56 protein-coding genes, 1 pseudogene and 1 riboswitch (2 of these 58 cut by a window edge) are annotated in these 57,671 nt (G+C 55.5%); of the genes and pseudogenes, 56 read left to right on the top strand and 1 reads right to left on the bottom strand.

Going from position 1 to position 57,671, the window contains the following annotated elements:
- From rsmA to GZH47_RS16005, 10 genes and pseudogenes are all read left to right on the top strand, one after another.
- On the top strand, positions 1-551 hold the 3' portion of the coding sequence (gene rsmA / locus GZH47_RS16050; RefSeq protein ID WP_162641099.1) for a 16S rRNA (adenine(1518)-N(6)/adenine(1519)-N(6))-dimethyltransferase RsmA. Its footprint begins 346 nt before the window's first position; 551 of the gene's 897 nt are visible here — the last part of the coding sequence; the start codon falls outside the window, past its left edge; the stop codon is at positions 549-551.
- Positions 552-706: 155 nt separating this feature from the next.
- A complete protein-coding gene (gene yabG / locus GZH47_RS16045; protein WP_162641096.1) occupies positions 707-1,582 on the top strand; it encodes a sporulation peptidase YabG in 876 nt (291 codons plus the stop codon).
- A 151-nt stretch (positions 1,583-1,733) separates the two neighbouring features.
- Complete coding sequence (gene veg, locus GZH47_RS16040) at positions 1,734-2,006, top strand: biofilm formation stimulator Veg (RefSeq protein ID WP_162641094.1); 273 nt, start codon at positions 1,734-1,736, stop codon at positions 2,004-2,006.
- Between the two features lie 181 nt (positions 2,007-2,187).
- A pseudogene (locus tag GZH47_RS16035) lies at positions 2,188-2,361 on the top strand (small, acid-soluble spore protein, alpha/beta type); the annotation flags it as partial.
- A 333-nt stretch (positions 2,362-2,694) separates the two neighbouring features.
- A complete protein-coding gene (gene ispE / locus GZH47_RS16030; RefSeq protein ID WP_162641091.1) occupies positions 2,695-3,549 on the top strand; it encodes a 4-(cytidine 5'-diphospho)-2-C-methyl-D-erythritol kinase in 855 nt (284 codons plus the stop codon).
- Between the two features lie 84 nt (positions 3,550-3,633).
- Complete coding sequence (gene purR / locus GZH47_RS16025; protein ID WP_162641085.1) at positions 3,634-4,470, top strand: pur operon repressor; 837 nt, start codon at positions 3,634-3,636, stop codon at positions 4,468-4,470.
- 14 nt (positions 4,471-4,484) lie between these two features.
- Complete coding sequence (locus GZH47_RS16020) at positions 4,485-4,871, top strand: RidA family protein (RefSeq protein ID WP_162641080.1); 387 nt, start codon at positions 4,485-4,487, stop codon at positions 4,869-4,871.
- Positions 4,872-5,009: 138 nt separating this feature from the next.
- The gene (spoVG, locus tag GZH47_RS16015; protein WP_018759486.1) at positions 5,010-5,294 is read left to right on the top strand and encodes a septation regulator SpoVG; all 285 of its coding nucleotides are present in this window, start codon (positions 5,010-5,012) and stop codon (positions 5,292-5,294) included.
- Between the two features lie 122 nt (positions 5,295-5,416).
- Positions 5,417-6,817, top strand: a complete 1,401-nt coding sequence (gene glmU, locus GZH47_RS16010; protein ID WP_162641074.1) for a bifunctional UDP-N-acetylglucosamine diphosphorylase/glucosamine-1-phosphate N-acetyltransferase GlmU — start codon at positions 5,417-5,419, stop codon at positions 6,815-6,817.
- A 265-nt stretch (positions 6,818-7,082) separates the two neighbouring features.
- The gene (locus GZH47_RS16005; RefSeq protein ID WP_162641060.1) at positions 7,083-7,733 is read left to right on the top strand and encodes a 50S ribosomal protein L25; all 651 of its coding nucleotides are present in this window, start codon (positions 7,083-7,085) and stop codon (positions 7,731-7,733) included.
- Between the two features lie 86 nt (positions 7,734-7,819).
- On the opposite strand, the gene GZH47_RS16000 is transcribed toward GZH47_RS16005, so the two are convergent.
- The gene (locus GZH47_RS16000) at positions 7,820-8,020 is read right to left on the bottom strand and encodes a hypothetical protein (protein ID WP_162641053.1); all 201 of its coding nucleotides are present in this window, start codon (positions 8,018-8,020) and stop codon (positions 7,820-7,822) included.
- A gap of 185 nt (positions 8,021-8,205) precedes the next feature.
- On the opposite strand from GZH47_RS16000, the gene pth reads away from it, so the two are divergent.
- From pth to greA, 46 genes are all read left to right on the top strand, one after another.
- Positions 8,206-8,766 (top strand): aminoacyl-tRNA hydrolase, encoded by a 561-nt coding sequence (gene pth / locus GZH47_RS15995; RefSeq protein ID WP_162641043.1) that lies wholly within the window; start codon positions 8,206-8,208, stop codon positions 8,764-8,766.
- A gap of 212 nt (positions 8,767-8,978) precedes the next feature.
- Positions 8,979-9,209: an anti-sigma-F factor Fin gene (locus GZH47_RS15990; RefSeq protein WP_162641038.1), complete on the top strand. Its 231-nt coding sequence runs from the start codon at positions 8,979-8,981 to the stop codon at positions 9,207-9,209.
- Positions 9,210-9,320: 111 nt separating this feature from the next.
- Positions 9,321-12,848 carry a transcription-repair coupling factor gene (mfd, locus tag GZH47_RS15985; protein WP_162641037.1) on the top strand — a complete coding sequence of 1,176 codons (3,528 nt, stop codon included), beginning with the start codon at positions 9,321-9,323 and terminating at the stop codon, positions 12,846-12,848.
- Positions 12,835-13,956 carry a peptidylprolyl isomerase gene (locus GZH47_RS15980; RefSeq protein WP_162641031.1) on the top strand — a complete coding sequence of 374 codons (1,122 nt, stop codon included), beginning with the start codon at positions 12,835-12,837 and terminating at the stop codon, positions 13,954-13,956. The genes mfd and GZH47_RS15980 overlap by 14 nt, the downstream gene beginning before the upstream one ends.
- A 104-nt stretch (positions 13,957-14,060) precedes the next feature.
- Positions 14,061-15,107 carry a lactonase family protein gene (locus tag GZH47_RS15975; protein WP_162641023.1) on the top strand — a complete coding sequence of 349 codons (1,047 nt, stop codon included), beginning with the start codon at positions 14,061-14,063 and terminating at the stop codon, positions 15,105-15,107.
- A gap of 168 nt (positions 15,108-15,275) precedes the next feature.
- On the top strand, positions 15,276-16,910 hold the full coding sequence (locus GZH47_RS15970; protein ID WP_162641014.1) for a hypothetical protein: 1,635 nt from the start codon (positions 15,276-15,278) through the stop codon (positions 16,908-16,910).
- Positions 16,911-17,266: 356 nt separating this feature from the next.
- Positions 17,267-18,547: an urea ABC transporter substrate-binding protein gene (gene urtA, locus GZH47_RS15965; RefSeq protein WP_162641013.1), complete on the top strand. Its 1,281-nt coding sequence runs from the start codon at positions 17,267-17,269 to the stop codon at positions 18,545-18,547.
- Positions 18,548-18,778: 231 nt separating this feature from the next.
- A complete protein-coding gene (urtB, locus tag GZH47_RS15960; RefSeq protein WP_162641008.1) occupies positions 18,779-19,684 on the top strand; it encodes an urea ABC transporter permease subunit UrtB in 906 nt (301 codons plus the stop codon).
- Positions 19,685-19,763: 79 nt separating this feature from the next.
- Positions 19,764-20,852: an urea ABC transporter permease subunit UrtC gene (urtC, locus tag GZH47_RS15955; protein WP_162641004.1), complete on the top strand. Its 1,089-nt coding sequence runs from the start codon at positions 19,764-19,766 to the stop codon at positions 20,850-20,852.
- Positions 20,815-21,603, top strand: coding sequence for an urea ABC transporter ATP-binding protein UrtD (gene urtD, locus GZH47_RS15950; RefSeq protein WP_225446094.1), 789 nt, complete (start codon positions 20,815-20,817; stop codon positions 21,601-21,603). Before urtC ends, urtD begins: the two co-directional genes overlap by 38 nt.
- The gene (urtE, locus tag GZH47_RS15945; RefSeq protein WP_162640975.1) at positions 21,581-22,276 is read left to right on the top strand and encodes an urea ABC transporter ATP-binding subunit UrtE; all 696 of its coding nucleotides are present in this window, start codon (positions 21,581-21,583) and stop codon (positions 22,274-22,276) included. The genes urtD and urtE overlap by 23 nt, the downstream gene beginning before the upstream one ends.
- Positions 22,277-22,411: 135 nt before the next feature.
- Positions 22,412-22,541: riboswitch (guanidine-I (ykkC/yxkD leader) on the top strand.
- 107 nt (positions 22,542-22,648) lie between these two features.
- Positions 22,649-23,659 (top strand): ABC transporter substrate-binding protein, encoded by a 1,011-nt coding sequence (locus tag GZH47_RS15940; protein ID WP_162640951.1) that lies wholly within the window; start codon positions 22,649-22,651, stop codon positions 23,657-23,659.
- Between the two features lie 5 nt (positions 23,660-23,664).
- Entirely contained in the window at positions 23,665-24,465 is an 801-nt protein-coding gene (locus GZH47_RS15935; RefSeq protein WP_162640950.1) for an ABC transporter permease, read from the top strand.
- Between the two features lie 63 nt (positions 24,466-24,528).
- Positions 24,529-25,365 carry an ABC transporter ATP-binding protein gene (locus GZH47_RS15930; RefSeq protein WP_162640949.1) on the top strand — a complete coding sequence of 279 codons (837 nt, stop codon included), beginning with the start codon at positions 24,529-24,531 and terminating at the stop codon, positions 25,363-25,365.
- Between the two features lie 375 nt (positions 25,366-25,740).
- The gene (gene spoVT / locus GZH47_RS15925; RefSeq protein WP_162640948.1) at positions 25,741-26,283 is read left to right on the top strand and encodes a stage V sporulation protein T; all 543 of its coding nucleotides are present in this window, start codon (positions 25,741-25,743) and stop codon (positions 26,281-26,283) included.
- Between the two features lie 317 nt (positions 26,284-26,600).
- The gene (locus GZH47_RS15920; protein ID WP_225446546.1) at positions 26,601-28,820 is read left to right on the top strand and encodes an oligosaccharide flippase family protein; all 2,220 of its coding nucleotides are present in this window, start codon (positions 26,601-26,603) and stop codon (positions 28,818-28,820) included.
- 85 nt (positions 28,821-28,905) lie between these two features.
- Positions 28,906-30,384 carry a bifunctional methyltransferase/pyrophosphohydrolase YabN gene (locus tag GZH47_RS15915; protein WP_162640946.1) on the top strand — a complete coding sequence of 493 codons (1,479 nt, stop codon included), beginning with the start codon at positions 28,906-28,908 and terminating at the stop codon, positions 30,382-30,384.
- 179 nt (positions 30,385-30,563) lie between these two features.
- Positions 30,564-30,836: an HU family DNA-binding protein gene (locus tag GZH47_RS15910; RefSeq protein ID WP_162640945.1), complete on the top strand. Its 273-nt coding sequence runs from the start codon at positions 30,564-30,566 to the stop codon at positions 30,834-30,836.
- The gene (locus tag GZH47_RS15905) at positions 30,837-31,118 is read left to right on the top strand and encodes an RNA-binding S4 domain-containing protein (RefSeq protein WP_162640944.1); all 282 of its coding nucleotides are present in this window, start codon (positions 30,837-30,839) and stop codon (positions 31,116-31,118) included.
- Between the two features lie 144 nt (positions 31,119-31,262).
- Positions 31,263-31,550: a sporulation protein YabP gene (yabP, locus tag GZH47_RS15900; RefSeq protein ID WP_162640943.1), complete on the top strand. Its 288-nt coding sequence runs from the start codon at positions 31,263-31,265 to the stop codon at positions 31,548-31,550.
- Complete coding sequence (gene yabQ / locus GZH47_RS15895) at positions 31,547-32,194, top strand: spore cortex biosynthesis protein YabQ (protein ID WP_162640942.1); 648 nt, start codon at positions 31,547-31,549, stop codon at positions 32,192-32,194. The genes yabP and yabQ overlap by 4 nt, the downstream gene beginning before the upstream one ends.
- 25 nt (positions 32,195-32,219) lie before the next feature.
- Entirely contained in the window at positions 32,220-32,537 is a 318-nt protein-coding gene (locus tag GZH47_RS15890; RefSeq protein WP_162640941.1) for an FtsB family cell division protein, read from the top strand.
- 175 nt (positions 32,538-32,712) lie between these two features.
- On the top strand, positions 32,713-33,285 hold the full coding sequence (locus GZH47_RS15885; protein WP_162640940.1) for a S1 domain-containing RNA-binding protein: 573 nt from the start codon (positions 32,713-32,715) through the stop codon (positions 33,283-33,285).
- Positions 33,286-33,748: 463 nt separating this feature from the next.
- Entirely contained in the window at positions 33,749-36,247 is a 2,499-nt protein-coding gene (gene spoIIE, locus GZH47_RS15880; protein ID WP_162640939.1) for a stage II sporulation protein E, read from the top strand.
- A 1-nt stretch (position 36,248) separates the two neighbouring features.
- Complete coding sequence (locus GZH47_RS15875) at positions 36,249-36,803, top strand: hypothetical protein (RefSeq protein WP_162640938.1); 555 nt, start codon at positions 36,249-36,251, stop codon at positions 36,801-36,803.
- 280 nt (positions 36,804-37,083) lie between these two features.
- On the top strand, positions 37,084-37,809 hold the full coding sequence (locus tag GZH47_RS15870) for a vWA domain-containing protein (protein WP_162640937.1): 726 nt from the start codon (positions 37,084-37,086) through the stop codon (positions 37,807-37,809).
- Positions 37,793-38,731, top strand: a complete 939-nt coding sequence (locus GZH47_RS15865; RefSeq protein WP_162640936.1) for a serine/threonine protein kinase — start codon at positions 37,793-37,795, stop codon at positions 38,729-38,731. Before GZH47_RS15870 ends, GZH47_RS15865 begins: the two co-directional genes overlap by 17 nt.
- 92 nt (positions 38,732-38,823) lie before the next feature.
- A complete protein-coding gene (gene tilS, locus GZH47_RS15860) occupies positions 38,824-40,251 on the top strand; it encodes a tRNA lysidine(34) synthetase TilS (protein WP_162640935.1) in 1,428 nt (475 codons plus the stop codon).
- A 68-nt stretch (positions 40,252-40,319) separates the two neighbouring features.
- Complete coding sequence (hpt, locus tag GZH47_RS15855) at positions 40,320-40,859, top strand: hypoxanthine phosphoribosyltransferase (RefSeq protein WP_162640934.1); 540 nt, start codon at positions 40,320-40,322, stop codon at positions 40,857-40,859.
- Between the two features lie 106 nt (positions 40,860-40,965).
- Positions 40,966-42,987 (top strand): ATP-dependent zinc metalloprotease FtsH, encoded by a 2,022-nt coding sequence (ftsH, locus tag GZH47_RS15850; protein WP_162640933.1) that lies wholly within the window; start codon positions 40,966-40,968, stop codon positions 42,985-42,987.
- 460 nt (positions 42,988-43,447) lie between these two features.
- Complete coding sequence (gene nadA / locus GZH47_RS15845) at positions 43,448-44,386, top strand: quinolinate synthase NadA (RefSeq protein WP_162640932.1); 939 nt, start codon at positions 43,448-43,450, stop codon at positions 44,384-44,386.
- A gap of 40 nt (positions 44,387-44,426) precedes the next feature.
- A complete protein-coding gene (nadB, locus tag GZH47_RS15840; protein WP_162640931.1) occupies positions 44,427-46,046 on the top strand; it encodes an L-aspartate oxidase in 1,620 nt (539 codons plus the stop codon).
- On the top strand, positions 46,039-46,935 hold the full coding sequence (nadC, locus tag GZH47_RS15835; RefSeq protein WP_162640930.1) for a carboxylating nicotinate-nucleotide diphosphorylase: 897 nt from the start codon (positions 46,039-46,041) through the stop codon (positions 46,933-46,935). The genes nadB and nadC overlap by 8 nt, the downstream gene beginning before the upstream one ends.
- Positions 46,932-47,699 (top strand): type III pantothenate kinase, encoded by a 768-nt coding sequence (locus tag GZH47_RS15830; RefSeq protein WP_162640929.1) that lies wholly within the window; start codon positions 46,932-46,934, stop codon positions 47,697-47,699. Before nadC ends, GZH47_RS15830 begins: the two co-directional genes overlap by 4 nt.
- A gap of 66 nt (positions 47,700-47,765) precedes the next feature.
- Positions 47,766-48,674 (top strand): Hsp33 family molecular chaperone HslO, encoded by a 909-nt coding sequence (gene hslO, locus GZH47_RS15825; protein ID WP_162640928.1) that lies wholly within the window; start codon positions 47,766-47,768, stop codon positions 48,672-48,674.
- 60 nt (positions 48,675-48,734) lie between these two features.
- A complete protein-coding gene (locus tag GZH47_RS15820) occupies positions 48,735-49,700 on the top strand; it encodes a peptidylprolyl isomerase (RefSeq protein WP_162640927.1) in 966 nt (321 codons plus the stop codon).
- Between the two features lie 115 nt (positions 49,701-49,815).
- Positions 49,816-50,754 carry a cysteine synthase A gene (cysK, locus tag GZH47_RS15815; RefSeq protein ID WP_162640926.1) on the top strand — a complete coding sequence of 313 codons (939 nt, stop codon included), beginning with the start codon at positions 49,816-49,818 and terminating at the stop codon, positions 50,752-50,754.
- 191 nt (positions 50,755-50,945) lie between these two features.
- Positions 50,946-52,502, top strand: coding sequence for an anthranilate synthase component I family protein (locus GZH47_RS15810; RefSeq protein ID WP_162640925.1), 1,557 nt, complete (start codon positions 50,946-50,948; stop codon positions 52,500-52,502).
- Between the two features lie 59 nt (positions 52,503-52,561).
- A complete protein-coding gene (gene pabA, locus GZH47_RS15805) occupies positions 52,562-53,143 on the top strand; it encodes an aminodeoxychorismate/anthranilate synthase component II (protein WP_162640924.1) in 582 nt (193 codons plus the stop codon).
- Positions 53,140-54,012 carry an aminotransferase class IV gene (locus GZH47_RS15800; protein ID WP_162640923.1) on the top strand — a complete coding sequence of 291 codons (873 nt, stop codon included), beginning with the start codon at positions 53,140-53,142 and terminating at the stop codon, positions 54,010-54,012. The genes pabA and GZH47_RS15800 overlap by 4 nt, the downstream gene beginning before the upstream one ends.
- A 32-nt stretch (positions 54,013-54,044) precedes the next feature.
- Positions 54,045-54,902, top strand: a complete 858-nt coding sequence (folP, locus tag GZH47_RS15795; RefSeq protein ID WP_162645280.1) for a dihydropteroate synthase — start codon at positions 54,045-54,047, stop codon at positions 54,900-54,902.
- A gap of 22 nt (positions 54,903-54,924) precedes the next feature.
- On the top strand, positions 54,925-55,317 hold the full coding sequence (gene folB, locus GZH47_RS15790; RefSeq protein ID WP_162645279.1) for a dihydroneopterin aldolase: 393 nt from the start codon (positions 54,925-54,927) through the stop codon (positions 55,315-55,317).
- On the top strand, positions 55,289-55,861 hold the full coding sequence (gene folK / locus GZH47_RS15785; RefSeq protein ID WP_225446093.1) for a 2-amino-4-hydroxy-6-hydroxymethyldihydropteridine diphosphokinase: 573 nt from the start codon (positions 55,289-55,291) through the stop codon (positions 55,859-55,861). The genes folB and folK overlap by 29 nt, the downstream gene beginning before the upstream one ends.
- Complete coding sequence (locus GZH47_RS15780; protein ID WP_162640922.1) at positions 55,813-56,019, top strand: helix-turn-helix domain-containing protein; 207 nt, start codon at positions 55,813-55,815, stop codon at positions 56,017-56,019. The genes folK and GZH47_RS15780 overlap by 49 nt, the downstream gene beginning before the upstream one ends.
- A gap of 67 nt (positions 56,020-56,086) precedes the next feature.
- On the top strand, positions 56,087-57,118 hold the full coding sequence (dusB, locus tag GZH47_RS15775) for a tRNA dihydrouridine synthase DusB (protein ID WP_162640921.1): 1,032 nt from the start codon (positions 56,087-56,089) through the stop codon (positions 57,116-57,118).
- Between the two features lie 251 nt (positions 57,119-57,369).
- On the top strand, positions 57,370-57,671 hold the 5' portion of the coding sequence (gene greA, locus GZH47_RS15770) for a transcription elongation factor GreA (RefSeq protein WP_162640920.1). The gene runs 175 nt beyond the window's last position; 302 of the gene's 477 nt are visible here — the first part of the coding sequence; the start codon lies at positions 57,370-57,372; the stop codon falls past the right edge of the window.

The raw sequence follows: 57,671 nt of genomic DNA, 5'->3' as shown, positions 1-57,671 counted from the left end.
AGCTGATGGAGAAGCAGTTCGCAGGACTAACCGGCGTTAGCGTCGTGGCGAATTTGCCTTATTACGTGACGACGCCGATTCTAATGAAGCTGCTGGAGGAAAAGCTGCCGCTCGAGAACATCGTCGTCATGATTCAGAAGGAAGTTGCGCAGCGCATGGCCGCGAAGCCGGGCGGCAAGGAGTACGGCAGCCTCAGCGTCGCCGTGCAGTATTACTGCGAGCCGGAGCTGGTCTGTATCGTGCCGCATACGGTGTTTATTCCGCAGCCGAATGTCGATTCGGCGGTTATTAAGCTGGCGCTGCGGGACAAGCCGGCCGTCGAGGTGGAGGACGAAGCGTTCTTCTTCCGCACCGTACAGGCTTGCTTCGCGCAGCGGCGGAAGACGATCGCCAACAATTTGACCGCGTATGTCGGCAAAGCTAATCGCGAGCTGCTGGGGCCCTTGCTGGAGGGCTGCGGCATTGACCCGTCCCGCCGCGGCGAGACGCTGTCGCTGGCGGAATTCGCCGCGCTCGCTCATGCGCTGCGGCAAGCAGGCCTGCCCGCATAGGCCTAGAGGCTTGAGATCAGCAGGGAAGGCGAAGGAAGAGGCTAATGCGTTGTTTAAAGGGCGAGCAGTCGTTTCTTCTTCCTCCGCAAAACATGATAAAGAAGCGCACCATCAGGGGCGTCTCCCCATAGGATAGACGAAGAGGTGATTTGCCCATGATGCAAGGGGACCTGGTCGTCCGCAAATCCTACGGCGGGGACGTCCTTTTTCGTGTTGCGACAATCGATCAGCAAACAGCTATTCTGAAGGGTACGGACTATCGTCTGCTTGCAGATGCACCCATAGTCGATTTATCGGTCGTTAAGGACGGCGATTTGCCGGTTGCCATCCGGCAAGCTCGGCTCAAGGCCGGAGAATCGACGCAGCGGATGCAGGAGGAGCGCGAGCAGCAAATCATTCAGCGGGAGCTGCTGCGGGCGCAAAACCAGAACCAGCCTTTCTTCGAGGTGCCTGGCAGAGTGCTGCATTTGGATGGCGACAGTAATTATATGAAGAAGAGCATGCAGCTGTACACGCAAATGCGCGTTCCTGCCCATGGCTTATTCGTGCATGAGTCACAAATGGCCGATGCCGTATATCGGCTGCTTCCGCAGATCCAACCGGACGTGATCGTGATTACCGGTCATGACGGCGTGCTGAAGAACCGCGAGCAGAACGATCTGAGCAATTTGGCATCCTACAAAAATTCGCAAAATTTCGTGGATGCGGTTCGAATTGCGCGGGATTACGAGCGGAACCGGGACGGTCTTATTATTGTAGCGGGCGCTTGCCAGTCGCATTACGAGGCGCTGCTGCAGTCCGGATCGAATTTCGCGAGTTCTCCTGGCCGCGTGCTCATTCACGCGCTAGACCCCGTATACGTGGCGATTAAAGCAAGCTACACGCCGATTCGCGAAACGATCAACTTGACGGACGTGATTCATGGGACGATCAGCGGCATCGACGGAGTCGGCGGTATCGAGACACTAGGCAAATATCGGGTAGGCCTTCCGAAACCCCGTACATTGACGGGCGTGAAGGCGACGGTATAAGTTGTTGCAGCCGGGATAAAATAGACATGGGATCGAAAAAATAAAGATTTTTTTTATTGACAATTTATTAAAACCGCTGTTATAATTAAATTTTTTTGACAAATCACCTGACCTTGGTTATAATGGACAAGGAAAGAGGTGGTAGTGCACAATGGCTAAAAATGCGCTATTGGAGATTAAACGCAGTTTGGAAACCCATGTCGGCTCCAAAATACGTCTTCGTGCAAACGGTGGTCGTCGAAAGACTATTGAACGGACCGGTGTATTAGAAGAAATCTACCCTTCTGTATTTATTGTCAGACTTGATCAGGAGCAGCATGCATTCAAGCGTGTGTCCTACAGCTACGCCGATATTTTGACGGCATCCGTTGAAGTGATGGTTGACAGCGACGATGGTCAGGTACGCATTACCTATATACAGTAACAAACAAACAAAATGTTTGATTTCTTGTAAGATGCGGGCAACAGCAAGCGCGAAGGCGTTTGGGTTGCTTGCATTTTTTTTGCGCGGGTAACGGTAGTCGTCTAACGGCCTGACTCGAATGAGATCGGGGAAAACAACCATACTAACAGTACCATGACGATTCCTAGGAGGAGACGACAACATGTCCCGAAGACGACGCGGTACGATGAGCGAGCAGTTAAAGAACGAGTTGGCCAAGGATCTTGGGTTCTATGACACGGTTCAGAAAGAGGGCTGGGGCGGCATTAAAGCGAAGGATGCCGGCAATATGGTGAAACGCGCGATCCAGATCGCAGAGCAGGCCGCAGCGAAGCAGCATCAGGCGCAGCAGGCAGCGCAAGCACAGCCGCCGGCGCAGAGCTACCGGGCACCGATGCCGGGCAATAACAATAACGCAGGGCGCTCCTATGCCGCTGCCGCACAGCCTAATTCAGGATCGGCCGCATCGACCATTCCGCCATATATGCAGCAAGCCATTGCCAACGCGCAGCACCATTCACCTCACATGGTTCAATAATGACGTATAATGACGGGATCAATCAGCTAAGATGGAGAGGATGCAGCAGCAAACTCGCCGACATCTTAGCTTTTCTTATGACCTTTTGTTATAATATGTGAAGTTTAATGATAATGGACGGGTGAATCGAACATGAAGATCTATGAGAAGGCGCCGGCCAAGATCAATTTGCTCTTGGATGTGATGCGCAAGCGCGAGGACGGTTTTCACGAAGTCGAAATGATCATGACCATGGTCGATTTGGCCGACCGTCTTGAAATGGAGGAGCTGCAAAGCGATTCCATCTTTATATCAAGCCAGGCAGGATACATACCGTTGGACGAGAAGAACCTGGCTTTCCAAGCAGCCAGGCTTATTAAGGATCGTTATAACGTTCGTAAGGGCGTATATATTCATTTGGACAAAAATATCCCGGTAGCGGCGGGCTTAGCGGGCGGCAGCAGCGATGCAGCCGCTACGCTGCGCGGATTAAACCGGTTGTGGCAGCTCGGCATCTCTGAGGACGAGCTCTGCACGCTTGGCGCGGAACTCGGCTCCGATGTGCCGTTCTGCGTGACAGGGGGTACGGCCATAGCGCGCGGACGCGGGGAGAAGCTGGAACGCATTCCGAATCCGCCGCAATGCTGGGTCATTCTTGCGAAGCCGCCGATCAATGTCTCGACGGCCGATGTTTACGGAAAATTGCGGGCTTCCGAGCTGAAAAAGCATCCTTCGACGAAAGACATGGTGGAAGCGATTGCAAACGGATCGTTCATGGACGTGTGCTCGCATCTCGGCAATGTGCTGGAGACCGTTACGCTGCAGCTGTATCCGGAAGTCTTGCAAATGAAGGAGATCATGCAGCGGCTGGGCGCGGACGGCGTGCTCATGTCAGGCAGCGGGCCGACCGTTTTCGGACTTGTGAGTAAGGAAGCGAAGGTGTCCAGGATTTATAATGGACTGCGCGGATTTTGCAAAGAAGTTTACGTGGTAAGAATGCTGACATAAAGCCGACGTAAACCTTGATTAAATCCGTATGAAAATGGTATATTGACTTTATATTATTCGGATTTAGCATGGGGGGAGTACGGTTTGAAGAAATTAAAACGCAGTGCAAGGTTAGTTGAGATGACGCAGTACTTACTTACGCGCCCCCATACGTTAATTTCTCTAACAGCATTTGCAGATCGCTATCAATCTGCCAAGTCGTCCATCAGTGAAGATTTGGCGATTATTAAAGAAGTGTTCGAAGAGGAAGGGCTTGGCGAGCTTCATACGCTTGCAGGCGCGGCCGGCGGCGTGAAATATACGCCGAAGATGGCTGACGCAGAGGCGCTCACAATAATGAACGGCATTTGCCGCCAGCTGGAGCAGCCAGAGCGCGTGCTTGCCGGCGGTTATTTATATATGACGGATATGCTGGGGCAGCCGGGACTGCTCGCGGACGTTGGCCGCATGTTCGCGACGGCTTTCGCGCACGCGGAGATCGATGTAATCATGACCGTGGAGACCAAAGGCATTCCGCTGGCCTATGCAACGGCTGCGTGCATGAATTTGCCGGTCGTCATCGTTCGCAGGGATAATAAGGTAACGGAAGGCTCCGCCGTCAGCATCAACTACGTCTCGGGCTCCAATAAGCGCATCCAAACGATGTCGCTGGCCCGCCGCGCGCTCAAAGAAGGAGCGCGCGTGCTGATCGTGGATGATTTCATGAAAGCGGGCGGTACGATTCAGGGCATGATGGATTTGCTCTATGAATTCAATGCGAAGGTCGCCGGCGTTGGCGTATTCGTGGAATCCGGCGAGCTCGATACCGAGGAGCGGCTGCTAGAGGACTACGTCTCACTTGCTAGTCTGACGGCCGTGGATTTGAAGACGAAGCAGACTACGGTCATTCCAGGCAACTATTTCAATCGACTAGAGAAATAACGGAGGCTATGTACATGACGAAACAACAACCGCAAATGATCTCGACAACGAACGCGCCTGCGGCGATCGGGCCCTATTCGCAAGCGATTAAGCTGGGCAACCTGCTCTTTACGTCCGGTCAAATTCCATTGAATGCCGACGGCACGCTGATTGAGGGCGGCATCGAGGAACAAACGCATCAAGTGTTCCGTAATCTTGAGGCAGTTCTGGCAGAAGCGGGAGCAACGCTCTCCGATACGGTCAAAGCGACCGTTTTCATTAAAGACATGAACCAGTTCGCAGCATTGAATGCCATTTACGCTTCTTATTTCGGCGACCATAAGCCTGCACGCTCAACCGTAGAAGTGGCGCGGCTTCCGAAGGACGTGCTTGTCGAAATTGAGCTTATCGTATCGATATAAGTCGAATAAAATAGAATAATCTTTCATTTGAAAAAATATTTAAAAACTAACCATGTATTTTCCAGAATCATGAAGGAATTCGCATCGTAATGTGGAAGTATACACCAAGTCTTCGATAGGCAAAGGTGGTGAACACAGATGCAAATTACCGATGTTAGACTCCGCCGAGTAAATTCCGAAGGTCGCATGAAGGCCATCGCCTCCATTACCATTGACAATGAGTTTGTCGTTCACGATATTCGTGTGATAGACGGAAACAATGGTATGTTCGTGGCAATGCCAAGCAAGCGTACGCCGGATGGAGAGTTCCGGGATATCGCACATCCGATCTCTTCGACGACACGGGAGAAGATTCAAGCTGCCGTACTCGCTGAGTACGAGCGTGCGGCCACGGAAGAAGAAGTTATTGAAGAAGGCGCTTAATGGGAATATTGGGGTAGTAAGGAAGAGAGCCATTTGGCTCTCTTTTCTTTTGCCCTGTGATACGCTATATTCAGTAGAGCATTAATATGAGCCGTAGATTGGCTCAGGGTGGAGGGACATTCGTGAAAGTAATGGCTATCGTCCTTGCGGCAGGTCAAGGAAAACGCATGAAATCCAAACTATATAAAGTATTGCATCCCGTGTGCGGTAAACCGATGGTGGCGCATGTGCTTCAAACGGTGAAGGATGCCGCTTGCGAGCGCACGGTCGTCGTTGTCGGGCATGGCGCAGAGACGGTTCGTTCCTATCTTGGAGCCGGCGTAGAGATCGTACTCCAGGAACAACAGCTGGGCACCGGGCATGCGGTTCAGCAAGCGGAGCCGCTGCTAGGCGAAGAAGAAGGCACGACGGTCATCCTGTACGGCGATACGCCGCTTGTGACTTCGGAGACGATTCAGTCACTGCTGAGCATTCATACGGGAACGCGTTCGGCAGCAACCGTACTGACGGCAGTCGTGCCGAATCCGCAGGGCCTTGGCCGCATCATTCGCGATGATGCCGGCAACGTGCTGCGCATCGTCGAGCAGAAGGATTGCACGCCGGAGCAGGCGGAGATTACGGAAATCAATACGGGCATGTACTGTTTCGATAATAAGAAGCTGTTCCAGGCGCTCGCTAAAGTAACGAACCATAACGCGCAGGGCGAATTCTATTTGACGGACGTCATGGAAATCCTGAAGAACGCCGGAGAAACCGTAGGCGCCTATTGCACGCCTGACTTTGCCGAAGGCATTGGCGTCAACGACCGCGTCGGTCTTGGCGAAGCAGAAGCGCTGATGCGCGCACGCATCGTGCGCAAGCATCAAATCGGCGGCGTTACGATTATCGATCCGGCAGCGACATATATTGAAGCGGACGTTGTGATCGGGTCGGATACCGTTATCTATCCGGGTACGGTGCTGCGGGGCGCGACGGTGATCGGGGAAGATTGCGTTATCGGCCCGAATGCGGATATTGCCGATACGACAATCGGCAACGGCGTCACAGTGAAGCATGCCGTTTCTGCGGAAGCCGAGATTGGCGACGAGTGTTCCGTCGGACCGTACGCGTATCTCCGTCCAGGCTCTAAGCTCGGCATCGGCGTTAAGATCGGCGATTTCGTCGAGATCAAAAACGCGGAGCTGGGCAACGGGACGAAAGTATCGCATTTGAGCTATGTCGGCGACGCGAAGGTCGGCAAAGACGTCAACATCGGTTGTGGCGCTATTACGGTCAATTACGACGGCTATAACAAGTCGCTCACGGAAATCGGCGACAACGCGTTTGTCGGCAGCAACGTAAACCTGATCGCACCGGTCAAGATCGGCGACGGCGCTTATGTCGTGGCGGGCTCCACGATTACGCATGACGTGCCGGAGAACGATGTGGCCATTGCGCGCGAGCGCCAGGTCAATAAGCCGGGGTATGCCGAGAAGCTGCGCGGACGGGCTAAAGTGAAGAAAGATGCGAAATCCCAAAACTAATCGGCTGCTATAGCCGAATCATTTAAGTTCTAGTTCGAGGGCCCCGGGGCGTTCCAATAACCCGGGGTTCTTTTTGCATCTGCATCTGCTTGTGTGGACATGGGCTGAGAGGGAAGCAGCCGGGGCTTGCCGACCTGGTCTGAATATGGTCGCAGCTCGTTCCATGCAGCCGAATGGCAGGCCGTCATGATCGCGTATTCGTTTAATTCCGGGGCGGATTGGGTATGAATATATGGAAATCGAATTGTACAAGGAGGTTTCCACAATGGCAATCCCGTTTCAAGCTGAAGAACGGAAGACTGGCACACAGGGCGAATTGCGGAACATGAGGATGAAGGGCAGAGTGCCCGGCGTTGTATATGGAACACAGCTTAGCAAGCCGCTGAATGTGGCGGTGAACGAGAAGGAGCTGTCCTCGCTGCTTCGCTCCCATCCGCATGCCTTGCTGGAGCTCGATATCCCCGGCGCGGGCAAACAGCCCGTCATGCTGACGGAGGTACAACGCGAGCCGCTGTCACGAACCGTGCTCCATGTCGATTTCCATCAAGTGAATATGAATCAAGAAGTTAAAACGATGGTCCGTTTGGATATGGTTGGCGACTCTACGGGCGTACGCGAGGGCGGTATCCTGCAAGCGATGCTGCATGAGCTGGAAATTCATTGCTTGCCGGGCGGAATTCCGGAGTCGATCGAAGTCGATGTCTCGAGCTTGGGCATCGGGGAGAACTTGCTGGTCGGGGATTTGAAGCTGCCTTCGGGCGTGACGACCCGGCTGGATGCCGATCAGGTCATCGTGACGATCCTCATGCCGCAGAAAGACCTGACCGCCGAAGAAGCGGCAGAGGCAGACGGAGAGGCCGAAGCAGCCGCAGAGCGGTCGCATGAAGCGAAGATGGAAGTCCATACATCGACGTAAGCGAGATGAAAAGAACGAACGATATCGTTCCTGCTTTACTTTAGAGCAACAAAACGGGGCTGCCGGCGCAGCCCCTTTACTTTTTTTCAGTAGCCGGGCCTGGAGACGAAGGTAAATCGCTTGCGGCTGTAGAAAATATTATTCATCTTGATGTACGATGAACTGACCTCATCGACGAAGCCGATGTCATGATGCTCTTTGCCCCAATAGACCTGCACGGGCACTTGGCAATCAAAGTGATCTTGAAAATGGCAATCGTCGAAGATCAGTTGTCCGTTTTCATACATCGAATAAACGCCCCTTTGCATACGAAGTTCGGCAGTCCGCCGCCACTATACATATGACCATTTGGAACGAACATTCGTTGCATGGGCGGGAACTATTTTTTAAAAGGGTCCAAGATGCCAGAAGATTCTCGGATCCCGGATGGCAACAGCCGTATTCATTTTGAACAGGAGTTGACGATAGCAGCATGAAATGGATCGTAGGTCTCGGCAACCCCGGTACCGCTTATCAAGGGACAAGGCATAATGTCGGGTTCATGGTCGTGGACGTCCTCGCCAAACGGTGGGGCATCTCGGTTACGCAAAGCAAATGCAAGGCGCTGATTGGCGAAGGAAACGTTGCAGGAACGAAGGTAGCGCTAATCAAGCCGATGACGTATATGAACTTGTCGGGCGAGACGGTACGCGGGTTTATGGATTATTTCAAAGCCGATCTGGAGGATGCCATCGTCGTCTATGACGATCTCGATACGGAAACCGGCCGCATTCGGCTCCGCTATCAAGGCAGCGCAGGAGGGCACAACGGGATTAAGTCCATTATTCAACATACCGGCACGCAGACTTTTAACCGGATTCGGCTGGGCATTTCGCGGCCGCAGAACGGAATGATCATCTCGGACTACGTACTTTCTAATTTTCCCAAGAGCGAGGGCGAGCTATTGAAGCTGATGGTGGAAGAGAGCTGCGACGCGATAGAGTTTGCGCTCACCAATCCGTTCGAGCGTACCATGGCCAAATATAACCGTTAAATTTCGGCGGGCGCGGGCATACTGAGGGTAGGATGCATACCCGAGCAGCGAACTTTACGACTGAACCGTGAGAGAGGCTCACGGATCAGAGAAGTTCGCGACCAGGGTAGGATGCATACCTGGGCGGCGAACTTTACGACTGAACGGTGAGAGGCTCACGGATCAGAGAAAGTTCGCGGCCAGGGTATAACGACCACTCAGGAGGCATAAATATGGCTGTGAATTATGTTTGCCGGCATTGTAAAACGTCCATGGGCTCTATCGACAACACGCAGATTTCGGAGGCGCAGCTCGGTTTCCATTTCTTGACCCCCGAAGAACGCAGCGATATAATAGCGTATAACTCGAACGGAGACGTTACGGTCAACGTGGTTTGCGATTATTGTCGCGAAGCGATAGAGAGCAATCCCGAGCTGCTGCTTGTGGTGAACCCGCTGCAGTAGCCAGCGATAGAAGAGCCTTGGCGAACGGCTGAGGCTTCTTTTTTGATCTATAGTAAAAAAGCCTGTGGGAACTGTACGGTTTGGTTTGGAAAGAAACGAGGTGCCGCTAACTTGAAAGCATTATTGGAAGCTTATGCCGCGGATACGGATTTTGTCTCCATCGTATCCGGAATCAAGAAAGGGATGCGCGAGCAGCTCATATCGGGGCTGGCCGGCTCATCGCGGCAGGTTATGATCGCTGCGCTGAAGCAGGAATTCGATCGCCCGATACTCGTCGTTACCCACAACATGTTTGCGGCGCAGAAGATTGCCGAGGATCTCGTGGAGTGCTTGTCCGCCGACGAGGTGCTGCTCTTCCCCGCCAACGAGCTTGTCGCCGCCGAAGCGGCGATATCGAGCCCGGAAACGCTAGCCCAGCGGATGGATGTGCTTATCCGGCTGTCGCAAGGGTTTCGCGGGATTGTTGTCGTGCCGTTCTCCGGCGTTCGCCGCTTTCTGCCGCTGAACACCGTGATGGCGAACGCGCGCATCTCGCTCAAGGTGGGCGAAACGCTCGCGTTGGAAGCGTTTTTACGCCAAATGGTAGAGCTTGGCTACGAGCGCGTGGATAAGGTAGAAGGCAAAGGCGAGATGAGCGTACGTGGCGGAATCGTCGACTTCTTCCCGCTCACGTCCCCGCATCCGTACCGCGTGGAATGGTTCGATGACGAAATCGACTCGATCCGGACGTTCGATTCCTCCGACCAGCGCTCCATCGAGAAGCTGAACGAGTACAGCGTGCCGCCTTGCCAGGAGCTGACGGCGGATAAACGCCGGTTCCAGAACGCGGCGCAGCATGCATCGGATCTGCTGGAGCAGCAGCTGCTGAAGATGACCGACCGCACGGCCAAGGATCGGTTGCGTTCGGAGATCGGCTCCGAGATCGAGAAGCTGCGGGAGCATCATTATTTTCCGGAAATCTATAAATATATTTCACTGCTCTACCCTGAGCGGCAGACCTTATTCGATTATGTACCGAGCGATACGCTGTTGATCTACGACGAGCCGACGCGTCTGATCGAGACCGGGCGCCAGCTGGAGCGGGATGAAGCGGAATGGTCGACGCATCTGATGACGAACGGCAAAGCGCTGCCGGCGCTTGCTTTGGCGCGCCCATCGGACGACGTTCTATTCCACCGTCCCTTCCCGACGCTGTTCTTGTCCCTGTTCCTCCGTCAGATTCCGCATACGCAGCCGCAAAACATCCTCAATGTCGTGAGCCGCGCGATGCAAAATTTCCACGGTCAAATGAACGTGCTCAAAGCCGAGATGGAGCGCTGGCGCAAAGCAGGCGCTACCGTCATGATGCTTGCCGGCAGTGCGGAGCGGATGGACCGCATGCGGCGGGTGCTGCAGGATTACGGCATCGAGCCGCCGATTCTGATCGAGGGCAACCTGCAAAGCGGGTTTGAGCTGCCGTCCGTGCATCTCATCGTCATTACCGAGGGCGAGATGTTCTCGCAGAAACAGCGCAAGGCGCGCCGTCTCGACAAGAAGATGGACAATGCAGAGCGAATCAAGAGCTATACGGAACTTAAGGTCGGCGACTATGTCGTGCATCAGAACCACGGCATCGGCAAGTACATGGGCATCGGCACGCTGGAGATTGCCGGTATCCATAAGGACTACATGCATATTATGTACGCGGGCGGCGACAAGCTGTCCGTGCCGATCGAGCAGATCGACCTCATTCAGAAATATGTGGGCAACGAAGAGAAAGAGCCTAAGGTATACAAGCTTGGCGGCAGCGAATGGACGCGCGTCAAGAGTAAGGCGCAATCGTCCGTCAAGGATATCGCCGACGAATTGATCAAGCTGTACGCCGAGCGGCAGGCGACGACCGGGTTCGGATTCGGTCCGGATACGTCGTATCAGCAGGAATTCGAAGCGATGTTCCCTTACGACGAAACGGTCGATCAGCTGCGCGCGATATCGGAGATCAAAAAAGATATGCAGACGCCTCGTCCGATGGACCGCCTGCTGTGCGGCGACGTCGGTTACGGCAAGACGGAAGTCGCGGTGCGCGCCGCGTTCAAATCGGCGATCGAAGGCAAGCAGGTCGCGATTCTGGTGCCGACGACGATTCTGGCCCAGCAGCATTACGAGACGTTCCGCGAACGGTTCTCGGGCTTCCCGTTCAACGTTCAGGTGCTGAGCCGGTTCCGCTCCAAGAAGGAGCAGTCGGCAACGATGAAAGGGCTGAAGGCCGGGACGGTGGACGTCGTGATCGGGACGCACCGCCTGCTGTCGCAGGACGTGATATTCAAGGACTTGGGACTGCTTATCGTCGATGAGGAGCAGCGTTTCGGCGTGTCGCATAAGGAGAAGCTGAAGCGGTTGAAAACCAACGTTGACGTTTTGACGCTGACGGCAACGCCGATTCCGCGGACGCTCCACATGTCCATGCTCGGCGTACGCGACTTGTCCGTCATCGAGACGCCGCCGGAGAACCGGTTCCCGGTTCAAACCTACGTGGTGGAGTACAGCCCGTCGCTTGTCCGCGAATCGATCGAGCGCGAGCTGGCGCGCGGCGGACAGGTGTATTACTTATACAACCGGGTGCAAGGCATCTATCAAATGGCCGAGCAGATCAACGCCTTGGTGCCGGATGCGAAGGTGGCGGTCGGTCACGGGCAAATGTCCGAGCAGGAGCTGGAGAAGACGATCCTCGACTTCCTCGACGGGGAGTCCGACGTGCTCGTCAGCACCAGCATCATCGAGACGGGCGTCGATATTCCGAACGTTAACACGCTGATCGTGCACGATGCGGATAAAATGGGCTTGTCGCAGTTGTATCAGCTGCGGGGCCGCGTCGGACGGTCCAATCGGATCGCATATGCGTATTTCACGTATCAGCGGGATAAAGTGCTGACGGAAGTCGCCGAGAAGCGGCTGCAGTCGATTAAGGAATTTACGGAGCTCGGCTCGGGGTTCAAGATCGCGATGCGCGACTTGTCCATTCGGGGCGCGGGCAACCTGCTCGGGGCGGAACAGCACGGCTTCATCGCGTCCGTCGGCTTTGACTTGTATTCGCAAATGCTGGCCGACGAAATCGCCAAGCGGAAAGCGGAAATGGGCGGCGAAGTCGAAGAGCAGGTGAAGGAAGTGAGCACGGTTATCGACATGAGCATCGATGCCTACTTGCCCTCTTCCTATATTTACGATAGCATACAGAAGATAGAGATTTATAAGAAAGTCGCCGCGGTCCGTACCTTCGAAGAAGGGGATGACCTGCGCGACGAGCTTGTCGACCGGTTCGGCGATTTGCCGCAGTCGGTAGATAATCTGCTTTCCGTAGCCCGGCTTAAAGTATTCGGCGCCATTTGCGGAATCGAACAAATCGGCGGCAAAGGCGAGGATTTTACGCTCAAGTTCGCGGAGCGCGAGAAGAAGCGGTTTGACGCGAAGAAGGTGGACCGTATCTGCCTCCAGCTGGAGAACCGGTTCGCGCGTCCTTCAGGACAAGAGCCTTATCCGGTCGTGCAGCTGCGCGGCAAAGGGTTGGCCGTGGAGCAGAAGCTTGAACTGTTGGAGCGGTTTTTGACGCAGTACAAGGATACCATTCAATCGAAAGGGGAACTACAGGATGTTACGCACTAAACGGGCAAGAAGAACGATCCTGCTGGCGATTGTCGCCGTATTGGTCGTCGTGCTTGCGGCGGGCTGCGGTAGTAAGAAGGAGGAGGCATCCTCGGCAGCACCAGGCACGGCGGAAGGCAAAACCATTGCGACGTACAAGGACGGCACGGTAACAGACAACGAGTTCAAGAAGTATTCCACGTTCTTCGGCATCGTGCAGCCGCAAACAGAAGCTTACCTGAGCATTCCGCAGCTGCAAGAGCAGTTCCTGCGCGAATACATCGGGTATAAAATTTTGTACAAGCCCCTCTCGGACAAGAAGCTGAGCGATGAGGACCAGAAGGCTATCGATACGTTCTACTCGCAAGTGAAGCAGCAGTTCGATGCCGATGCAACGATCAAGAAGAAGGCGGACGATGCCGGCTTGACCGAAGCGGACATCCGTTATTTCTACACCATGATCACGAGCATCATGAAAGACGAAGAAAGCAAAGTGACCGATGCCGATGTTCAGAAACAATACGAGTCGACGAAAGACGACTACAATATAATCAGCGTTCGCCATATTCTGATCTCGACGGTAGATCCGACAACGGGCGCTGAGAAACGCACGGGCGAGGAAGCGCTCAAAATCGCCAAGGATGTCAAAGCCCAGCTGGATGCGGGCGGCGATTGGAATGTCCTGGCGAAGAAATACTCCGAAGATGACGGCTCCAAGGACAAAGGCGGTCTGTATGCGGACCAGCAGGCAAAAGGCTGGGTGCAGGAGTTCAAGGACGCGGCGAATAAACAAGAGATCGGCAAAGTCGGCGATCCCGTTCAATCGCAGTTTGGTTACCACGTCATGAAGGTCGAGAAACGCACGCCAACGGCGTTTGACAAACTTACTGCCGCGGACAAAGAGTCCCTTAAGCAGGAAGCGTCTTCGGCCAAGCTGCAGGCTTACATGACGGACGAGCTGCCGAAACTGATTACGAAGATCGATCTGCCGAAAGCGGCAACGACGGATGGTGCAGGCACGGGCACGAACGCAGGTACAACCAACACAGGCAAGACCAATACTGGCACGAACAATGCCGACAAGAAAGACGATACAGCCACGAACGATAGCAAAACCGAAAGCAAGTAACGATCGGTGATTGTCGGGTAAGGGCAGCATTTCTTGCGAACAAGCCCAGCCCGAAACGGCTGGGCTTGTTCGTGTTTATGATGCGATAACGGGGAGGAACGATCATGGGACAGGGACTTTTGTATACGGGATCATATGCGTCGCGGGAGCAAGAAGGCGTTAAGGCGATGCGGCTGCAGGGACATGACGGGGGATTGACCGAGCGTTCAGGGCTGGCTGGCATTCATCATCCCTCTTATTTGACCGTTAATGCGGCAGGCACGCGGCTTTACGTTGTCAGCGAGACGGGAGCGGAGCCGGGCAGCGTGCTTGGCTATGCCATTCATCCCGAGGATGGCGCGCTGACGCTTATTAATGAAGCGTCGACATTGGGCGGATCGCCGTGTCACGTGACGATGGATGCGACGGAGCGGCTGCTGATCGTGACGAATTATACGGGCGGCACGGTCAGCCTGTATGCGATTCAGGAGGACGGTTCGCTTGCATTGGCGGACCATAAGGCCCACGAGGGACGCGGACCGCGTGACGACAGGCAGGAAGCGCCTCATCCGCATTCATCGATTATCGACGCGGCCAATCGATTCGCGCTGGTTGCCGATCTCGGGACCGATGAAATGGTCCATTACCGGATCGATCACGAGGCGCAGAAGCTTGTCCGCCACCATGCGACCAAGACGGCTGCCGGAGCGGGTCCGCGCCACATGGCCTTCAATTCTGCAGGAGACAGGCTGTATGTAGTGCACGAACTGGATTGTAACGTTGCCGTGTACAGCTATGATGGTGAGACATCCGAGGCGGCCTTGCTGCAGAGCGTCTCGACGCTGCCGGAGGGGTTCGCCGGGGAGAATACATGCGCGGATATTCATGTTACGAAGGACGGCCGGTACTTGTACGCCTCCAATCGGGGACATGACAGTATCGCCGTTTATCGCATCCTTCAGGACGGTCAGCTCGATCGGGTCGAAATCGTATCCAGCGGTGGCCGGACGCCGCGAAATTTCGCCATTTCTCCAGATGGGCAGTTCTTGCTCGCCGCCAATCAAGACAGCGACACGATCATTGCGTTCCGGATCGATGCTGCAACCGGACGTTTGCATGCGACCGGCGAGTCGTTCGAGACAGTGAAGCCGGTGTGCATTGTTTTTCAATAGGGATATTCGAAATTCGAATCAGAAGGTTGCAACTTAATAAGCTTCCCATAGCGTCCTAGCCGACGTGAGGGAAGCTATTTTTATTCTGGCGCTGGCGATTGGACTGGTAAATTGGTGCCGTAAAGCGGCTCCATCGCTTGATTAGACCTGGAGAATTCGATTGACAACTTGCCGACGACAATCGATTTCCATACGCAAGGCATCAAGAGCATTCTGAGCCAATACGCAAACATCGTCGATCAACTGGCGGCGATTCACCAATCCGTTGATCCCGCATTGCTGCAAAGAGTTCAAGCCTTGCAGCAGATTGACGCCATCATTAATCAAATCCTTGCTGCGTACACGGCGATTCAGAACGCGCCGGACGTGGTTACCATCGACATCTCCGGATTGATCGGCGGTGTTCAAGGTTCGTATGCGGGCCTGTCTCAAGCGATCAAGGATCGAATCGGCGAAGGTACGCTCACGCAGCTGAAGACGATCGATAACGTAATTAAGCTGGCAGCGGCAATCAACGAGATCAAAGCATTCATTGCAGAAGCTTCCACTTACGACCAAATCAATTCCGAATCCGTACATGCTATTATTCTAAGTGCCAAAGAGATTTACACGGCAATCGCAGCTCAATTCGGAAGTGTTGCTGACCCTAACGTCTTGGCGAAATTCGACCAAGCCGAAGCGCTGATTAACGGGTTACAGCAATTGGCGATTCTGATTCAGAATCCGTCCTCGATTGACTGGACTGTTCTACAGTCCCGCGTGGACGAAATCAAAGCGGCATTGAACGCGACTTTGTCCGGCCTGCAAAGCCAATACAGCGATGAGATCAACGACGTGCTGGCGAAGGTAGCTGGATATCAGGCTGCATTTAATGAGTTGCAGCAACTGATCAACAACTTGAAGAACGTAGGAACATTCAATATCGACACGGCTGAAGATGTTGTTGATCAAGTGCAAACGGCCTATAACAATATCGCTATCGATCTGGGTATTACAATCGATGAGAACGACGGGTTTAATACGCTGCTCAATCATGTAAGAGACACGATTCACATGGTCCAATTGCTGCAAAGGCTGGCTACTGATCCATTGTCGCTGACGCCTGCAGAAATTGAGACGAGTCTGGAGTCCCTATCCAGCTTGGAGGATCTGTACCTCTCGATCATGAACACGATTCATATCACGCCGGACCAGAATGTACTGAATGCATTGAACGCGCTTGAAGCTGTCGCGCACGGCATTCAATCGGCGAGAGCATTCGAAGATCTGCTTGGAGGATTCCTTGCTGATCTGAAGGACAACCCGCAGCAAACTTTGAACAATCTGTGGGCTGCTTACAATGAAATGGTCAATAACGGTGGACTTGACTATTTAGGTGATAATCAAATTCTTGATATTTTGGTCAACGCAGAAACAACTGCCGTAAATGCGGTTAATGCATTAATCGACGGTATTCATACCCCGGTTAAGTTGTCTGACCTTGCGAGTATTGCTAGCATTATTGCTGCAAGACCAGCTTATAATGCGCTGAGCGACCATGGAAAAACTTTAGTTGGTGGAGAGCGTTTGGCCAAGCTGGAGAATGCGGAAGTGCAAATGCTGGACTTGAAGTATAATTTGCTGGCTGCAAAACCAAGCAAAGGTCTAGAGTTCCTTTACAGTAAGTCTACTGTTCAAGGATATGTAAATGACTTCAATGCTCTGGATTACAATCAGCAAACGTCAATAAGCGCGGGCTCCAAAACTAAATTGGCAGCATGGGCAACTTATTACGGCATCACAATAACTTATAAGGTTCAATAGTATTTCTCGCAAAAAAGCCTTTCCTATCGTCTTTATGGCGATCAGGAAGGCTTTTTGTTTTTGAGAGGTCGGCTAGATTGAGGTCAGGGATCGTAATCGTCGGTCTTCCATTTTTAAAGGCCCATCTTTTATATGTCATATATATGATATTTATATTGACTTAAACGACAAATGAATGTCGAATATTTAGCAGAATATAGCTCGGTATCTATCTTTAAATTTCGATTTTGAATTTACGTGTAAACTTTATTGACATACAAGCTAACATGATTTTATAATGAACCCACGAACGATGGAAAGGATATCCAGTAGAACGTTCGGAAAAAGAGAACAGGACATGGATGGGGAGTGGGAGAATGAAGAGAAAGTTTTGGAAAAGCGGGGTATTTGTATTACTGGCACTGATGATGGTGCTGGCAGGCTGCGGGAAGAATGATAACGCGGCTTCAACAACGACAAATGCGGATGGCGCCAAAACGGACGACAGCGGAAGCGGCAGCGAGACTAGCAGCGGCGGGGAAATTAAAGTCGGCATTCTTCATTCTCTAAGCGGTACCATGGCGATCTCCGAAGTGTCGGTTAAGGATTCGGAAATGATGGCCATTGACGAGATCAATGCAAAGGGCGGGGTCATGGGCAAGAAAATCGTGCCGGTCGTCGAGGATGGCGCCTCGGATTGGCCGACATTCGCGGAGAAAGCGCGGAAGCTGATCTCCGAAGATAAAGTCGCGACGGTATTCGGCGGATGGACGTCCTCCAGCCGGAAAGCGATGCTGCCGGTATTCGAGGAACTGAACGGACTCCTCTGGTATCCGGTGCAATACGAAGGACTGGAACAATCGCCGAACATCATGTATACGGGCGCTACGACGAACCAACAGATCGTGCCGGCGGTAACGTGGCTGCTTCAGAATAAAGGCAAGAAGTTCTTCCTGCTCGGTTCCGACTACGTGTTCCCGCGTACGGCGAACAAGATTATCAAAGAGCAGCTGAAGGTCGAAGGCGGCGAGCTGGCGGGCGAAGAGTACACGCCGCTTGGCCATACCGACTATACGACGATCATTTCGAAGATCAAGGAAGCGAAGCCGGATGTCGTGTTCAACACGCTGAACGGCGACAGCAACGTCGCCTTCTTCAAGCAATTGAAGGATGCCGGCATTTCCTCCTCGGCTCTAACGACATTGTCCGTATCGGTAGCGGAAGAAGAGATCCGCGGAATCGGCGCGGACGTGCTGGCTGGTACGTATGCGGCTTGGAACTACTATGAAACGACGGATACGCCGGAAAATAAAACGTTCGTCGCCGCTTATAAAAAGAAATACGGCGATGACCGGGTAACGGCGGATCCGATCGAAGCAGGCTATGATGCAGTCTACCTGTGGGCGGCCGCGGTTGAGAAAGCCGATTCCACGGATGTCGACAAAGTGAAAGCCGCGGCGAAGGACTTGGAGTGGGATGCGCCGGAAGGCAAAGTGAAAATCGACGGCGAAACGCAGCATCTCTACAAAACCGTTCGAATCGGCGAAGTCCAAACGGACGGCCAGTTCAAAGAGGTGTGGAACTCCGGCTCCCCGGTGAAGCCGGATCCGTTCCTGAAAGGCTACGACTGGGCGAAGAGCCTGAGCGAAGGCAAATAAGCAAGTTGAGAAGCCGCGCGGCAGCGCTAGCGCGACTCCATAATAGCTAACGCCATAACTGTCATTGCGGCAGGAAAGGGGAAGTATTCGTCGGCTTATGCTTCGAATGCTTCCCTTGCCCGCGCTTTGGGTACGGTAAGTCGTTCAGTCCTCGCTAGGCTTTCCGTTCCTCCGCATTACTCCTTCGCAATCGATTGTTGTCGTCCAAACTGCTGTTTGAGAGGTGAATTTATGGATGTGATCGTCCTCCAGCTATTCAACGGCATCAGCGTCAGCTCGATTCTGCTGCTGATCGCGCTCGGGCTCTCCATAACGTTCGGGCTCATGAAAGTCATCAACATGGCGCATGGCGAGCTGATTATGATCGGGGCCTATACCGCCTACGTCGTGCAAAATCTATTTGCCGACTACCTGCCGGATTCCATGTTCGGCTGGTATTTCGCGCTGGCTATTCCGGTCAGCTTCATCGTTGCATTCGTCTTCGGGCTTGTGCTGGAGATGGGGCTGATCCGGTTTCTCTACGGCCGTCCGCTCGACAGCCTGCTTGCTACCTGGGGCGTCGGACTGATGCTTCAGCAGCTGGCGCGCAGCATCTTCGGCGCGCCGAACGTCGGCGTGAAGAGTCCGGCTTGGCTGGATGGCGGCATGACCGTAGGCGACAACGTATTCCCGTACAAAAGGCTGTTCATTATCGGTCTGGTGCTCATCTGCCTGCTTGCCATGTACGTGTACATTTACAAGAGCCATTCCGGCCGCCGCATGCGGGCGGTCATGCAAAATCGCGAAATGGCCGCCTGTCTCGGCATTTCGACGCGCCGGGTGGACGCCATGACATTCGCGATCGGCTCAGGCATTGCCGGTATCGCAGGCTGCGCCCTTACGCTCATCGGTCCGATCGGACCGGCGATCGGGACGTATTACATCGTCGACGCGTTCATGGTCGTGGTGCTCGGCGGCGTCGGGAAGCTGGTCGGCACTGTATTCGGGGCGCTTGGGATCGGGCTCTCCAACACGCTGTTCGAGTATTGGACGACGGCATCGCTCGGCAAGGTGCTGGTGTTCGCGTGCATCGTTGCCTTCCTGCAGTGGAAGCCGAGCGGGTTCGTGGCGCTGCGCTCGCGTTCGCTGGATAACTGATGCCACTGCTTCAACTGATTTAATCTGGCTTGATACGGATGCATCGGGGCGAAGGCGCCCTTGAAAGGTGGAGAACCTCATGCCCATTCGCAAATTATCGGCGCAGCGGCTCTGGCTGTTGGCCGCCTATGCGGCGGCCGCGGCCGCGCTGTTCTGCGCGCCGCTCGTGCTGAGCGATTTTCGGCTTAACCTGCTGGCCAAATTCCTGGCCTATGCCATCGTGGCGCTGGGGCTTGATCTGATATGGGGCTACACCGGCATTCTCAGCTTGGGGCACGGCGTATTCTTCGGTCTCGGCGGTTATGCGATGGCGATGTATTTGAAGCTGGACGCCAGCGGCGGCAAGCTCCCGGACTTCATGGACTGGAGCGGGCTCACGAAGCTGCCTTGGTTCTGGAAACCGTTCGCATCGCTGCCATTCGCGATCGCCGCCGGCATATTAGTGCCCGCGATGCTTGCGCTCATCCTCGGTTACGTCACGTTCCGCAATCGGATCCGAGGCGTATACTTCACGATTCTGACGCAGGCGCTTGTCATCATTACGACGACGCTCTTCATTGGACAGCAGGCCTATACGGGCGGCACGAATGGGCTCACCGGATACAGCAAGCTGTTCGGTTATTCGCTCGGCTCGCCCGAAACGAAGAAATGGCTGTATTGGGTGACGGTCATGCTTCTCATCGGCGCCTACTTATTATGTAGGGTTCTTGTGAAAAGCCGATTCGGCAAAGTGCTGCGGGCGATCCGCGACGGCGAGAACCGGGTCCGGTTCATCGGCTATGATCCGGCGCTCTACCAAATGGTCGCGTTCGGCTTCTCGGCGGGGCTCGCCGGCCTGGCCGGCATGCTGTTCGTGCTTCATGTCGGCATTATTTCTCCGTCCATGATGGGCATCGTTCCTTCGATTGAAATGGTGCTGTGGGTCGCGATCGGCGGCCGCGGCACGCTGGTCGGAGCGGTGCTTGGCGCGGTGCTGCTCAATTACGCGAAGAGCACCTTCAGCGAATCTTACCCGAACATTTGGATCGTGTTCATGGGCGCATTGTTCGTTGTCGTCGTCGTCTTCCTACCGAAGGGGGCGGCAGGTCTGTTTGGTCAATTCAAATGGCTTAGAAGGAGGAAGGCGGCCGATGAAGGAGCAGATGGAGTCCGTTATCCTGCGGTGTGACGAGGTGACCGTCGATTTCGACGGGTTCAAAGCCGTGCAGGGCATGAACTTGACGCTGGTGAAGGGAGAGCTGCGTTTCCTGATCGGGCCGAACGGCGCGGGCAAGACGACGATGCTTGACGTCATCTGCGGCAAGACGAAACCGGCGTCAGGAAAAGTGACGTTCGGCGGGGGAAGCGTCGATATTACGCGGAAGAAAGAGCATCAGATCGCGGAGCTCGGCATCGGACGCAAATTCCAAACGCCGTCGATCTTCGCATCGCTGACCGTCAGCGAGAATTTCGAAATCGCCATGAAGCAGAACCGGGGCGTGTTCGCCGCCATGCGTGCGAAGATGCGGGCGGAGGACAGCGACCGCATCGCGGCGCAGCTGGAGATGGTGGGGCTTGCGGAGAAGGCGCATCGGCGGGCGGGCGGACTGTCGCACGGCGAGAAGCAGTGGCTGGAGATCGGCATGATGCTGCTGCAGGAGCCGGAAATCTTGCTGCTCGACGAGCCTGTGGCGGGCATGACCGACAACGAAACGGAGAAGACGGGCGAGCTGCTGCAGGAAATTCGCAAGACGCAGTCTGTCGTCGTGGTAGAGCATGATATGGAATTCGTCCGCAATTTCGCGAGCTTCGTTACCGTCATGCACGAAGGGAAGCTGCTCAAGGAAGGATCGATGGAAGACGTACAGCGCGATGACCGGGTAGCGGAAGTGTATTTGGGGAAAAGGCGGGATGCCGATGCTAGCCGTTCAACAGCTTGAGGCGGGGTATGGGGAGAGCGTCGTGCTGCGCGGCGTTACGCTGCAGGTGAGGCCGGGGCAGGTCGTCTGCCTGCTCGGGCGCAATGGCGTCGGCAAGACGACGCTGATGAAAAGCATCATGGGCGTGCTGAAGGCGCGCAAAGGGACGGTGTCCTACAAAGGCAACGATCTGACCAAACGCGCTCCGGGGCAGCGGGCGAAGAAAGGCATCGGCTACGTGCCTCAGGGACGCGAGGTGTTCGCGCAGCTGACCGTGTTCGAGAACGTGCTGCTCGGGCTGGAGGCTTCCGGAACGAAGAAACGGGTCATCCCGGAATCGGCAATCGAGAAATTCCCGGTGCTGCCGACGATGTACGATCGCAGGGGCGGCGACCTCAGCGGCGGACAACAGCAGCAGCTGGCGTTCGCGAGGGCGCTGGCGTCGGAGCCCGATCTGCTGCTGCTCGACGAGCCGTGCGAAGGGATTCAGCCCTCCATCGTCGACGATATCCGCGATGTCATTCGTGCGATCAAGGCGGACGGGAAGACGTCGATCCTGCTCGTCGAGCAAAGTTTGGAGTTCGTGAAGAGCGTCGGCGACTACTTCTATATCTTGGAGAAAGGGACCGTTGCATGGGAGGGCGGCCTTGGCGATTTGAACGATGAAGTGATTCGGCACTACTTGACTGTTTAAATAAGTTGTAAATGATGTAATAAAACCTAACACGTATATTGACACATTACCTAGTGTGCTTTTACAATAGAGACAAATGTAAGGTTATCTAACAATCGAATAGCGGTTCCCGGCATCGCAACACTTTCTTGGGAACACCATGCTGTCTAGGGTTCCGTGACCGATTGCGGTCAGACTGGTCCAAGAGGCGGCGTATGGCAGGCAGCTCCGCGATTATGCGGTTCGGCGGCGCCATATAACACGGAAGGACAAAAGCCTGGGAGATCTCTCCTTAGGCTTTTTCTTTTTCTGCATGATGGGGAAGAGGCCGGCTTGCCGCAAGGCGCGGTAAAGCGTTTCTTCTTCTACAAAGAGAATGGGAGTGGGGAGAACATGAAAGTGATGAAACGATCGGTTGCGCTGCTTATGTTGATTGCGATGCTCACGGTGCTTGCTGGCTGCGGAAGTTCCAAGGAGGCCTCGACGAGCTCCTCGGACGACCCGATTACGATTGCGCTCAGCGCTTGGCCGGGCTGGTTCTTCTGGTATTTGGTCGATGAGAAAGGCTTCTTCGACAAGCATGGCGTAAACGTCGACTTGAAATGGTTCCCCGTCTACAGCGATTCCCTCCAGGCGCTGGCGACTGGCAAAGTGGACGCGAACAGCCAAACGCTCAGCGACACGCTCGCGCCGGCTTCCAAAGGCATCGGCCTGAAGGCCGTTCTCGTCAACGACAATTCCTTCGGCGGCGACGCCATCGTAAGCAAGCCCGGCATCGGTTCCATTAAAGAATTGAAGGGCAAGACCGTTGCAACGGAGCTCGGCACGGTCGATCACCTGCTGCTGCTGACGGCGTTGGCGCAGAACGGGATGTCCGAGAAGGATGTCAACTACGTCAACATGACCGTGAACGATGCGGGCCCTGCTTTCATCTCCGGCAAGACGGATGCTTCCGTGCTGTGGGAGCCGTTCCAAACGACGGCGGTCAAAGAGGGCAAAGGCAAGATTCTCTTCTCCTCCAAAGATACGCCGGGCCTCATTCCGGATCTGCTCGTCTTCCGCGACTCCGTCGTGAAGAAGCGTCCGGACGACATTCAGAAGATCGTGGACGCCTGGTTCGATGCGCTGAACTATTTCAAGGACCATCAGGACGAAGCGATCGAATTGATGGCGAAGCACGCGGAGACGACGCCGGAGGACTTCAAGCTGGGGCTCTCGAGCATCAAGCTGTTCACGCCGGATGACAACGTGAAGGCATTCAGCAAGGGCGAAGATTATTCGTCGCTGACCTACACCGCCAAGACGACAGCCGATTTCTTGAAGAAACTCGACATGGTCGGCGAAATCAAAGACTTCGATGCCCTGTTCGATTCCCGTTTCGTAGAAAAAGCCGCCAAGGAGTGATCCTCATGAACGTGTCCAAACGCCGAAAGCCCCATCGGTTTCAAATCTTCAAGGATATCGGCGGGAGGCCGTTTGCCTTCACGGCCGGATTCTCATTCCTGCTGCTGCTCGTCTTCTGGTCGGCGCTGAGCTATACGAAGGCGGTCAATCCCGTCTTCCTGCCGACGCCGGATCAGGTGCTGACGGAGATGATCAAGCTGCTCGGCACGAGCGAATATTGGCATCACATCGGCATCAGCGTTTTCCGGGTATCCGCGGGCTTTGTCCTCGCTTGCATCATCGGCATTCCGCTCGGCATCTTCGCCGGCACGTTCAAATACGGAGAGGCGTTCGTGGAGCCTCCCATGGAATTCATCCGCTATATGCCGGCCGTGGCATTCATTCCGCTCATTATGGTGTGGGCGGGAATCGGCGAATGGGCGAAAGTGCTGCTCATCTTCCTCGGCTGCTTCTTCCAGCTTGTGCTGATGGTGGCCGATAATACGCGCCGCGTCTCGGCGGATCTGCTCCAAGCGTCGTTCACGCTCGGGGCGGGACGCTGGAAAGCGATTGAAACCGTGCTTATTCCGGCTATTCAGCCGCAGCTTATGAACACGCTCCGGCTGATTCTAGGCTGGGCTTGGACGTATCTCGTCGTGGCAGAGCTCGTCGCGGTCAACAGCGGCCTCGGGTATGCGATCATGAAGGCGCAGCGCTTCCTCAATACGGATCAGATTTTCGTCGGCATCATCGTCATCGGACTTCTCGGCTTGATCAGCGATCGCATCTTCGCGCTCTTGAACCGCAGACTGTTCCCTTGGGCATAGCCGTCCGCCGGAAGACGACGGAAACAACTCCCGCCATGGGAGAAGAAACGGGGAGTGAAGGGCATGGAAACAGCCAAGAAGCAAGAAGCCGTATATACGGAACCTAGTGACTCCGCAATCGGCGCATTTCGCGCAGGGACGACAAATTCGGGCGAAATCGTCATTTCCGGCCTGGGGAAAGTGTATGCGTCGAAGAAAAGCAGGTTCGAGGCGCTTGCCGACATCGATCTGCGTATCGGGTCTAACGAGTTCGTAACGATCGTCGGACCGTCGGGCTGCGGCAAATCGACGCTGCTGCGCATCGTGGCCGGACTGGATGAGCTGACGGACGGCTCCGTCACGCTGGACGGCGATGAGGTCGTCGGGCCGGGCGCGGAACGGGGCATGGTGTTCCAAGGCTATACGCTGTTTCCTTGGCTGACCGTGCGCGAGAACATCGAGTACGGGCCGAAGCTGAAGGGGATTTCTACGCTGGAGCGGCGGACGATCAGCAATCATTTTCTGAAAGTGATCAAGCTGGAGAAGTTCGCCAGCGCCTATCCGAAGCAGCTTTCCGGGGGAATGAAGCAGCGGGTCGCAATCGCAAGGGCGCTCGCCAACCGGCCGAAAGTGCTGCTCATGGATGAACCGTTCGGGGCGTTGGATGCGCAGACGAAGCTGGAAATGCAGGAGATGCTGCTCGAGGTATGGGAGAAGGAGAAGACGACCGTGCTGTTCATCACCCACGATATCGAGGAAGCGATCTTCCTCTCCCAGCGGATCGTCGTTATGGGCGCGAATCCAGGCCGAATTCTAAAAACGTTCCACGTGAAACTTCCGGCGCAGCGAACGCCCGAAGTTCGGGAAATGCCGGCATTCCTGGCGCTGCGGCGCGAGCTGGGACAGTTGTTGAAGCATTAATATCACCTGTGGACCCGAGGAGTGATCGATATGGAACGCAATGGAAGCGCAAGGCGCTGGCAGGGGCGGTTATTGGCTGTAATTGGTTTCGTGGTCACCTTGATGTTCTTTCGTCATCCCGCCGCTCGGCAATGAGCGGCGGTTTTTTTTTGCGCGGATTTCTTGGCTTTCTCAGGCAATGCCTGCTATACTGCCGGATGACGGTTTGCGGGCGTCCGCGCAATGCATAAGAAAATGGGAGGGGATGAATACTATGGTCAGTTCGATAAACACCTCTTTCAAGGATGCTCTCCTCTTGAATAATAAAGCTTTGCCAGCAGCACAAATTGTCCAGTCCAATTCAAAACCTTCCAAGGAAAGTGGGGCAACTAGAACATGAAAGCAACTGGAATTGTCCGTCGTATCGATGATCTCGGCAGGGTCGTCATTCCCAAGGAAATCCGCCGTACGCTGCGTATACGCGAGGGCGACCCGCTTGAAATTTTCGTCGATCGCGATGGCGAGGTTATTCTTAAAAAGTATTCCCCAATCGGTGAGCTGGGCGATTTCGCGAAGGAATATGCGGAGTCCCTTTCGGAGAGCACCAATCATATAACGCTCATTACGGACCGCGACAATATTATTGCCGTTGCCGGAGCGCCTAAGAAGGAATACTTGGAGAAGCAGATCGGCGCTATGCTCGAAAGCTGCATGGATAACCGCAAAACGGTCGTGGAATCCGGCGGCGGCTCGTTCGAGGTCGTCAAGGACATCGGCGAATCGTTCACTTCCTTCGTAGCTGCTCCGATCGTTGCCGGGGGAGATCCGATCGGGACGGTCGTGCTGCTGAGCAAAGACGAAGCGGTTAAGATGTCGCAAATGGAAACGAAGATGGCGGAAACCGCGGCCGGGTTCTTGGCTAAACAAATGGAGCAGTAGCCGGGAATTTCGGCAGTGAGCAGATGGAGCGAGAGCTTGAGCGAGCTGGGTAAAACAGTGTTCAGACGGAGCGGAAACTGGAAACAAACAGGTGTAACGATGGTCAGGTCATGCAGTTGATATGAGCCGTGACCATATGGATTAACAAGCATATACAAGCTTCCTTGAGGGACATGCCTTTGGGGAAGCTTTTTCTTGTTTGCGGCAAAGGTGGGCCGCGCGAGAAGAGGAAGGCCGTCATTTCTTGAAGCCGCGCGGACTCATAGCAACTGCGTTTAGGGTATAATGGGAGCAGGAGAAGAGACAGGCAGGTGCGGATGTTGAAACAAAAGCCAGAGGAGCGCGGGGGGTTCGCGGGGGGAAGCGGGCGTTCGGAGTTTGGTGGCAAGGCGGAACGGAATGCTGCGGCGGACGGAATGACTGCCGGGTTCACAGGGGAAAGCGGTCATTCGGACAAGTTCGGCAACGCAGCGGAAGAGCGGGCTGCGTCGGCCGTTAACGGGAAGGCGCCGGAAGGCAGGCGGCCGGAGTCCGGCGGCGGAGTGAGCGAGCGGGTGCCGGAGACGGGAGTGAACGAGCGGACGGCGGGGACGGGAGTGAACGGAATAGCGGATGAATTCGCGGAGTCCAGCGGCGCGGTAGTTCGGATCGCGGAGACGGAGGCAAGCCGAAGCGTTACCGGCAATCGGGATGGCGGCCGCGGTCCGCGGATGATGAAGGGCGCCGCTCTGATGGGCATCGCGATGCTGATCAGCAAGACGCTCGGCACGCTGCAGAAGATTCCGCTCCAGAACATTGCCGGCGACCGCGTGTTCGGAATTTATAACGCGGTTTATCCCCTGTATCAACTGCTGCTCGTCATGGTGACGGCTGGCTTCCCCGTGGCGGTTTCCCTGCTTGTTGCGGAGCGGGAGGCAGCCGGCGACGGGGATGGGTCGAGGCGCGTGCTGACGGCAAGCGTTTGGCTGCTGACAGCCGGAGGCGCGGCGAGCTTCCTGCTCTTGTGGACCTGCTCCGAACAGGTGGCGGCATGGCTCGGCGATGACGCTGCGGCATCTGCGGTAAGAGCTTCCGCGCTGGCGTTCTGGGTGGCGCCGGCCATGGCGGCGTTCCGCGGCTATTACCAAGGCCGCGGACAGATGCTGCCGTCCGCCGTCTCGCAGCTGTCCGAACAGACCGTGCGCGTTGCCGGGATGCTGACGCTGCTGCTGTTGGGCTGGCAGCTCGGCTGGTCGGATGAGCGGCTCGCGGCCGGCGCAACGGCAGGTTCGGCGATCGGCGGAATGGCCGGACTGATCGTGATTGCGGCTTATTGGCTGCGGGAGCGGGGGGCAGAGGGACAAAGGGTAGGACCAGCGGGACAAAAGTACGGTCAGTGGCAGGGACAAGAGTCTGGCCAAACGCATGGACAAGAGAAAGGTCAAGGACAAGAGCGGGGCCAGTTGCAGGGACAAGTGAAGGGTCAAGGACAAGAGCGGGATCAGTCGCAGGGACAAGTGAAGAGTCAGGGACAAGAGCTGGACCAGTGGCAGAGGCAAGAGCAGATTCCGGGGCAGGATCGAGGGCCGTTCAATGAGCCGCATGCCGTTGAACAAGAGAGAGGCCTGCTCCCCTTGATGCGCCGACTCGCGCTGTTGGCCATTCCCGTGACGCTGGGCGCGCTCGCTGTACCCGTGCTGAATGTCGTGGACGCGTTTACGGTTCCGCGCTTGCTGCGCGGAACCGGACTGGGCCAGGACGAGGCAATGTCGCTCTTCGGTCTGTACAGCCGTGGGCAGCCGCTTGTGCAGCTGGTCGTCATGGTTGCCGGCGCGATGGGCGGGGCGCTCGTTCCCGCGCTGGCGGGCTCCCGCGCGAGCGGAAATGCGGCCGCCGTCCGGCAGCAGGCGGCCCTCGTCATGCGCGCCGCGTGGGGCATCGGCGCAGCCGCTGCTTTCGGGCTCGCGCTGCTGGCCGAGCCCATTAATGTGATGTTGTACGCGGACGACGCCGGCTCGCGCACATTTGCCCTGGTCGGGTGCACGGCGCTTGCGGGAACCGTCAGCGCGCTTGCCGCGGCCGTGCTCCAAGGGCTGGGGGCGGTGCGTACCCCCGCCCTGCTTATGCTTGCCGCGGCGGTGTTGAAGGCGGCGTTCAATGCCGCCTTCGTGCCGGCGTTCGGCACGGCCGGCGCAGCCTGCGCCGGCATCGCTGCGCTCACGGCGGCCGCCCTGCTGGGCTCGGCGGCCGTCCGCCGCGCCGCCGGCGCGGCAGTGCCCGCGAGGAGCGCCGCGGGCATGGGACTCGCGCTCGCGATCATGGCCGCGGCGCTTGTCCTGGCCGAGCGCGGCGGGGCCCCGCTGCTCGGCCTTGTGCTGCCGCCGCGGGCGGCAGCCGCTGCGCTCGCGCTCGGCGGCACCGCTCTCGGCGGAGCGCTCTTCGCCGCCGCCGTGCTGCGCTTCGGCGGCGTTACCGCGCGCGAGCTGCGCGCGCTGCCGGGCGGCGATGCGCTCGCCGCCCGCTTGAGCCGCTGGCGCCTGCTGCCCAAAGGCGCCTAGCCCTCGTGCCGCAGGCGCACCCGCACGCACCACGCGCCACCATCGGCCCCCTAACCCGGGCCGCCCAAACAAAGGAGGAATAAACATGCAACCGACTATTACCGTCGTCGGCCTAGGTTCCGGCGACGCCGACCAGCTCACGCTCGGCGTGTGGCGCAAGCTGCAGGAAACCGAGCACCGCTTCGTGCGGACGGACAAGCATCCGATGATGCGGCTGTTCAGCGAGCATAACCTTACATACGATTCGTTCGATTCGCTTTACGAGCAGCTGGATTCCTTTCCGGATGTATACGAGGCAATCACCAATGCGCTTATTGAGCAGGCGAAGGCCAAGCAATCCCTGATCTACGCCGTTCCCGGCCATCCGATGGTCGCGGAGCGCGCGGTGCAGCTGCTGCGCGAGCGCTGCCCGCAGCACGGAATCACGCTGAACATTCTCGGCGGCGAGAGCTTCTTGGACCAAGCGTTCACGCGTCTGGGTTTCGACCCGATCGAGGGCTTCCAGCTGCTGGACGCCGCCGAGTTGAAACCATCCTTGATCCGTACCGAGCTGCATACCGTCATCGGCCAAGTGTATGACGCCTTCACGGCATCCGATGTCAAGCTGACGCTCATGGAGCTGCTGCCGGACGACTACCCCGTGACCATCGGCCATGCGTTGGGCGTTCCCGGGGAAGAACAGATTCTGACGGTGCCGCTTTACGAATTGGACCGGACGCCGGGCTACGGCAACCTATCACTCATATGGCTGCCGCGCTCCGCGGATGATCGGCTGCGCAATCGCAGCTTTGAACGGTTGCACGAGATCGTGGCGATCCTCCGCAGTCCCGAAGGCTGCCCGTGGGACAAGGAACAGACGCACCAATCCATCCGCAAGAATTTCATCGAAGAGACGTACGAAGCCATCGAAGCGCTCGACAACGATGATCCCGACGGCATGCGCGAAGAGTTCGGCGACGTGATTTTGCAGGTGATGCTCCACAGTCAGATGGAAGAAGAGGTCGGCGCGTTCTCGGTTTACGACGTCATCCAGACGCTTAACGAGAAGCTGTTGTTCCGCCATCCGCATGTGTTTGGCGATGCCGCAGCCGGGGATTCCCGGGAGGCGCTGCAGAATTGGGAGCAGATGAAAGCCGAGGAGAAGCGCCGCAAAGGCATCGATCCTACCAATGCCTCGCAGCTGGATGGGATTCCGCCTGACCTGCCTGCATTGATGAAGGCCTACAAGATTCAGAAGAAGGCGGCCAAAGTCGGCTTCGACTGGGACGACATCGAGCCGGTACTGGACAAAATCGCCGAAGAGCTCGCCGAGCTCCGCGAAGCCATTGAAGCCAAGGATGCCGACGAGCAGGCCAGCGAATTAGGCGATCTGTTGTTCGCGGCGGTCAACGCTGCGAGATTCATCCATGCCGACCCGGAAGAAGCGCTTGCCCGCACGAATATGAAATTCAAGAAGAGATTTTCATATATTGAGGAGCAGCTTCGTATAAGCGGCCGCACCTTTGACCAAACTGATTTAACAGAGATGGATCGTTTCTGGGAGGAAGCGAAGCGTCTTCCATAGAACAACGCAGAAGATTCGTCAAAATTCGGCTAATTTCCTCATAAAACACAAAAATATTTTCCAGTCAGGCAGGATTTATTTGCTAGCGAGCAGAATAGTACGTTTGAGGAAATCAAGCTATGCGGCGGGCTTTCAAGCTGCCTACAACTATATTTGAACTATTAGGAGGATTTTTCACGATGAACAAAACGGATTTGGTGAACAACATTGCGGCAAAAAGCGGTTTGACGAAACGCGACGTTGAAGCTGTTCTGAACGGCTTCCTCGGTGAAGTAACTGACGCCCTCGCAGGCGGCGATAAAGTGCAATTGATCGGTTTCGGCACGTTCGAAACGCGCAAACGCTCCGGCCGTACGGGTCGCAACCCGCAAACCGGCAACCCGATCACAATTGCGGAATCCAAAGTTCCTGCATTCAAAGCCGGCAATAAACTGAAGGACGCTATTAAGTAAGTGCGTCTTGATAAATTTCTCAAGGTATCGCGTTTGATCAAGCGGCGTACCGTCGCGAAGGACGTGTCCGACCAAGGGCGCGTCTGGATCAACGACCGTGAAGCCAAGGCGAGCAGCACCGTCAAAGCCGGCGACGAGCTCAAGATTCAATACGGCCAGAAGATCGTCACCGTCCGCATCGAGCGGATTGCGGAGACGACCAAGAAGGACGAGGCTAGCGGGATGTATACCTTGTTGAAAGAAGAATCGCGCCAGTCCGAGAACAAGATGGATTGGCAGTAATACAGGAAGCCTCCAGCCCGCTGCGACAGCGGCACTGGAGGCTTTTTCGTTGACGACCCGTATATGCGGACAGGTTCTAAACCCTGCCTCCTAATCATAGGCTAGTCTCAGTTACCAGTACGCTCGTAGGAGGGGGACGGGGCAATGACGGAGCAAGGAAACAAAGGACAGAAGCGCCAGGAAATCAAAATGCTTAATCGCAAGATCCTTGAGATTACCGGCGTGATGAACGTGGAGAGCTTCGATGTGGAAGAGTTTCTGCTGGAGACGGAGCTGGGCTTCCTGGCGATTCGCGGACAGAATCTGCATATGAAGCATTTAAGCCTGGAGCAGGGGCTTGTCGCCATTGAAGGACTTGTCCATTCGCTTACGTATTTGGACGGCAATACGGCCTCGAAATCCAAGGGCCTGTTCGGGAAGATCTTCAAGTGAGCGTAAGCTTAAGCGTTCAATGGTGGACCATGATGACGATGCTTCTCTCTGGGATCGGGATGGGCATCGTTTTCGACGGTTATCGCGTCGTGTCGGACGAGCTGCGAATCAGCCGCATCTGGGTGCCGGTCTTCGACCTGCTGTACTGGATCGCCGCCACGATCGCGGTCTTCCAAGTGCTGTCTTCCAGCAATCACGGCGAAGTGCGGTTCTATGTGTTTCTGGGGCTTATCCTCGGTATCGGGTGTTACTACTGGCTGTTCAGCAGAATCACCGTCTCGCTCGTGAAGCTGCTTATTCGGACCGTCCGTGCGATTACGGGGTTCGTGATCAAAACCTTCGAGCTGCTGATCATTAAACCGCTTATTCTATTCTATCGGCTGGCAAAGCTTCTAGTGGCCTTTTTCCGGGCGTTTACTATGTTCCTCTTCAAAATTGTGGTACAATTGGTTCGTCCGTTCTGGCTTTTGCTATCATGGATGACGAAACCGATTTGGAAACCGGCGTTTCGCTGGTGGGATAAGCGGGTAAATCCTATTATCACGAAGTGGCGGGTTGCGGACAGGCTCAAGGCCGGCGCAAGTGCCGCCGCAGGACTGTGGCAGCGTTGGAAGAATCGCAAGGATTCGAATAAGGAAGAGTAGTCATTTACGTCAGGAGGTCCATGAAATGGCAATGGCAAACGCGAACCCATCGTCTGCACGCACGGGAACGAAACGCAGATTGAAGATTTGGCTGATATTCGTCACGCTTTTCATGGGCTGGGCGCTTTATACATTTGTAACGCAGCTGCAACATCAAGGAAAGGCCGAGCAGAAGCTGGCCGCAGCGAAATTGAAGATCAATGAAGCTACCCAGCAGTCCGAGGACTTGAAGCTTGAAGTGAAGCGGCTGAACGACCCGGAATATATTGGTCTTAAAGCGACGCAGGAGCTAGGCATGGTCAAGAAGGGCGAACGGCCGATCGAGGTTTTGCAACAGCCGTAGATAGGCATGGAATCGGGTATCCGTCTGTTGCCTTGCTTCTGCCATTCGGGTATAATCACCTTAAGTAGACCGCATTTTTCGGCTTACCTTATTCTTTTTACTCCGCGGCCCTAACGGACTGCGGCTCACGAAGCTTGAAGCTTCGCATAACGGTTAGGGAGGAACATTTTTACCTATGGCAATTGAAGTGGGCGCCAAGTTAGAAGGCAAGGTGACAGGCATTACGCATTTCGGAGCATTCGTCGATTTGTCGGGAGGTGTCACAGGGCTAGTTCACATCTCAGAGATTGCCGATAACTACGTCAAGGATGTTAAGGACCATTTGAAGCTGGAAGATGTCGTGACAGTGAAGGTCATTAATGTAGACAAAGACGGAAAAATCGGGCTTTCCATCAAACAAGCAATCGACCGGCCAGAAGGTTCTGTACCACCTCAGCGTGAGCGCACCGGAGATCGGCCAGGCGGCTTCAATCGTCCAAGCGGCGGCGGCGGTGGCGGGTTCAACCGTACAGGCGCACCGGGCGGCGGGGGAGATCGCGGACCAGGCGGCGGCGGATTTAATCGTCCAAGCGGCGGCGGTGGCGGCGGTCGTCCATTTAATAAAGCCGGTGGCGGCAAGCCTGCCTATGGTAAACCTTCATTCGAGGATAAGGTGTCGCGCTTCCTGAAAGACAGCGAAGAGCGTATGTCCTCCCTGAAGAAGAACACAGAATCCAAACGCGGCGGACGCGGAGCGAAGCGCGTTTAATTGCATAGCATCTTTTAAGGCAGTGCCCTCGGGCACTGCCTTTTTTGATTTCCGCCATGCGCACGCTCGTTTCTCTGCCATGCGCGCGATCGTGTCTCGTCATTTCCGTCCCCTAATGCCCCCATGCAGCCGCTATTATGCGGTCCATTCACGAAATATACCCGCCCACGGCAAAAACTTTTCTCTTGTTCTCACGGTATCCCGACAGGTTCGGACGGCGAACTGCCGACTTTGGCGCTGAAATCGGCCGCTAATTTTGTTGAAATCCAAGATGGCCGGACCGCACAGCCCGAGGCTTAGACCAAGAGGGCCGTAGGAAAAGGCGCAAGCGACACGCCGCCGCCCGCCGCGGCGAAATTGTCGGAAAAAACTTTTGCATTGACAACGCTTTCTGACAAACTTTCTTGATTCGGCGGTTCTATAATGGCGATACAATATTGCGAAAAGGGTGGTGCTTCTCACCATGGCAGTCAAACCGAAAGTCGTGATGTTTCCCGGCGTGCAAAAGACAAGTTTTGTTCAGTCAGCTCTTCATAGAGGGCTGGACCGCACCGGTGCCCTTCGATTAGCCAGCTTGATCGACTCGCGCAAATGGACGTTTATTCTAATGGCCGTCGGATTTTTGCTAGGACGAGCCGTTATCCTGGAGTCATTGACCCCGTTTGCGGTAGCTTACTTCACAGTCATCTACTTTCTAAGACGGGATTTGTACTTGCCGGTAGCCGTTTCGATTATTGCCGGCAGCTGGTTCGCCGTCACGCCGGAGCCGATGTGGATCGCAATGGAGCTCGCCGTCGTCTACTTGTTGATGAAGGGACTGGAAGCCTACGAGCGAGCCGAGCTCTCTTACGCGCCGCTGCTCGTTTTCATGGCAACCCTGCTTGTCCGGCTCTTCGACGTCGTCATCCAGAGCACGCTCGGCTGGTATGAGTTGATGATGGTCGGCGTGGAGGCCTCGCTCGGATTCGTGCTCACCCTCGTATTCGTACAGGCTATACCGGTATTGACTTTTACGAAGAAGACTTCGGCGCTGAAGAACGAGGAAATCATCTGCCTCATGATCATGATGGCATCTATCATGACAGGCGCCGTCGGCTGGGCTGTCCAAGGCTTGTCGATCGAGCACATCATGTCGCGTTATATGCTGTTGCTGTTCGCCTTAGTCGGCGGCGCGCCGCTTGGCGCATCGGTCGGCGTCGTGGCCGGCTTGATCCTAAGCTTGGCGGATGCCAACGCGATCGTGCAGATGAGCCTGCTCGCCTTTGCCGGGCTGCTCGCCGGACTGCTTCGAGAAGGCGGCAAAATGGCCGTAGCCTTCGGTATGCTGCTCGGTGCCTCGATCCTCTCGATCTATATCGGCAATCAGGCAGATGTGATGAACTCCACTTGGGAGTCCGTCATTGCGGCAGCGCTGCTGCTGCTCACCCCCAAATCGATTACACGTGTCATATCCAAATACGTGCCAGGCACGCAGGAACATGTCAAATCACAGCATGAGTACGCCAAGCGCGTACGGGACGTGACGGCGCAGCGAGTTGCGCAATTCTCGGAAGTGTTTCGCCAGCTGTCCCGAAGTTTCGGGCAATTCGGCGGCACAACGGAAGAGAAGGACAGAAGGGAAGAAACCGTCGGCCACTTCATGAATGCAGCCGCGGAGCGGACATGCAGCTCGTGCCACCGGAAAGATCAATGTTGGGAGGGGAAATTCTATGACACGTACCGCATGATGACGAGCATGATGACTACGGTAGAGGAGGGACGACGCGTAAGACCGAAGGAGGTGCCGAAGGAGTGGAGCGTGCACTGCATCAAGTCGCACGAAGTGCTTACGGTGATGCAGCAGCAGTATGAACTGTATCAACATGATCTCAAATGGCGGAAACAGTTGAACGAATCGCGTCAGCTCGTGGCGGAGCAGCTTTCCGGCGTCTCGCAAGTCATGGAAGACTTGGCGAAGGAGATCCAACGGGAAGGACAGCAGCTGCACTTACAGGAAGAACAAATCCGAGAAGCGCTGGAGGGGCTCGGTTTATCGATACAGGGCATCGAAGTCATTAATTTGGAGGAGGGGAATGTTGAAATCGAGGTGTACCACACCTTCGGACAAGGCTACGACGAGTGCCGCAAAATCATTGCGCCGCTGCTATCCGATATTCTAGGCGAACCGATCGCCGTGATGTCGGAGAGGCTTCCGGAGAAGGACGGCGGGGCTTCGCTGGTCGTCTTCGGCACGGCAAAGGCATTCGAGATCGAGACCGGCGTAGCCGGACTCGCCAAGGGCGGGGACTTGCTGTCGGGAGACAGCTTCAGTACCGTCGAGCTTGGCAACGGCAAGTTTGCCGTAGCCATCAGCGATGGCATGGGCAATGGAGAGCGGGCGAAGCAGGAGAGCAGTACGGCGCTCTCGATTTTGCAGCAGCTGCTGCAATCCGGCATGGACGAGAAGCTGGCCATTAAATCGGTCAATTCCGTATTGCTGCTTCGCTCCTCGGACGAGGTGTTCGCGACGGTCGATGTCGCACTCATCGACATGTATTCGGCGAAGACGACCTTCATGAAAATCGGATCAACACCCAGCTTCATCAAGCGCGGGAACGAAGTGATTCCGATCTCGGCCAACAATTTGCCGGTAGGGATTTTGCAGGACATTGACATAGATCTGATTCGAGTACAATTGCAGCCGGGAGACACGCTCATTATGATGACCGACGGCATCTACGACGCGCCCGGATACGCGGTGAACAAAGAATTGTGGATGAAGCGCATCATTCACGAGATCAAGACCGATAATCCGCAGGAAATCGCCGATACGCTTCTGGATACGGTCGTGCGGCACCACAAAGGCGACATTGTGGATGATATGACGGTTGTCGTCGCAAGAGTAGACAAGCATCAGCCCGAGTGGGCGACATTCCGCTGGCCTGGCATGACCAAGGTCGAGCGTCCAAGGACGGTGAGCTGAAATGATACTTATTCAATTAATGCGAAACGCATTTACTAATAGAAGCAAGAAAACAGCTGCGAAAAATAACGGAGCGGCGGTGGAACGCGGGGCTGTACCAGCGGTGGAACGCGGGACCGTACCGGCGGCGCCAATGGGGCAAGTCATTCAGTTGGATCGGAGGAAACTCCGCCAGCGCCGGGAACGGGATGTCCAGCAGCGCAAGCTGGATGAGGGTTTGCGCGCGACGGTGCCGGCGAATCAAGCGGAGCGCGAGCAGATGGCGAACGCCGATAAACACAAGCCGCGAGCGTCCGAGGCCCCCAAGCGTGAACCCGTGTTAGGGAAGCGGCAGGAGATGACGGGGATCTATCGTCTCAAACTCGCAGCCGACCCGCCGCACCATAAGCATATAGCCGACAAACCGCAGAATATCCCTATTCCCGACGCCTTGCGGCCTAAACAGATGTCCGACGTCCAGCAGCCTAAACAGATGTCCGACGCCCGGCATCGCAAACGAGCGACCGATAACGCCCAGCATCCGGAGCGTGCTCCGGCCATTCTTCGGGATCAATAAGAGCAGGGGGCCACTGTCGTAAGCGGCCCCTGGACGGAGAAGCCTGCCCCATTGGCAGGCTTTTAGCGTGCACGCAGTTCCATACCCGTTCGGTGTGGCTTGATCAAACAGACTCTATGACTAGCAAACTCAAACGGAGCGTTTAACTGTCTCAAGGTTCGCCGTCTGCGTGCACTTGCTGCCTGAAATAAGGTTATTCTCTCTTAAATATGGCAATGCTGATAGAACGAGTGCTAGCCAGCGCCAGCGTTTGAATCTCAAGCAGTTGGGGGAATGAACTATGAAGCAGATTCTATTAGTGACCGACGGGTGTTCCAATGTCGGTGTCAGTCCTGTTATTGCGGCAGCTCAAGCTTATGCCGCCGGCATTACGGTCAATGTCGTTGGTGTCGTCGATCAAGGCGACCTTGTCGAATTCGGTACGGCGGAGATCGAGGAAATCGCCAAAGCCGGCGGCGGCCTAAGCAGGCTTTCGCATACGCGCCAGCTGTCCCAGACGGTGCAGATGCTGACGCGCAAAACCGTCGTGCAAACCATCCAGCATGCGGTGCATCGCGAGCTGAAACAAGTGCTTGGCGCCTCTTCCATCGAAGAGCTTCCGCCGGAGAAACGCGGCGAAGTCGTACGCGTCATCGACGAGCTTAGCGAGACGAGCAAGCTGAGCGTGGCGCTTCTGATCGACGCCAGCGCCAGCATGAAGCCGAAGCTGCATGCCGTCGAAGAAGCGATTCGGGATTTGGCCATCAGTTTGAAATCGCGGCAGGGCGGCAGCGAACTGTCGGTATTCCATTTCCCCGGTTCCTCCTACGGCGAGGACTGCAGGATGGATCTGGATTGGACGACGGACATCAGCGGCGTGAACGCGATCTTCCCGCGTTTGCAGATGCGCGGCACGACGCCGACGGGGCCGGCGATTTTGCATGTCATTGATTTTTACCATAAAGCCGATTATGGTAGTAGGAAGAATGATGAAACGGACGGGATGATGAGTGACTACGTCGTTTGATTGGAGCCTCCCCCGCGGCACGCTGATCCGGGGCAAATGGAAGCAGGGCGCCTACCGGGTTGAGAGGCCGCTCGGCGAAGGCGCCAACGGCAAGGTGTTTTTGGTAGAACGGCAGCGGTATTTATATGCTTTGAAGATCGGCGCCGATGCCGCTGACCTGCAATCCGAAGTGAACGTGCTCCAATCCATCGCCAAGCAGAAGCAAAAGCAGGGCAGGTCCGGCGCGTTTCTTGTCGACGTGGACGACTATCAGGCAACGGACGGGAAGGACTATCCCTTCTATGTCATGCGATATATTAAAGGCATGACGCTGGGCGATTATTTGCAACGCCAGGGCAAGGAATGGTTCCCCGTCGTCGGATTTCATCTGCTAGGCAAACTGGCGGAACTGCACGAAGCGGGCTGGGCCTTCGGCGACTTGAAGGTCGAGAACGTCATCGTCGCCGATTACGGGCGGCCGGAGCTCGTCGATTACGGCGGCGCCACCGCCTTCGGCAAAGGCGTTCGGCAGTTTACCGAGATCTACGACCGCGGCTATTGGAATGCGGGCTCGCGCACGGCGAATGCGGACTATGATCTGTTCTCGTTCGCCGTTCTTTGCGTGCAGCTGCATGAAGGCCGCAGGCTGGCGCAGCTGACGGCCGGTCTGCTTCCGCAGACGCGGACGCAGGAGGAGCTGGCGAAGCTCGCGGCGACGAGCCCGCAGCTTAGACCCATGAGCGGCTGGCTGCGCAAGGCGCTCTACGGCGAGTTCGGCAATGCGCGCGAAGCGGCCGCCGCCTGGCAGCAGTGGATGCACCGGCCGAGCCGCGAGCGCAGCGATTCCGGCGCGCCCGCCCCGCGCTGGATGAAGGGACTGTTCGCGTTATCGGCGATCGTGCTGGCAACGACGGTGTATTGGTTGCTGCGTTCGGGGCTGTAATGGCAATGGATGCCGGGCGTTTGCGGGCGAGCCCTAGCAGATTGGTTTAGAAGCAATCACCGAAACTAGATTTACAGGAAGGATTGAAGGAAGTGGATGAATGGTTGGGCGAGCTCGAGGAGCTTGCCAGGGAAGAAGGTCTCTGGACGCCGGGGGATACGGTGGTGGTGGCCGTCTCTGGCGGTCCGGATTCCATGGCGCTGCTCCATCTGCTTCACCGTCTTTCCGGGCGGGAGCGCCTGAGCTTGGTTGCCGCCCATGTCGATCACGGATTTCGCGGGGAGGAATCGGCGCGCGAAGCCGAGTCGGTCAGGCAGTTCTCCGCCGCGCTTGGCATTCCTTGCGAATCTACCTATATCGATATGCCTGCTTATATAGAAGAATCGCGTATGAACAGCCAGGCCGCTTCGCGCGAGAAACGGTATGCATTCCTTCATGGCGTCGCCCATACATACGGCGCAGCGCGCATTGCGCTTGCCCATCATGCCGACGATCAAGCGGAGACGGTGCTCATGCGCGTCGTGCGCGGAACCGGTCTCGGCGGGCTTGCCGGCATCCCGATTTCAAGATTCGAAAAAAACGTGGAACTTATTCGGCCGCTTTTGCGTAAATACAAGGCAGACATCCTGCGCTACTGCGATTTGTGGGCCATCCCGTACAGCCAAGATAGCAGCAATGGACAACGGCATTATTTTCGCAACCTTGTCCGATTGGATATCCTGCCTTACTTGTCGGCGTTTAACCCGCAGCTCCCGCAGTCGCTCGTCCGATTGGCGGAGCTTGCAGCGGCCGAGGACGACTGGCTGGCGCAAGAAACGAAGGCGGTTTACGAACGCCATGTCCTGCCGCACCGCGAGGGATGCCAATTGAACCGCAAAGCGCTGCTCGGTCTGCACGTCGCTTTACAAAGGAGATTGATTAAACTAATATTGAACTATATTGGCTTGGAAACGGAATCCACTTCTTTCGACAGCATTGAAACGATACGGCACGCAGCTTCCGAACGCGGAGCCGCGACGTGGAACTTCGATGCAGGCGGCGGAATCCGATTCGTGCGCGAGTACGACAATTTGCTTTTCGTCCGTTCCGATCGGGAAGAGAGATCATCGGAAGGATATGCTTACGCGGTGATGGAAGGCGCAACGGCCTTGCGGCTGCCCGAGGCAGAAGGAATTTTGACGTTCGAAGAAACTTCGGCTGCATCCGTGCGGAGACCGGGAAACCGGCTTGAAGCGCTGTTCGACGCCGACGTCATTCAATACCCGCTCACGATACGAAACCGACGACCCGGGGACCGTATGGCGGTGCTTGGTTTAAACGGCACCAAAAAAGTACAAGATATGTTCGTTGATGATCGTGTTGCTCCCTCGCGCCGCGAGGTGCTGCCGATTGTTGTCGACGCCAATGGATTTGTGTTATGGATTCCGGGCATTCGGAGATCGAACGTGGCCACAGTCGCCGATTCGACAAAACGCGTCATTCGCATGAAAGCGCAGTTTGCGTCGGATTTTACCGGCTGACCAATTGTCCGAATAAGGTGCATGGAACCATTCATAAGTATAGGCAAGAAACATTAGGAGGGCCCGTATTGCTGAACGACATTCAAGAGGTGCTTTACGACGCAAACCAAATTCAGCAGAAGGTACAAGAGCTTGGCGACACCATCAGCCGTGAGTTTGAGGGACGCAATCCGCTTGTTATCTGCGTGCTCAAGGGCGCGTTTATTTTTATGGCGGATTTGGTGAAGACCATTACGATTCCGCTCGAGATCGATTTCATGGCTGTATCCAGCTACGGACAATCGACCAAGACCAGCGGCGTTGTCAAAATCATCAAGGACCTTGACGCTTCGGTGCAGGGACGCGACGTGCTCATTGTTGAAGATATCATCGACAGCGGGCTTACGCTCAGCTACCTCATTGACGTGCTTGAGCGCCGCAACGCCAAGTCCATCACGCTTGTCACGCTGTTTGATAAACCGGCGGGACGCAAGGTGGAGTTGGAAGCGGACTATAAAGGTTTTGTGCTCCCTGACGCCTTCGTCGTCGGGTATGGGCTCGATTACGCGGAGCAATACCGCAATTTGCCGATCATCGGCATCTTGAAGCCCGAGGTTTACGAGAAGTAAACGAAGCTAGCGAGGATGCAATTCGCCTTGCAGGACGGCTCCCGCTTACGGGAGCTTCCCGATGCAAGGTCCACTTATTTTTTTGCGTCTTGAGAGGAGGTAGGGGATGAATCGGATCATCCGCAATACTGGCTTTTATTTGATTATTTTTTTGGTGACCGTCGGGATCTTCCAATTTATCAGCAGCCAAAACGATTCCAGCACTGGACTGAGCTACGACCAATTTAGGACGGAACTTCAGAACAACAATATCGCGAAGCTGGAATATCAATTCGACGGGTACTCGTACTTGATTACGGGTGAGTACAGGAAGAAGCCGGCAGACTCAGACTCCAACCAATTCTATACCCACTCCAACGTCGAAGAGTTCGTAGTCAAGGAAGTTTACGATGCGCAGGCTAAGAACGGATTCGTGATCAAGAGCAAGCCGATGGAGGGCCAAAGCATTTGGCTGACCTTCCTGACATCGATCATTCCGTTCGTCATTATCTTCATCCTGTTCTTCTTCCTTATCAATCAAGCTCAAGGCGGCGGCGGCAAAGTAATGAACTTTGGCAAGAGCCGAGCCCGTCTATATAACGAAGAGAAGAAACGCGTCACGTTCGAAGACGTGGCGGGTGCCGACGAAGAGAAACAAGAACTGGTCGAAGTGGTCGAGTTCTTGAAGGATCCCCGCAAGTTCGCGGCCGTCGGAGCAAGAATTCCGAAGGGCGTCTTGCTAAACGGACCTCCGGGAACGGGTAAAACGCTTCTTGCTCGCGCGGTTGCGGGCGAAGCGGGCGTGCCGTTCTTCAGCATCTCCGGATCCGACTTCGTCGAAATGTTCGTCGGCGTCGGCGCTTCCCGCGTACGCGACCTGTTCGAGAACGCGAAGAAGAACGCGCCATGTATTATCTTTATCGATGAGATCGATGCCGTCGGACGTCAGCGCGGCGCCGGACTTGGCGGGGGCCATGACGAGCGCGAACAAACGCTTAATCAGCTCCTCGTTGAAATGGACGGCTTCGGCGCGAACGAAGGCATCATCATCGTAGCGGCAACGAACCGTCCGGATATTCTTGACCCGGCGCTTCTCCGTCCAGGCCGTTTCGACCGTCAAATTACGGTTGACCGCCCGGATGTGAAAGGCCGCGAAGCGGTACTGAAAGTCCATGCGCGCAACAAACCGCTCACTCGCGACGTGAAACTTGACGTTATCGCGAAACGTACGACCGGCTTTACCGGTGCGGATCTGGAGAACCTGCTGAACGAAGCAGCGCTTCTTGCGGCACGCCGCAACAAGAAAGACATCGGCATGCTGGAAGTGGACGATGCCATCGACCGCGTCATTGTCGGTACGGAGAAACGCAGCCGTGTCGTCAGCGACCGCGAGAAACGAATCGTCGCTTACCACGAAGCCGGGCATACGATTGTCGGCTACTTCTTGGAGCATGCGGATCAAGTGCATAAAGTTACGATTATCCCGCGGGGTAAAGCAGGCGGCTACGTCATCATGCTTCCTAAAGATGGCGACCGTATGCTGGCAACCAAGCAGGAGCTGTTGGATAAAATCACGGGATTGCTTGGCGGACGCGTTGCCGAGGAAGTATTCATCGGCGAAATCGGCACAGGCGCTTACAGCGACTTCAAACAAGCGACGAGCATCGTGCGCGCCATGATCATGGAATACGGCATGAGCGACAAGCTGGGCCCTATGCAGTTCGGCAGCTCTCAAGGTCAAGTGTTCTTGGGCAGAGACATCGGACATGAGCAGAACTACTCCGATGCCATCGCATACGAGATCGACCAAGAGATGCAGTCCATCATTCAAGACTGCTACGCGAGAGCGAAGAAGCTGCTCACCGAGAAGAGCAAAGAAGTGCATCTCATTGCACAGACATTGCTCAGCGAAGAGACGCTCGAAATCGAGCAAATCAAGCGCCTGATCGAGAGCGGTTCGATTGCAGGAGACACGGGCGGAGACGGATCTACTGGTGGACCGGTATCTGCATCCGAAGAGCCAAAAGGCGAGCCGATCATCGATACGATCGGCGGTGTGAAAGTGCGCATCCAATCGAAGGAAGCTGGCGATATCGCCCCTCCGATCGATCCGGACAGCGGCAACGACAACGGCACGCCGCAGTCGTAATAGACGAAACAAGAAGGGCTGTCCCTCGCAGAGTGATCTGCGGCGGACAGCTCTTTTTTTCCTTTTTTGCAACCCATTTGCCATCGCTAAGAGGGAGCCGGCGGCGATTGTGAACGCCTATAAGCGCAATCGGTAACGGATGGGCCTGAAACCAAGAAGAATCAAGCTTGCGGGACGCTTGCGTTTTAAATCCGCACAAACCTGCCAATACCGACCAAAACGGCCGCTTTTGTGAGTTGACAGCATACCGGACCTTGTGTAAATTAAATGTTAATCACTTGTAATGCCGACTGTGAATCAAGGGTTTGAAGAAGAGGGCATCCTAACGGTAGCCATCCTACGCAGACTCGCAATTCTCGATTATAAAGCTGCACAAACGGCAAAAGGGCGAATTGTCCGATTTATTTTGGCAGAGTTTGTGCATCTGTTCACAAAGTTAGTGAAAAGAGGAGAAATAGCCATGGAAGCATTAGCTCTCGAGCGGAAAGCGGAGCAAAACCGCGAACTGCGGGAACGTTTGATGCAGCTGAAGAAAGAACGCAACGCCATTATACTTGCCCATTATTATCAGCGTGACGAAATTCAGGAAGTAGCCGATTTTCGGGGGGACTCGTTCCTGCTTGCTCAGAAGGCAGCGGAAACCGATGCCGATGTTATCGTATTTTGCGGCGTTCACTTTATGGGTGAGAGCGCCAAGATCCTGGCACCGAACAAGACCGTTATCATTCCCGATGAGCGCGCGGGCTGCCCAATGGCCGACATGGTAAACGTCGATGGCCTGCGTAAGCTGAAAGCCCAGCATCCGAACGCGAAAGTGGTAACCTACATCAATTCCTCCGCGGAAATCAAAGCGGAAACGGATATTTGCTGTACGTCGGCCAATGCTGTGCGCGTCGTGAACTCCGTCGATTCCGATGAAATCATCTGGGTGCCGGATAAGAACCTGGGCCACTACGTCCAGCAGAAAACCGACAAGAAGATGATTATTTGGGAAGGCTATTGCAACACGCATGACATGCTGACGGTGAAAGACGTTGAAGAAATGAAGGCGAAGTATCCGAACGCGCAATTCGTCGTACATCCGGAATGCCGTCCTGAAGTCGTGGAGCTTGGCGATTTTGTCGGCAGCACGACCGCTATTATTAAATATTGCAAAGAGTCCGACTGCCAAGAGTTCATCGTCGGCACGGAAGACGGTACCGGGTATCAGCTTCGTCTGGACAGCCCGAACAAAACGTTCCATTTTGCAACGAAATATTTGGTTTGCCCGAACATGAAGGTCAACAATCTTAAGAAGCTCGTGAAATGCCTGGAGACGATGCAGCCGCAAATTTACGTACCAGAAGATGTCGCCAGCAAAGCTCGTCTATCCTTAGAGCGCATGCTGCAGGTGAAGTAATATGAGCGGCCTACTTTCCGAAGAGAGGAAAGCATCGACTATGATTCCACGTTACCTTGTCGACGCGCAGCTCGAGGAGCTGCCGGTTATTTATAAAGACGTTATTGTAATCGGGGCCGGCATCGCCGGTCTTTTTACCGCTATTAAAGCAAGCGATGACAATGAAGTATTGATGATTACGAAGAAATCGCTGCTCGACAGCAACACCAGATATGCCCAAGGCGGTATCGCGGCCGTCATCTCGGAGGACGATTCGCCCGCTTATCATCGCCAAGATACTCTGATCGCAGGGGCCGGACTTTGTTCTGCCGAAGCGGTGGACGTGCTTGTGCATGAGGGCACGATGGGCGTTGAAGATTTGGTGCGGATGGGTACCAAGTTCGATGTCGAGAATGGCGAATTCGCGCTAACCAAAGAGGGAGCGCACAGCCAGCGGCGCATTTTGCATGCCAACGGCGATGCCACCGGATTCGAGATCGTTCGTGCACTATCGGAGAAAGCGGTGGCCAACCCCCGCATCGAGGTGTGGGACGATCATTTTGTCATAGATTTGATTACGGATGATAACGTATGCGTGGGCGCGCTGGTTCAGAAGCCGGACGGGCAGCGTCTTATCGTGCGCGGCAAAGCGACGATTCTATGTTCCGGCGGTACGGGGCAGTTGTATCGTTATACGACGAACCCGGAAGTCGCCACAGGAGACGGGATCGCGATGGCTTACCGTGCAGGGGCCGATATTCGCGATATGGAATTCGTTCAATTCCATCCGACGTCGCTCTGTTATCCGGGCGCTCCGCGCTTTCTTATTTCGGAAGCGGTTCGCGGCGAAGGCGCCGTGCTGCGCAATATTCGCGGCGAACGGTTCATGGAGAAATACCATGAGCAGCTGGAGCTTGCACCGCGCGATGTCGTGGCACGGGCGATCGTCAGCGAGATGGAAGCAACGAAGTCGACGTTCGTGTTCTTGGACGTGACGCATGAATCGGCAGATATGGTCAGACACCGGTTTCCGAATATTTATGAGTTCTGCTTGAATTTCGGGCTTGATTTAACGACAGACTGGATTCCCGTCGCGCCTGCGGCGCATTATATGATGGGTGGCGTCAAAACCGATTTGAACGGCGAAACTAATTTGTCCCGCTTGTTCGCTTGCGGCGAGTGCTCATCGACGGGCGTTCATGGAGCGAATCGGCTTGCGAGCAATTCGTTGTCCGAAGCGATCGTCTTCGGCCGCCGGATCGTCGAACGGATCAATTCGCTGACGCCGCTTGACGAGGGCGACATTCACCTTCATATGGATTCGCTGGCGCGCAGCGAGGCTCCCATTCAAGCGGTCGTGGAGAAGCGGCTGAAGCTGCAGAAGATCATGGTGCGTTACGCCGGCTTGAACCGGAATGCGCATGGGTTGATTAAAGGAGCCGAAGAGCTTAATCGGCTCAGCTCGATTTTCCGCTCGGTCATCTCGAAGCGCGAGGAGTACGAATTTGCGAATTTGCTCACCTGCGCGATGTTGACGACGAAGGGCGCGATTACCCGTGAAGAGAGCCGGGGTGCGCATAGCCGCGAGGATTTTCCGGAACGGGACGATTTGGTTTGGCGCAAGCACGTCGTGCTCAATCGCGAACACGGCTTAACAGAGGAGCGGATTGAACATGTTTGAAACAACGTTGGCTGCAGCTGGAGGCGTTAGCGCAGACGAAGTACGCGCGCATATTCGGGCTTGGCTTGCTGAGGATATAGGAACAGGCGATATTACGAGCTGGGCGACGATTCCTGCGGGGACTCAATCGAAGGCGATTATTCACATGAAGGATTCCGGCATTATGGCCGGCATTCCGATTGCTCGCTTGGTATTTGAAGTCGTTGATGCGACGCTTGAATTCCGTCCGCTCGCGACTGACGGGGATGCCGTTACGAAAGGCGACGTCATTGCTGAAGTGGAAGGCAGCACGCACAGCATTCTCACCGGGGAGCGGCTTGCGCTGAACCTGATGCAGCGGCTGTCTGGTATTGCGACCAAGACCCGTGCATTCGTGGATGTCTTGGAAGGCTTGCCGACTCGTTTAGTCGATACGCGCAAGACAACGCCGGGACATCGTATGCTGGAGAAGTATGCGGTTCGGGTCGGCGGCGGTTTCAATCACCGTTTCGGCCTATACGATGCCGTTATGATCAAAGACAATCATATCAAGGGTTCGGGCGGTATTACAGGCGCAGTAAACGCCGCGCGTCACGCGATTCCTCACACGATGAAAATCGAAGTTGAGACCGAGTCGCTGGAGCAGGTTGAAGAAGCACTCGCTTGCGGCGCCGACATTATTATGCTCGACAATATGCCGCATGATCGGATGCGCCAAGCGACGGCGATGATTAAAGCCCGTGCCCCGCATGTGATCGTCGAAGCATCGGGTAACGTCCGTCTGGATACGGTTCGCGCCATCGCGGAATGCGGCGTAGACGTAATTTCGGTAGGCGGCCTGACCTATTCGTTCCAATCCTTGGACATCAGTCTGGATTTGCACGGTAAGAAGGGAGGCGTCACCGCTTGATCGCTGTCGTCGACGTAGGCAATACGAATATCGTGCTCGGCATTTACGAAGGCCGAAAGCTGCTTTATCATTGGCGCCTCAGCACGAACCGTTCGGCAACTGTGGACGAATACGGCATTATGATCCACAACTTGTTCCAGATCGCTAACGTGAAGCTGGATCAAATTCAAGGTGTCATTATTTCTTCCGTAGTGCCTCCGCTTATGCGTACGCTGGAACAATTGAGTTTGAAGTATCTGAGGAAATCCCCGCTCGTCGTCGGCCCCGGCATTAAGACTGGCCTGAATATTCGCTACGAGAATCCGCGCGAAGTAGGTGCTGACCGGATCGTTAATTCCGTGGCAGGCATCGAGAAGTACGGCGCGCCGCTCATCGTAGTCGATTTCGGGACGGCGACGACGTTCGATTACATCGATGCGGACAGCAACTATTTGGGCGGCGCGATCGTGCCGGGCATTGGGATTTCGACGGAGGCGCTGTATCAGCGCGCCGCGAAGCTGCCTCGAATCGAACTGGTCAGACCGAAGAGCGTCATCGGCCGGAACCCCGTTACCTCCATGCAAGCCGGTATTATTTTCGGATATGCGGGTCAAGTGGACGGTATCGTGAATCGCATTCGCAAAGAATTTAACGTCAACCCGCGCGTCATTGCTACCGGAGGACTGGCTGATCTCATCGCAGCCGAATCGGAGACGATCGAAGAGGTGGATCCGCTGCTGACGCTGGAAGGCCTTCGGATGATTTACGAGCGAAATCAAGACTAAACACAACCTGCTTGGACATCGCGCACCGCAGGTAGATAAAAGCAAGTCGGTTAGGAGACCATCAACATGGCAGAAGAAACGAAGAAACACGATTACCTCGTCCGAGGCACCGCTTGGAATGGCCAGCTTCGCGTACTTGCCGTGCAGACGACAGAACTAGTCGAGGAGCTGCGCAAGCGGCATCACACGCTGCCGACAACAACGGCTGCCTTGGGACGCACGGCTACGGCCGGCGCGATTATGGGCGCGATGTTGAAAGGCAATGAGAAACTGACGATCCAGGTTAAAGGCGACGGTCCTGTAGGCCAGATCGTCGTGGATGCCAATGCCAACGGCGAAGTCCGCGGTTACGTGGATAACCCGCAGGTACAGCTGGCAAGCAATGCACAGGGCAAGCTTGACGTGGCGGGCGCCGTGGGACGCACGGGCTACATCCATATTATTAAAGACCTCGGGCTCAAGGAGCCGTATCGCGGCAGTACGCCGATTGTCTCTGGAGAGCTGGCGGAAGATTTCACGTACTATTTTGCCACTTCGGAACAAACGCCGTCCGTCGTCGGCTTGAGCGTGCTCGTCGATGAGTATGGCCAAGTCATTACGGCCGGAGGCTTCATCGTCCAAGTGATGCCGGGCATGACCGAGGAAGGAATCGACAGACTCGAGGCGGCAATTGCCGGACTTCCTCCGATTTCCGTGTTAATGGAGCAAGGGGAAACCCCTGAAGGCTTGCTGCGCTGGGTGGTAGGGGAAGACGTACAGCTCATGGACGAGCTAGGCGTCGTCTTCAAATGCCAATGCTCCAAAGAACGAGTAGAACGGACCATGATCAGTATGGGCGAGCATGACCTTAAACAGATTATCGAAGAAGACGGACAAGCTGAAGTCGAGTGTCATTTCTGCAACGAGAAGTACGTATTTGACCGCCCGCAGCTGGAAATGCTGCTCGAACAGGCAAAGCCGAAACCGATGCAATAACAATGCATGAACCATGCATAACGATGCAGGAACAATGCATTATCGGAGGCTCAAGCAATTATGAATAAGGACCGGGTGCTGAAGCGCATCGTGCTGCTGCAAGCATTGTGTTTGATCATATTGGCGTTTATCGTCGTTTACCGCGTGCTGCTGCCGCCGAAGACTGCCCCGCAGGTGCCGCCGAAAGGAACGCAGGATCACGATCACGCTGCGCCCCCTTCGGTAAACCCGTCCGATCCCATCGCGGCAAAGGTTGGCGGCGAGTCCATTACGGTTAGCGAGTTGACTGCTCAGCTTCGGAAGCAATACGGCGACACTGTGCTGCGCACGCTCATGGTGCGCGCCGCGATTCGCATGGAAGCGCTCGCTTACGGACTGGAAGTCACAAGCGACGAGATGGATAAGGGACTGGCCGCCATGATGGCAGGCTACGAGAGCGAACAGAATTATTACGACTCGATGAAGGATCAGCTTGGCATGTCGCCGGACGACATTCGCGAGGATTTGAGGTACCGGCTGCTGCTGCAGAAGATCGCAGTGAAGACTGCCGTTGTGAGCGAAGCCGAAGAGGACGCCTACATCGCGGACAACGATCAGGAGTTTGCGGCCCACACCGAGCTGCGCCTCTCGTGGATCGTGACGAGTTCCGAGAAGGCGGCCGGCGATGTGCTCGATAAACTGGCAGACGGCGAGGATTTTGCGCTAATGGCCCAGACGTATTCGATTGATTCCGATACGGCATCCGATGGCGGAGATCTTGGCTATGTCGACGCGGATGATCCCATCATGGATCCCAATCTGCTCGAGGCAGCGAAGAAGTTGAATGTCGGCGAGTCGACTGGTCCGATCCAGGTCGAACAAGGCCAAGCGATCATCCAACTGACGGAGAAGAAGACGGAAGAACGGCTCGACCAACAGCAAATTCACGAACAGGCGCGCACGGAAATTGCCATCGGCAAACTGAACGGCGAGCAGGCGATCGAAGACAGTTTGCTGAAGAAATACAACGCCGTCGTCATTCCATAGAACCGGGTACAACAGCCTATCGCAATGAAACTGGCTATTGACAACTACTGGGCATAATTGATAAGATGTAGGCAATACCAACTGAATTAGTCGGAATAAGGAGGAGCAACTTTTCATGGCTAAAATTGTACAAAGCGTAACTGAACTCATCGGAGATACACCGCTTGTCCGTTTGAACCGTCTGGTGCCTGAGGATAGCGCAGAAATCTACGTTAAACTTGAATATCAAAACCCGGGTGCAAGCGTTAAGGACCGGATTGCGATCAGCATGATCGAAGTTGCCGAGCAAGAAGGACGCATCAAACCGGGCGATACGATCGTTGAGCCTACAAGTGGCAATACGGGTATTGGCTTGGCGATGGTCGCTGCAGCGAAAGGCTACAAAGCGATTCTCGTTATGCCTGAGACGATGAGTATCGAGCGCCGCAATTTGCTTCGTGCTTACGGTGCGGAACTCGTTCTGACGCCAGGCTCGGAAGGCATGAACGGTGCGGTTCGCCGTGCAGAAGAAATGCAAGCCGAGAACCCTTCATACTTCATTCCGCAACAATTCAAGAACCAAGCGAACGTGAAGGTTCACCGTGAAACGACGGGTCCGGAAATCGTTGAAGCGATCAACTCGCTTGACGGCAAGCTCGATGCGTTTGTGGCAGGGATTGGAACCGGCGGTACGATTTCCGGCGCAGGCGAAGTATTGAAACAAAACTTCCCTAACATCCGCATCGTAGCGGTTGAGCCATCGGCATCTCCGCTGCTGTCCGGCGGCAGCCCAGGCGGCCACAAAATCCAAGGGATCGGCGCTAACTTCATCCCTGAGATCCTGAACCGCGAAATCTATGATCAAGTCATTACGATCGAGAACGAGGAAGCGTTTGAAACCGCTCGCCGCGCTGCGAAAGAAGAAGGCATTCTTTGCGGTATTTCCTCCGGCGCCGCAATCTTTGCGGCACTGCAAGTGGCGAAAGAACTTGGCAAAGGCAAACGCGTTGTTGCGGTCGTTCCGTCCAATGGCGAACGTTACCTGTCCACGCCGCTGTTCAACTTCGAGAACTAATACCGGCTATTGCCGATCATACAGGAAGAGGACCTTCATTAGCGAAGGTCCTCTTTTGCATCCGGGCTACGGGGAAAGAGCAGCCTGTTCGTGATATGCTTTCCTTTTCCATGCAATTTCGGTATACTAGCTTCCAACAAAGAGCGACGGGCTCTTAAGAACGGGACTTGAAGCGAAAGGCGGCAATCATCATGGAACGGACGGCCATTCAAGACTGGCTGGAATGGCAGGCGCAGGGCTACACGGCGCTGCCGCTGCTAATAAGGCGCCCGCTGGACGGAGGGGATGGCGGACGTCCTGCCTCATGGGAATCCGCGTGGAAGGCGGCGGCCCCTTACGCGTTTGTATTGGAAAGCGGAAAGGTCGGCCGTTACACCTACTTAGGGCTGCAACCGTCATCCGTTATTCGCGGCAAAGGCGCGCGCGCGGAGGCGGTCGACCAGGCGAGCGGCAGCGTGACCGTATACGAGCAGAAACCGCTTGAAGCGGTGCGCAGCTGGATGGGCGGACGCAAGGCGCCGCGCGTGACTGGGGCGCCGAAATGGACGGGCGGCTGCGCGGGCTTCTGGAGCTACGATGTCATTCGATCGATCGAGCGCCTTCCCGAACAGGCGGCGGATGATCTGGCCTTGCCGGATTATATGTTTATGCGGATGGATGAGCTGTGGATCATCGACCATGAACAACAGCAGTTATATGCTGTCGTTCATACCGAAGTTCCGTCTGCCGCTTCGCAGGCCATGCTGGAATCCTTGTACAGGGCCGCGTCCGCTCGGGCAGATCAATTGATGGCGCAATGGGAGGCGTTCGCTGGCGGCCAGTCCGGGGAGAAGGCAAATGCGCTCCGCGAAGAACGCGTCCGATTCATGGAGTCGCGGATGGCTGTAGTGGACGCGCAGCCGATCGACGGGATCCAATCCCCGTTTACCCAATCGGCGTATCAGATCGCGGTAGAGCGGATTCGAGACTATATCTCGGCGGGCGACGTCTTTCAGGTGAACTTGTCTCAGCGACAGGACCGTTCGTCCAAGGCGGATCCGCGCGAGCTTTACGAATGGCTGCGCCTGGTGAATCCGTCGCCTTATATGGGGTACATGAGCGCTCCCGACTTCCAGCTGGTATCGGCTTCGCCCGAGCTGCTGGTGGAGCTGGCCGACGGGAAGCTGGCAACGCGGCCGATCGCGGGCACGCGGCGTCGCGGCCGGACGGAAGATGAGGACCGCAAGATGGCCGAAGAGCTGCTCGGTACGGAGAAAGAGCGGGCGGAGCACATCATGCTCGTCGACCTGGAGCGCAATGATCTTGGCCGTATATCGGCGTACGGGTCGGTCAAGGTAGAGGAACTAATGGTGATCGAATACTACAGCCATGTCATGCATCTCGTCTCTCAAGTCGAAGGCCGGCTGGCCCAAGGCAAGGATGCTTACGATGTGATTGGCGCCACATTCCCGGGCGGAACGATTACCGGCGCGCCCAAAATCCGCACCATGGAAATCATCGAAGAATTGGAACCGACGAGGCGCGGCCCGTACACGGGTTCCATGGGATGGATTGACTACAACGGAGATATGGAATTTAATATTATTATACGTACAATGCTTGTGAAGGACGAGGTCGTTCACATTCAGGCCGGAGCCGGTATCGTGATCGATTCCTTGCCGGAGCGGGAATACTTCGAATCGATGAATAAGGCGAAGGCGCTTTGGAAGGCGATACAATACAGCGAGCAGTGGTCGGAACAGGGCTGAGCGAAGCCCGGCCCCTATTGCGGCTGTCGTCTACTTAGTGACCGAAGGGGGAAACGCGCATGATATTGGTGATTGATAACTACGACTCGTTTACGTATAACTTGGTTCAGTATCTGGGTGAGCTGGGTGAGGAGATCGTCGTCAAACGTAATGACGAAATCGATTTGGATGGTATTGCCGCGCTGAAGCCGGATCATATTCTCATTTCACCTGGACCGTGCAGTCCTAATGAGGCAGGCGTCAGTCTTGCTCTCATCGATCGGTTCAAGGGCGAAATCCCGATCTTCGGCGTTTGCCTCGGCCATCAAGCAATTGGACAAGCATTCGGCGGCGACGTCGTGCGCGCGGAGAAGCTGATGCACGGCAAAACCTCGCAGATTTTCCACGACGGCCGGACCGTCTTCGCTGGCATCCCGTCGCCTTACACGGCGACAAGGTACCACTCGCTTATCGTGAAGCGGGAAACGCTGCCGGACTGCCTGGAGATCAGCGCAGAAACGGAAGAGGGCGAAATCATGGGACTTCGCCATAAGGAATACGCCATTGAAGGCGTGCAGTTCCACCCGGAATCCATCATTACCGAGAATGGGTTCACCCTGCTTCGTAACTTTCTTAATTTGCGGGCAGGCGCGGCACGATGAATATCGGATGGAACGGAAGCATCAAGCGTCAGGAGGAAGCCGTGATCTCGGTCTACGATCACGGTTTTTTGTATGGAATGGGTCTGTTCGAGACGTTCCGGACTTACGGGGGCATCCCCTATCTCTTGGATCGCCATTTGGAAAGGCTCTCGGAGGGCTGTCGATCTATTGGCATACGATATGAGCCGGACGAACAGCAGATTCGTTCCTGGCTTCGCGAGCTGATGGCCTCGAATGGGCTGATCGAAGCCTACGTCAGGCTAACCGTTACGGCGGGAGAAGGTATTGTCGGCCTTCCGTCCGGGGACTATGAAGCGCCCAACGTCTTGCTGCTCGTAAAGCCGCTGCCGGCTGCCAGTCCGGAGCTATACAGGTCGGGGAGGGAACTTGTGCGGCTATCGACGCTCCGCAATACGCCGGAAGGCGAAATTCGTTTAAAATCGTTGCACTACATGAATAATATCCTTGCGAAGCGGGAATTAACGGCTATAGGGACTGCGCCGGGCGCGGAAGGACTTATGCTTACAAAGGAAGGCTGGCTGTCTGAAGGAATCGTCAGCAACTTGTTCTTTGCCCGCGGGGGCAGGCTGTATACGCCGTCCATCGCGACAGGCATTCTGCCGGGCGTGACGCGGGCGCGCGTGCTCGAACTGGCTGCGCAGGAAGGCGTGGAGGCGGAGGAAGGCTTCTATACCTGGGAACAAATCATGCAGGCTGAAGAAATTTGGGTGACCAATTCCGTACAGGAACTTGTGCCCGTTACAACATTGCGAGATACCGAAGGGCGCACGCGGAGCGTCGGTACCGGACAGGCCGGACCGATGACAGCCAGACTGTTGTCCCTTTATCGGGAGGATACAAACAAGTGAATGAATCTATGCTTTCCAAATTGCAGACGCCAATGAACAACCAGTGGCCGTATAAACGCACCTATACCTTTACGGGAGGAGCCAAGCTGGAGCTTGGCAGTCGAACCGCTATAATGGGCATCTTGAACACGACGCCGGACTCGTTCTCCGATGGCGGCCGATATAGCGATGTTGAAGCTGCCGTACGCCATGCACGCCAGTTGGCAGCCGAGGGCGCCGATATCATCGATATCGGCGGGGAATCCACTAGGCCGGGCTTCGCGGCGGTATCGCTGGAGGAAGAGCTGAAGCGGGTTTTGCCTGCGATACGGGCCATTCGGGAGGCGCTTCCGGACATGCCGATCTCCATCGATACGTACAAGGCCGAGACCGCCAAGCAAGCACTTGAAGCAGGCGCTCATATCATCAATGACATTTGGGGGCTGAAGAGCGATCCGCGCATGGCGGAGGTTGCGGCAGCTTTTCGTTGTCCGGTCATCATCAGTCATAATCGCCATGACCGCGACTATGCCGATTTGGCAGAGGATGTGCTGGCCGATCTGCGGGAGAGCGTAGCCATTGCGCGCGCTGCCGGCGTGACCGATGATAACATCTGGCTGGATCCCGGCATCGGGTTTGCCAAGACCCATGAAGACAATCTGGCGCTCATGAATCAGCTCTATAAGCTGACGGGAGAAGGCTATCCTGTCCTGCTCGGCACGTCGCGCAAGAAATTTATCCGCGAAACATTGGGCTTGCAGACGCACGAGATCGCGTTCGGCACAGCGGCGACGACGGCGCTCGGCATCGTGCAAGGCTGCCAGCTCGTACGGGTGCATGACGTTCGCAGCAACCGCGAAACCGCGTTGATGACCGATGCAATCGTCTATTCCGGTTTATGCCGTCACTAGAAAAGGGGAATGAAGTATGGCAATGGATAAAATGATTTTGCGAGGCATGCGGTTTTTCGGTTATCATGGCGTTTTTCCGGAAGAAAACAAGTTAGGCCAGCAGTTCTATGTCGATCTGACCATTCGGCTCGATTTATCCGAGGCGGCAGCGACGGACAACCTGGAAGCGACCGTGAATTATGCCGAAATCCACACATTGGTGAAGAAGGTCGTCGAAGGGCCGCCGTTCAAACTGATCGAGGCTTTAGCTGGTCACATTGCATCGACCGTGCTCGACGCTTATACTAGTGTAAATGAAGTGACGGTATCCGTAACGAAGCCGAATCCGCCGTTCGAAATTTATTTTGACGGCGTGACGGTGGAACTTTGCAGAAAGCGGGATGACCATGGAAGACTACAACCCGCCGGGAACTAACGAGCGGATGATCGGAGAAGGCGGCGTTGCCTATATCGCGCTGGGCTCCAACGTCGGGGATCGTGCAAAGCTCTTGCAAGACGCGCTTCTGATGCTGGAGCGGCATCCCGATATCAAGGTCCTTCGCGTATCGGCCGTGTACGAAACCGAACCTGTCGGCTATACCGACCAGCCGGCCTTTCTTAATATGGCTGCCGCCCTGGACACGTCGCTCTCGCCTCTGCAGCTTCTTCGTGCCATGCTTGGCATGGAACTGCAGCTCGGCCGTACGAGAGATGTCCGCTGGGGGCCGCGCACGATCGATTTGGATTTGCTGCTTTACGAAGGAGTCGCGATGTCCGGCGAGGAGCTGACGCTGCCCCATCCGCGCATGATGGAACGGGCATTCGTGCTCGTGCCGCTCTCTGATGTGCTGGAAGATGGGCATCCGCTTTACGCGCAGGCGACGGAATTGGCGCAGCAAGCGTTACAGGACAGAGGGGAAGGAATCGCGCTATGGAATACGATCAATTGGCAGGGCGCGTCCGCGCATTCCGGAAGCTGAAAGGGTACACGCAACAGGAACTGGCTGCAAAGCTGGAAATATCCGTTGCCGTGCTCGGCTCCTTGGAGCGGGGAACGCGCAAGCCCGACCCGAAGCTGCTGGAACGCATCTCGGACGCGCTCGGGATTAGCTACTCCGACTTAACCGCCGAGTCGTAATTGACCGGCAAAGCAACGAAATAATAAAGAAAATACCTCCGCGAGTCAGAAGGGAGACTGGGTGTCCATGCTCAAAATCGGAAACATCGAGATGAAGAATAGAGTCGTGCTGGCACCGATGGCAGGCGTGTGCAACCCGGCTTTTCGACTGATTGCCAAAGAGTTCGGCACTGGCCTTGTTTGCGCCGAGATGGTAAGCGACAAGGCGATCTTGCACGGCAACAAGCGCACGATGGAAATGCTCTTCGTCGATGAGCGCGAGAAGCCGCTGAGCCTGCAAATTTTCGGCGGCGACCGCGAGTCGCTGGTGGAAGCGGCGAAAGTCGTCGACAAACAAACGAATGCGGACATAATCGATATCAATATGGGTTGCCCCGTGCCGAAAGTGACCAAATGCGACGCGGGCGCCCGTTGGCTGCTCGACCCGAACAAGATCTATGAAATGGTATCGGCGGTCGTTGAAGCGGTGGAGAAGCCGGTAACGGTCAAAATGCGCATCGGCTGGGACAGCGAGCACATTTTTGCGGTCGAGAACGCCCAAGCGGTCGAACGTGCGGGCGGCAAAGCAGTCAGCGTTCATGGACGAACAAGGGAGCAGTTGTATACCGGTACGGCCAATTGGGATATTATAAGGGATGTTAAGCAAGCGGTATCCATTCCCGTTATTGGAAACGGCGACGTGTTCACGCCAGAGGATGCGCAGAAGCTGCTTGATCAAACGGGCTGCGACGGCGTCATGATCGGGCGCGGCGCACTCGGCAACCCTTGGATGCTGTATCGCACGATTCATTATTTGACGACGGGCGAGCTGCTGAACGATCCGTCGGCCCGCGAGAAAATGGACGTGGCGATTCTTCACATGGACAGGCTCGTTAACCTTAAAGGCGAGTTCACGGCTGTCCGCGAAATGCGCAAGCATTTGGCTTGGTACCTGAAGGGTATTCCAGGCGCGGCTCAGGTGAAGGACGTTATCATGGAAGAAACGACACGTGACAAAATGGTGCAAATTTTGGGGGATTTTGTCGAGTCGCTGGGCGATACGAGCGAGACGCCAGTAACTGCAGTCACATCTACCAGAAACGAAGCGGTATACCATTAATAAGAGAGCAAAGGATTCATACGGGTCCTTTGCGATTGGCGAAGTTAAGCGATTACATTTGGAATTGGCTTTCGTTGACATATAGATGAACATGAAATATAATCTTCCAATAACAAACCGTCTGCCTGGGGTTTGGGGATGTCGAACTGCTTACTGCGCGGTGTCATCATGGGCATGGAGCGTAATATATTAAGTAACAGTGAATTCATACAACGTATGAATAAAAGCCACACGACAGGAGAAATGGTCACATGAGCGATAAAGAGATTATTCTTACACAGGACGGTCTAAATAAGCTTGAAGACGAACTGGAGAACTTGAAATCCGTCAAGCGCCGCGAAGTAGCTGAACGGATCAAAGTGGCGATCGGATATGGCGATATCAGCGAGAACTCCGAGTACGAAGATGCGAAGAACGAGCAGGCATTTATCGAAGGCCGTATCATTACGTTGGAGAAAATGCTCCGCAACGCCCGCATCATCAATAACGACGAGATCGACATCGATACTGTCAGCATTGGTTCCATCGTAACGGTGGAAGACCTGGAATTCGG

It is taken from the genome of Paenibacillus rhizovicinus, assembly GCF_010365285.1.
In the GTDB taxonomy this organism is placed as follows: domain Bacteria; phylum Bacillota; class Bacilli; order Paenibacillales; family Paenibacillaceae; genus Paenibacillus_Z; species Paenibacillus_Z rhizovicinus.
This window is presented reverse-complemented; position numbering and strand designations above follow the sequence as displayed.

Excerpts from the sequence above, each read along its gene's own strand:
- GZH47_RS15915 (WP_162640946.1), top strand. The coding sequence starts at position 28,906 with ATGCAACCGACTATTACCGTCGTCGGCCTAGGTTCCGGCGACGCCGAC.
- urtC (WP_162641004.1), top strand. The coding sequence starts at position 19,764 with ATGCCCATTCGCAAATTATCGGCGCAGCGGCTCTGGCTGTTGGCCGCC.
- folP (WP_162645280.1), top strand. The coding sequence starts at position 54,045 with ATGAACAACCAGTGGCCGTATAAACGCACCTATACCTTTACGGGAGGA.
- hslO (WP_162640928.1), top strand. The coding sequence starts at position 47,766 with ATGGCAGAAGAAACGAAGAAACACGATTACCTCGTCCGAGGCACCGCT.
- folK (WP_225446093.1), top strand. The coding sequence starts at position 55,289 with ATGGAAGACTACAACCCGCCGGGAACTAACGAGCGGATGATCGGAGAA.
- urtE (WP_162640975.1), top strand. The coding sequence starts at position 21,581 with ATGCTAGCCGTTCAACAGCTTGAGGCGGGGTATGGGGAGAGCGTCGTG.
- GZH47_RS16000 (WP_162641053.1), bottom strand. The coding sequence starts at position 8,020 with ATGTATGAAAACGGACAACTGATCTTCGACGATTGCCATTTTCAAGAT.
- GZH47_RS16005 (WP_162641060.1), top strand. The coding sequence starts at position 7,083 with ATGGCAATCCCGTTTCAAGCTGAAGAACGGAAGACTGGCACACAGGGC.
- spoIIE (WP_162640939.1), top strand. The coding sequence starts at position 33,749 with ATGGCAGTCAAACCGAAAGTCGTGATGTTTCCCGGCGTGCAAAAGACA.
- urtA (WP_162641013.1), top strand. The coding sequence starts at position 17,267 with ATGAAGAGAAAGTTTTGGAAAAGCGGGGTATTTGTATTACTGGCACTG.
- veg (WP_162641094.1), top strand. The coding sequence starts at position 1,734 with ATGGCTAAAAATGCGCTATTGGAGATTAAACGCAGTTTGGAAACCCAT.
- urtB (WP_162641008.1), top strand. The coding sequence starts at position 18,779 with ATGGATGTGATCGTCCTCCAGCTATTCAACGGCATCAGCGTCAGCTCG.
- GZH47_RS15920 (WP_225446546.1), top strand. The coding sequence starts at position 26,601 with ATGTTGAAACAAAAGCCAGAGGAGCGCGGGGGGTTCGCGGGGGGAAGC.
- GZH47_RS15930 (WP_162640949.1), top strand. The coding sequence starts at position 24,529 with ATGGAAACAGCCAAGAAGCAAGAAGCCGTATATACGGAACCTAGTGAC.
- GZH47_RS15810 (WP_162640925.1), top strand. The coding sequence starts at position 50,946 with ATGGAACGGACGGCCATTCAAGACTGGCTGGAATGGCAGGCGCAGGGC.
- urtD (WP_225446094.1), top strand. The coding sequence starts at position 20,815 with ATGAAGGAGCAGATGGAGTCCGTTATCCTGCGGTGTGACGAGGTGACC.
- GZH47_RS15885 (WP_162640940.1), top strand. The coding sequence starts at position 32,713 with ATGGCAATTGAAGTGGGCGCCAAGTTAGAAGGCAAGGTGACAGGCATT.
- GZH47_RS15780 (WP_162640922.1), top strand. The coding sequence starts at position 55,813 with ATGGAATACGATCAATTGGCAGGGCGCGTCCGCGCATTCCGGAAGCTG.
- folB (WP_162645279.1), top strand. The coding sequence starts at position 54,925 with ATGGATAAAATGATTTTGCGAGGCATGCGGTTTTTCGGTTATCATGGC.
- nadC (WP_162640930.1), top strand. The coding sequence starts at position 46,039 with ATGTTTGAAACAACGTTGGCTGCAGCTGGAGGCGTTAGCGCAGACGAA.
- spoVG (WP_018759486.1), top strand. The coding sequence starts at position 5,010 with ATGCAAATTACCGATGTTAGACTCCGCCGAGTAAATTCCGAAGGTCGC.
- GZH47_RS15875 (WP_162640938.1), top strand. The coding sequence starts at position 36,249 with ATGATACTTATTCAATTAATGCGAAACGCATTTACTAATAGAAGCAAG.
- nadA (WP_162640932.1), top strand. The coding sequence starts at position 43,448 with ATGGAAGCATTAGCTCTCGAGCGGAAAGCGGAGCAAAACCGCGAACTG.
- GZH47_RS16020 (WP_162641080.1), top strand. The coding sequence starts at position 4,485 with ATGACGAAACAACAACCGCAAATGATCTCGACAACGAACGCGCCTGCG.
- GZH47_RS15935 (WP_162640950.1), top strand. The coding sequence starts at position 23,665 with ATGAACGTGTCCAAACGCCGAAAGCCCCATCGGTTTCAAATCTTCAAG.
- yabP (WP_162640943.1), top strand. The coding sequence starts at position 31,263 with ATGACGGAGCAAGGAAACAAAGGACAGAAGCGCCAGGAAATCAAAATG.
- GZH47_RS15800 (WP_162640923.1), top strand. The coding sequence starts at position 53,140 with ATGAATATCGGATGGAACGGAAGCATCAAGCGTCAGGAGGAAGCCGTG.
- pth (WP_162641043.1), top strand. The coding sequence starts at position 8,206 with ATGAAATGGATCGTAGGTCTCGGCAACCCCGGTACCGCTTATCAAGGG.
- GZH47_RS15910 (WP_162640945.1), top strand. The coding sequence starts at position 30,564 with ATGAACAAAACGGATTTGGTGAACAACATTGCGGCAAAAAGCGGTTTG.
- dusB (WP_162640921.1), top strand. The coding sequence starts at position 56,087 with ATGCTCAAAATCGGAAACATCGAGATGAAGAATAGAGTCGTGCTGGCA.
- cysK (WP_162640926.1), top strand. The coding sequence starts at position 49,816 with ATGGCTAAAATTGTACAAAGCGTAACTGAACTCATCGGAGATACACCG.
- ftsH (WP_162640933.1), top strand. The coding sequence starts at position 40,966 with ATGAATCGGATCATCCGCAATACTGGCTTTTATTTGATTATTTTTTTG.
- GZH47_RS15890 (WP_162640941.1), top strand. The coding sequence starts at position 32,220 with ATGGCAATGGCAAACGCGAACCCATCGTCTGCACGCACGGGAACGAAA.
- nadB (WP_162640931.1), top strand. The coding sequence starts at position 44,427 with ATGATTCCACGTTACCTTGTCGACGCGCAGCTCGAGGAGCTGCCGGTT.
- GZH47_RS15980 (WP_162641031.1), top strand. The coding sequence starts at position 12,835 with ATGTTACGCACTAAACGGGCAAGAAGAACGATCCTGCTGGCGATTGTC.
- pabA (WP_162640924.1), top strand. The coding sequence starts at position 52,562 with ATGATATTGGTGATTGATAACTACGACTCGTTTACGTATAACTTGGTT.
- GZH47_RS15820 (WP_162640927.1), top strand. The coding sequence starts at position 48,735 with ATGAATAAGGACCGGGTGCTGAAGCGCATCGTGCTGCTGCAAGCATTG.
- GZH47_RS15990 (WP_162641038.1), top strand. The coding sequence starts at position 8,979 with ATGGCTGTGAATTATGTTTGCCGGCATTGTAAAACGTCCATGGGCTCT.
- GZH47_RS15940 (WP_162640951.1), top strand. The coding sequence starts at position 22,649 with ATGAAAGTGATGAAACGATCGGTTGCGCTGCTTATGTTGATTGCGATG.
- yabG (WP_162641096.1), top strand. The coding sequence starts at position 707 with ATGATGCAAGGGGACCTGGTCGTCCGCAAATCCTACGGCGGGGACGTC.
- GZH47_RS15975 (WP_162641023.1), top strand. The coding sequence starts at position 14,061 with ATGGGACAGGGACTTTTGTATACGGGATCATATGCGTCGCGGGAGCAA.
- spoVT (WP_162640948.1), top strand. The coding sequence starts at position 25,741 with ATGAAAGCAACTGGAATTGTCCGTCGTATCGATGATCTCGGCAGGGTC.
- GZH47_RS15870 (WP_162640937.1), top strand. The coding sequence starts at position 37,084 with ATGAAGCAGATTCTATTAGTGACCGACGGGTGTTCCAATGTCGGTGTC.
- ispE (WP_162641091.1), top strand. The coding sequence starts at position 2,695 with ATGAAGATCTATGAGAAGGCGCCGGCCAAGATCAATTTGCTCTTGGAT.